Here is a 40,431-nt window from a genome sequence, read left to right on the forward strand (position 1 = left end):
GTTAAAATTTAACTAAATGATTGGGATAATACATGACACCTCAATACAATTCAGATGCAACTAATTCGGATGCAACTATCAATGCCATGCAGCAGCAGTTTGACATCATGCGAACGGCTAGCCGCCAAGACCAATATGTTGATTGGTCAATTCGTAGTGCACGGCTAAAAAAATTAGAACAGCTGGTGATGGACAACCAAAGCGAGATTATCACCGCTATTCATGCCGACTTTGGACAGCGCCCAGCGGCTGAAACCACCATGCTTGAACTATTCCCAACGCTTGAAGCAATTCGTTATACACAAAAGCATGGCAAGGCTTGGTCTGCCAAACAGCCCGTCAAAACTGGGATTTGGTTTTTGCCCGCTCGTAGCTATATCCAGCCGCAGCCATTAGGACTCGTAGGCATTATTGCACCTTGGAACTATCCGTTGTATTTGGTGATTGCACCGCTAGCTGCCGCATTGGTCGCAGGCAATCGTGCGATGCTCAAAGTCTCAGAAGCGTCACCGAACTTTGAGCAGTGGCTGGCTGATGCGTTACCCAAGTATTTTGCCGCAGACGAAGTGACCTTGATTACAGGGGATATCGAAGTCGCGCAAGCCTTTAGCCGCTTACCGTTTGACCATTTATTTTTTACTGGCTCTACCGCAGTGGGCAAACATATCATGAAAGCCGCTGCACACAATTTGACCCCTGTCACCCTTGAGCTGGGCGGCAAGTCCCCTGTCGTGGTGACGCCAAGCGCTGATGTGGCAAAAACTGTCAACCGCGTATGGACAGGCAAAACCATGAACGCAGGGCAAACCTGTATTGCGCCTGATTATGTGTTAATACAGGCGGATAAAAAACACGCCTTTATCGAACAATCAACCGCATGGCTTGACGCCCACTACCCCAATCTTGCAGACAACCCTGACTACAGCTTTATCATCAACCCCAAACAAGCCAGCCGCGTGCAAGGTTATCTCGATGAAGCCAAAAAGCGCGGTGCCACCCTCATTCCACTGACCGATTATGAAGTGAATATCGACACTGGATTTTTCCCACCGATGATTGTCACCGATTTACCAAGCGATGCTAAGTTGCTGACAGAGGAGATTTTTGCCCCTGTATTGCCACTGGTGTCTTACCAAGACTTGGCGCAAGCGGTGGCGTATGTGAATGAGCGTGACCGCCCACTGGCGCTGTATGTGTTTGGCGAGGACAAAACCGACACCGACTACGTGCTCGCCCATACGGTGAGTGGCGGCGCCTGTATTAACGAAACGATTTTTCACATTGCCCAGCAAAATCTGCCGTTTGGCGGTGTCGGGGCATCGGGGATGGGGCGTTACCACGGCAAATATAGCTTTGACACCTTCTCTCATCCAAAAGCGGTGTTTAAACAAAGTCACCTTAACTTCGCGCATTTGCTTCAACCACCGTATGGCAAGACCTTTTGGAACATGATGAAGGTGATATTAAAAGCCTAGTGATTGCAATGCTTAGAGAAGCTTGTATTGATAATCTTGCCTAGATAACCGTTACTGTCACTCTTGTAAATTGGTAACATCATATGAGCTAGCTCATTGGTACGTGCTAGCTCATTGATAATAGTTGTCGTGCTTTTTGAGCCACCAGTTCATGTTATCTTGGCGTTTGGCGCGAAATTGCGCCAATCTTTTGGCAATAGCCGCATTGTGCGCTCGTGCGGTATCAAGCCCAAACAGAATCGGCACACTGACAAGCACGCCATAGCGCCATTTTGGGCTAGGCAGTCCCAAGCCATCGCCAATATCATCACCCACTAAAGTCCGTGTGACACTGGCATTGACCCGCTCAACCAGCTGTCCACGTCTGTTATCCTCACCCATAATTTGCGAGGGTAAATCATGCAGCGCTTTGGCGAGAGGTTTACCAAATTCAAAATCTAATTGCTGGGTTGCCAAATAGCTATAAAGCCATGCCCACGCCTCGGTTTCATCTTCAGGAATGCGCGCCAGCTCAATCCCCATCCACCAACTCGCCAGTTGCCATAAGTGCATAATGCCTTGTGACTCTTCGGCGCTGATTCTTGCCCCCAGTAATTTTAGTCCGCGCATAATGAGTAGCGAAAACTGCAAGTGGGTTGCCACCATATCGGTTTGGTTAATGGGTACCCCCCAGTAGCCACTGTCCCAATCATGACTGCATAATTGTTGTCGTACCAGACCGTGTATCTGACGCACTTGCAGACTTTGTCGCCAGCCTTCTGTGCCAATTGCCAATGGGGGTTGCTGGTTGCGGCTAATCGCTGGGTACTCAGACACTGCCAAAATATATGCATAGGTTCGCATGAGCCTCGGCAATGCATCATGTACTAACGCCCCTGTTTTGATGAGTGGCAATGACAGCGCAGGGATACTATACCCTGCCATTAGCGCCACATTACGCAGTAACCAAATCAGCATCAACGGATAGCGCCGATAGGCAATTGCGCCAATCTCGGCAAGCTTGGCATCATACCAGCTCGGATATTGGCAAAACTGCTGATACAGCGTTTCAAACGCGGGCTGCTGCAATAACGCTTTAGCTGCCGATACATTACCCGTTTGCGCTATCCCTTGCTCATGCAAAATCAATTGCTGCAGGGGTTTGGCAAATTTGATACCGCTGGATAACAGCGCATCGGCAGGCTGATCTGCGATACCATACCCCTGCTGCATCTGTTGCAATAAATCCTTTGACACCTCAAAATCACGGGGCAATAAAAATCGTTTGATACGCTGCAACACTTGTAAATCAGCATGGTGGTCAATGTCAGTATTGCGCCCCAGTGTTGGCAAATCGGTTTGGTGAAGCGGGTTCATAGCAGTGATAAATCAGTGATGAATGAAGGGATAGCCTAGCGCATTTTGGCAACTAAAAAACACCTGTGCGCCAAAAAAATTGATTTTTTTTGTTTGAAGATGTTCGCCCTTAATCGATTGGGTATATTTACTGGATGGATTTGACCATAGCTTGTCTGATGGGTTTTAATGACCTGTGGAATAATGATTGGTTGGATAATGAAGGCTTGGGTAATGATGACTAGCATAGCGCTAGTCCATTTTACATGTATCATGTCACATTTATAGAACTATTTTGTCGCTGACGCTAAGCCTATTTTTGATTACACTATAGCCAACCTCTCTTGTCTTAACAGTATCAAAATCGAGCTACCCTTTGAAATCACCTAGAATCTTAGAAACGCCACCCAATTGGACCGAGGATGAAAAACCCGCGTTACCCGGTTCCCCGCCGAGTATTGCTCACTCTCGATCAAAAAGCATTGTGTACTTTGTCATCGGCGTTTTTATTGCAATTTGTGGTGGCTTGGGCAATGGCATTATTACCGCCAATTTACCGCAAATCCAAGGCGAATATGCGCTGACACCCTCACAAGTGGTTTGGATACCTGCTGTGTATGTGATGGCAAATGTCAGCGCCAACCTGCTACTGTTTAAAGCGCGTCAACAATTTGGGTTACGCTGGTTTTCTGAAATATCGCTGCTGATGTTTATGCTAGTGATGTTTATTCATATATTTGTGCAAAACTACCCGATGGCTTTACTGGTCAGGGCGATGGGAGGCTTTGTCGCGGCGCCGTTATCCTCACTCGGGCTTTATTATGTGATGCAAGCCTTTAGTAGTCAGTATCGCCTGCAAGGTTTGTATATTGGCTTTGGGGTCAGTGCGCTGGCGATTCCGTTAGCTTGGATAATGTCCCCTTATTTGGTCAATGTGAACGACTGGACTCGGCTTTACACCTTTGAGTTTGGTTTGGCGCTGTGTTGTTTTGCGATGGTGGTCGCCGTCAAGTTGCCACGAAGTTTACGGATCGAAGTGTATGAAAAGAAAGACATTCTCACCTTTTTGTTATTGGCGCCCGGTTTTGGTTTACTGTGTGGTGTGCTAGTACAAGGGTCGATTTTGTGGTGGAAAAACTCACCCTTATTGGCGTATATGCTCATTGGCGCGTTGGCGCTGTTGATGTCAGGCTTTTTCTTTGAGCATTACCGCAAAAATCCTTTGATTATGACCCGCTGGCTCGGGAGTTTTGCGTTATGGCGCTTTGTGGTCGGTGCTTTTTTACTGCGTTTGATTATGTCTGAGCAAAGTTACGCAGTGGTGAATTTTTTAAAATCCCAAGGTCTAACGTCCGACCAGTTTGTGGGTTTTTATACGGTCATATTTTTTGGTATGTTGGCAGGTTTGATAGTCAGCGCACTGACCTTTTCACGGGATCATTTGATTCCGCCAATGGTGGTGGCGACTTTGCTCGTAGCGATTGCCAGTGTGTATGATGCCAATATGCTCACCAGTGACGTACGACCCCAAAATTTTTATCTCAGTCAATTTGCAGTCGCGTTTGCAGGCTCACTGTTTATGGGTCCATTGGTATTGATGGGATTTGGGCTGACGCTGCGACAAAGCGTCAATCATGTCATCACCTTTATCATATTGTTTGGGGCGACCCAAAACTTTGGTGGGTTGGTAGGCTCGGCTTTTTATAGCACCCTGCAACAGCAGCGCACCCAGTATCATAAACAAAGTATTTTACAGCAAATGCAATCGACAGATGCCACGGTAACCCAGCGCCTTCAACAATACCAAGCAGGGTTTAAACCCGTCATCACCGACAGCAATTTGTCGCAGCAACAAGCCCAACAATCCCTCAACCAAATTGTCACGCGAGAAGCGCAGATTAAAGCGTATGGCGATATCATTACTGTGAACAGTTACATTGCCACGTTTTTATTTGCTTGGGGTATGATTAATATCGCCCGCAAAAAATACATTGAAAATCGGCAAAAAGTAGCAATTAAGCAAACATAGACTGGATACGCTAGAGGGTCTAACAAGGCGACCCAATTAGATAATTGTTTTTAGATAACTGTTTTTTTTAGATAACAGTTTAATGATAAATTGAATGATCAATAAAATTTAATGCTAAATAAAATGCTTACGGAAAATCCAACTCATGAGTAGTGAAGCAAAAAACCAGAATGATGCGCCAGCTGATGACAGCGATAATAAACCCACACAGGCGCCTGAAAAGATTATTAACCCTAGACCGCTTACCTTAATTATCATGTTGGTGGTTTTTTTGCTCGGTGTTGGGGTGATTTTATGGGCATGGCATTTGGGTCCGTTTAATACGCCACTGCAACAAACCGAAAACAGTTATGTTAAAGGCAATATCACCCTATTGTCGGCACAAATTAATGGTTATATCGAAAAAGTCTACGTCACCGATTTTGAGGACGTCAAACAAGGTCAGCCGTTAGTTAAAGTCAGCAGTGCTAACTACTCACAGCAAGTAGTACAAGCCGAATCAGGACTGGAACAAGCGACTACTAATTTAGCCAACCAGCAACAAATCATCGAGCAGCGCAAAGCCGATGTCAAAGCCGCGCAGGCAAAAGTAGCACAAGTTAAAACCCAGCTAGAATTGTCGATCCAACAGCTGAAACGACTTGAATCCTTGGTCGGTGTTGGCGCAGTGTCACAAAATGAAGTCGATACTGCCAAAGCGGCAGTTAAAAACAATGAAGCACTGATGAGCCAAGCAATGGCCAATGTCGATGTCGCCCGCGAAGGTCAAAAGACCGCGGAAGTAGCAAAGATTGGTTTGGTGGCACAGATTAAAAGCGCCAATGCACAGCTAAATCAAGCCAATACCAACCAAGAGTATGGCTTAATCACCGCCCCGACCTCAGGTAAATTAGGGCAAATCAATATCCGTACCGGTCAGCTGGTGACACAAGGTACGCAGTTGGTTTACCTCATCCCAAAATCGATGTGGGTCATTGCCAATTTTAAAGAAACCCAAATTGATAAAATGAAAATCGGGCAAAAAGCGTGGTTTACTGTGGATGCCCTAGGCAAACAAAAATTTACGGGGGTAGTCAAAAGCATCTCCCCCGCAACAGGGTCAGAATTTAGTGTCATTAAAACCGACAATGCCACTGGGAATTTTACCAAAGTGGTACAGCGCATTTCTGTACGCATCGACATCGATGGCAACCAAAGTCGTCTGAATGAATTGATACCCGGCATGTCGGTAGTGGCAACAGTAGATACGTCAAGTTAGCAAATTAACCCTCTTTTATTCTCCTCTGCCAAACGCAGTTTAGTCAGGTAGACTTAAAAAATCTTTCGCTAAATAAGCTGGGTTAGGATAGTGATAGAACCCCTCACCCGTGGCTTCACCCAGTTTGTTGGTATCGACCAGTTCTGCTTTGAGTTTTTGAGCGGGCTGCTGCAAAGAAGGGTCCTTTTTTGCCATTTCATTAATGATGTTGTAGTTGGTATTCATGCCATTTCTATCCAAAATCGCCATCGGTCCAAAGGGTGAACCCGTGGCTATCACCCACGTTTTATCAATGGTTGCGGCATCGGCAACGCCGTTTGCCCAGAGTTTTAACCCCGCTACCAATAACGGAATCAATAAGCTATCAAGCACATAGCCCGATTGTTCTTTTTTTACCGCTATCGGTAACATGGCAATGGCTTTGGCAAATTCGATGACGTCAGCATAGACTTGTGGGTCGCAGCTTGCTGCCGCCATCAACTCCACCGTATTATGGATATGGATGTGATTGGCAAAATGCAGCATCAAGAATTTTTCTGGGCGATTAGTAAAGGTCGATAACACGCTTGGCAATAGCGTCGATGAGTTACTGGCAAACACGGTTTTGGTAGGAGCGGCGGCTGAGGCTTTTTGATAAAAATCTTTTTTGATGTCTAAGCTTTCTGGCACCGCTTCAATCAATAAGTCTGCATCTTTTAACGCCTCATTTAAGTCAGTGGTGTAAGCCAAATTTTTGCTAGCTGCTGCCACTTGGGCATCGGTTTCACCTAGGTCATGCTGATGCTGATTGGCAAGGTCGGTAAAGCGGGTTTTCGCCTTAGCAATCGCGTCATCGTTAATGTCATAAATAGTCACATTAAACCCATGAAACGCACATTGCACCGCAATTTGGTTGCCCAATACGCCACTACCTGCCACGGTAATATTTTTATAAGGTACTTTGGATAAATCCGCTTTAGGTGGTTTTAAAAAATCAGGATTTTTAAAGGCGGGATTGGGGTATTGATAAAACCCTTCGCCCGTTGGCACGCCCAGTTTATGTTGCTCGATATACTCTTTTTTGAGCATATCAACGACCGCTTGGTCTTGTTGTCTGCCCTTAGCCACATCAAGCTTATAAATATTGTAAGGGGTAGTCAGCCCTATCATATCATAAAAAGCAAATGGTCCCATCGGCGAGCCTGTGCCAAGCATCCAAGTTTTGTCGATGGTTTGAATATCAGCAATGCCTTGGATATACAGCTGCATCCCTGCATTTAACCAAGGATTGAGTAGTGAATTTAGTACATAGCCAGAGGTTTCTTTGTTGACGATAATAGGCACCATGCCGATTTGTTTGGCAAACGCGGTCACCGCATCAAATACATTAGGGTCAGTATCGGCATGCGACATAATTTCGGCAAGATTGCGCTTCCAAATCTCATTGGCAAAGTGCATCATTAAAAACTTAGCAGGACGGTCGGTAAATTTGACCAAATCACTGGGCAACATGGTAGATGAGTTACTGGCAAATACGGTTTTTTCGGGTGCGACTGCTGAGGCTTTTTGATAAAAATCTTTTTTGATGGCGACATCTTCGGGCACCGCTTCAATCAACAAATCGGCGTCTTTTAAGGCGGTGCTTAAGTCTGAGCTATAACGCAAGTTTTGCTCAGCACGTTTGGCTTGTTCGCTTGTTTCACCCAAATCATCCTGATGGCGTTTGGCGATATCGGCAAATTTGGTTTTGGCTTTATTGAGCACCTCGTCATTGATATCATACACAACGACTTTAAAACCATGAAACGCCGCTTGTACGGCGATTTGATAGCCCAAAACACCACTGCCTGCAACTGTTATGTTTTTAAAGTTAGAAAGTTTATTCGATTCTGACATACTATGCTCCTAGCGCTAATGAGCAAATACGCGACTTTATAATTGATGATTCAGGTAAATTATTTTTAATATTATCGTATTTGCTGTCGACTATTTTTAATTAGATTGAAAGGTAAAAAAACCGTTAGCATGTTCAAACACTAACGGTTTTTGATTTATTTATGGAGATTGAGTTTTTCACCCAATTGATGAAATTTTTGGTTCATTTCATCACGAAATGCGTCCAATTTTGACGAATGGTCAGCTTTGCGTTGTTCACGCCATACTTGTTGCAAGTGTTTAACCGACTGGTCATGTGCTTCTTTGGCTGCGATTATTTCACTTTGTACATGAGCCACATCGAAGCGTTGACTATGGGTGTTATACTGCGCGAAAAAGTCGTTGAGTGGTTGCTCGTTTTGCTCTTGAACCAACGTTAAAATCGCCACTTCACCGTCTTTTAGATTTTGGGCAACGTATTCAAGTAACGATGATTGACCAAAAGATGCTACCGCACCGACATCACTACCGAGTACCATACCCAGTGAACCGCCGATTAACAGGCCTGCAGGTCCGCCCAATACGCCAAGCAACGCACCAAACAGACCACCCATAACTGCCCCACCACTGATTTGTTCGCCTTGGTCTAGGCTATCCACTGTTGTGATCACACTGTTTTCTTTTTTAATGAGTAACGCTTGCGCAATCAAGGTTTCAGCGTTGCTTTTGTAGGCTTTTAGCTCGGTAAAGGCTTTGTAGGCTTCAGTTGATACATCAAAAATAGTGACTAAAATATTTTGTTGTGCTTTCATGTCTGTTATCCTTATTTTTTTAATTAGGTTTTTTTAATTAAAGGTTATAAAAATCTTTATTAAACGCTTCTTTTAGATTGGTTGGCTCGACACGTTTTTTATTGTTTAAGCTATGGCGAGTAGTGGAAGCGGTTTGATAGGCACGCAGTCGCGCGTGTTGCAAATTACCAATCGGACGGTTGGCTTCAATACAGCGAAACGGGGTAAATGACAAATGCTCCATAATGTCAAAGTTGCCGTCATCCGGTACATCTTGGCAAGGGATGGTGAGTTTTGCCACTGTCACAAACGGCGCATCTTTTTCATCCCATTCTTTGGTCAAATCATTGATGGGTTGGTCTTTTAAGTTACGGCACAGCTGGATTTGCACATCAAACTCATAATCATGCTCACGGATTTCTTGTAAAATCAGAGGACGAATCGCCTCGTTAGTAGCGTTGACATCGAGATCTCGGCGTTTGATTTTGGCTTGTGACGCTTTGGTCGGGGCGACACGGATTTTTGCCATATAGTCGCCATGACGCACTGCCCCTTGTGAATAAAAACTATATAACAAGGTATTTTGCGGTTTGATGGTTTTAAACTTACTAAAAGCCCTAAAAGTCTTGAGGGATTCTTTGGATGGCAGTTTTTTGCCATATTGGGTAATCCAGTCAAAGGCAAACTTGGCTTGACCTTTCACGCCTTTGGCAAAATAATCATTTAATTGTAAAAATAGCCGTGAAATATAACTATAGTCTTGGATAGTATTACAAAAGAAAATAGGAAAATTAATCAGATTGTAGTCAAAGTTTGGGCTATCTGGCTCATCTGGCAGTAATTTTTCGCCTTTGACACCTAAGACTTTAATCGCCAACCCTTGAGAAAGCCCCAATTTGTTGTCAGCAGCCACACGAGATGAGCCGTTAGAAAAACGAATCACCGCTTCATGGCGAGCGGGTTTGGCATAGATACCTTGGGCGTATTCTTTAGGCAGTTTTGGTAAAATCTCAAAGTTGGCTTTTAACGCACAGTAGCCTTTGGCATGGGCATCTCGGGTGTGATAATTGATTTTGCTAACCGTGTCTGATTTGCCGATATAGTCACGAATATCTGCGGTGATTTGGTCGATGGCTTTTTCATCGGCGCTAGTAAGCTGGTCGATGGTTGGGTCAAACTTGGCATAACGACGACCGAATAATTTATTTAACATGATGATTGTCCTTTGTTATTTTCATTATTTTATAAGGTTAGGTGTATTAAAAATGCCTAACCTTTTTTTATTTAGTTTTACTCTAATATGAATTTTCGTTAAGCTCACTAATCCATTTAAGTGCCGACAAGCTTGGTACAAAAAGATATTCACCGCCTTGTAGGGTATTAAATTGCAAAATATTGGTATGACGCTTACGAATTGGCTCATCGGGTACGGTGAATACATCGCTATCAGCGTCACTACCTGCGTGTACGCCTAGCATTGGGTCACGTTCTTCCCCAAGGTTCATAAAGTTACCGTCATTAATCCATTGGCTTTGCAAAAACTCAAGCGTGTCCATGGCATGCGCGTTGATACCGATAAAAAATAAACCCCGCTCTTGACCATCGTCTTTGGTCACGTTGGGCGGCACGATATCGCCATACGAAACGCTACGGCGGATAATGCGGTGAAGACGCACATCGCTTAGAATAAAGTCTTTGGTATTACGGGGGTTCATACGGCGAGCATGGGCACCAAATGGGCAGCCTTTGCCATACGGATCGTCCGTGTAGTCAAATTTATTGTTTGCTACGTTGTCTTTGCCGAGGGCTTCATCATCGTGGTCTGGGCTTAAGGTGATAGGGGCACCCGAACGCCAGCGACCGAACATTTTTGCCCCCAATTTATCAGCTTTAGCTGGATCATTGTCGCTTTGTTCAAGGCAATAGCGGTGAAAGTCAGCCACATTACTGCGGTATTTTCGCAGTACCATAAACGAACCGTTTTTTCCCAATACTTCAGGCTGTGGCATAGGGGGTACCACGCCCGCTTCACCTTTATAACCTAACACAAATTCACCCGCCGCAATCGGGCGTTCGGTGTTATTTTCAAGGCTGATACCACTGCCATCAACTTCTGGGTTACTGATGCCATCGCGATAACCAAACACGTTTTTGACGTCACCATCTGCGCCAAAATCATGTTCTACCAAGATTTCGATAGCGTTACGGCTGATATCTAGATAAGGGGCAAACGCCTGTTTAAGTTCGGTAAGTTTGGCTTGCCATTTTTCTTGGCTATCGGCAATCACCGCGCCGCAAATATGAATATCGCCTTTATCACCAAATGGCGCAAGCCAGTTACTAGGGTCATTATCGCCTTTGTCACCCAAGATATCGGAGCGACCTGCCATACCTGTTTTGAAATTTTCTGGGAAAGAATCAAGCGAGCTTTGCGGTAAGCCTAAAGCTTTTAGACCCTCATACGTCATCACAATGGTCAAATTGGCATCCATATCTTTTTGGAAATTTTTTGAGCCTGTGACGTTTGGTAATACCGCTTTTAGCAATTCACGACCCGCGCTGCTGTCATTAACTTTTAGCGCGACAAGCGTGCCATAGTAAGGTGCAGGGCGGTCATGCAAAATGATGGCTTGAATATCCTCAAGTTCCATCGTGGCGATATTGGGATAGATAGCGTTCGTTGCCCGTGTGGTGACGCTGTGCAGCTGCGTGCTGATTTTTTGTTTGGCTTCGTGTACCCGTTCTTTGACACTGCCTTTTTCAGTGGGTGTATCGCTGTGTTCAAGTTTGTCTTTAACGGCCTCTATGCCATGCTCGATACCATCTTGTAGATGGGTTTTTAATTTGCCAAGTAGGCTTTCATTCGCTGGGTTGTCGTTATTCATGGTCGTTCCTAGCAGAGAATTTCAAAAATTTGATGCTAAGAACCTGCTCACCATACACCACGCTAAATATCGTTTATGGTAAAAATCACACAACAAATGGCTTTTGTATCGAAATTTTAACCTAAAGCTTGCCCGTTCAGAGTACGCTAAGAGTACGCTGACAAACGTGATATGGTGAATACAAGTTCTAAGTCAGCTTATTGGGCTTGTTCAATGGCTTTATTGATGCCACGCACGATTTTGTCATTACGCGCAATATCACGAACTGTCAAATGAGGTACACCCACATACCAACCGGAAGCGGTAATCTGATGGTCAAGGATGAATTGCTTAACCGTCGGGCTTTTAATCCCAGGCCAACCCTCTACATTGCCAAAAATTAAGTCCATGAGTTCTGGAATTTTGGTAGCAAAGTCGTTAATGTAAGCATCCCAATCGCCATCATAGGCGGTACAAAACAGGAGCTTGGTGTCATTGTCTAAAAACACAAACCGCGAATCATGCAAGGTGCCTACATTGGCCACCCCTGCAAGATTGCCTTTGGTAATTTCCAAAATTCGCTTGATACGAGCTGCTCCATCTTTGGTTATGGGGGCGATGGCGGTGAGTTCAGACACTTTGCCTGATTTTAAGCCCTTTTCACCGGCACTGGTAACAGAATGGTCATAGCCATCATTACCACCCTCTTTTAGGTTTGCCATGAGCATTTGAGCTTTTAAAGCCACATCATCTAATAAAGAAAGTTTTTCGTTGTTTTGATTTGTCATGTTTTAGAGCCCTTATAGTTAGTTGATCATTAATTGACGTACATGATTTAAATTTGTTTATCCCATTGTTTTATTATTTAAAATTTAAATCCTTTTTATTATATAAGCCGCAAAAAGCAAAAAGCGTTAAAATAACTTTTATCACCCATAAAATTACAAAACTAAACTATTGATTAAAAGATGACATACTAGAAACCATAAAACCGAAGCATTAATTTAAAAAATTCTCATTACAATCAATAGATTATTTAACTTTTAAATATAAAATCTGTGTAGAAAAATCACTTTTCCTGCTATGTGGGACCTCAAAAAATTTGGGACCTTGGACTTTGATGATTAACTTTAGCAAAGTAGCTTGCTGGTCTAATCTCACCCTATAACTGGCTACCACTTTTAAAAAAAGTGTTTATCAGTTAAAAGGTCTATCAGTTAAAAGATGCTTATCATGGCTAGGGTGGATTCCGCGTACTCTGTCGGATAATAGATATAGATAGGTATAGACGAGACGCAAAACGTGCCTTAGTTAGCACGTTTTATCACAAGCATTTAAGACGCCTTTAAGAGGCAATAGCGTGTTTGGGTGTTTCAGTGGCGGGTGTTTTTGAGGCTGCAATGCCGCTAGTTTGTTGCGGTGGTGCATAGTTATTAGCGACAATTTCACCAAACGGTCCTGTCAAATTTGGCTTGACCAAGGTGTTTTGGGTGTCAATCGGTAATAATGGGAAAACCAATTCAGCAAACCGATACGCTTCTTCCAAGTGTGGATAACCTGAGAAAATAAAGTTATCAATGCCCAAATCGGCATACTCTTGAATACGTGCGGCAACGGTTTGTGGGTCGCCCACCAGTGCCGTGCCTGCCCCACCTCGTACCAGTCCAATCCCTGCCCATAAGTTGGGCGAAATTTCTAAGTTATCACGGCGACCGCCATGCAAGGCTGCCATACGCTGTTGTCCCACCGAGTCCATTTGGGCGAATTTGGCTTGGGCTGCGGCAATGGTGTCGTCAGTGACATGACTCAACAATTCATCAGCGGCTTGCCAAGCGGCTTCATTGGTTTCACGCACAATCACGTGCAGACGAATCCCATAGCTTAACGTGCGACCTTTGGCAGCGGCTTTGGTTTTAAGCTGCTCAATCTTCTCTTTGACGGCAGCAGGCGGCTCACCCCACGTCAAATAACTGTCAACTTGTTCGGCAGCCAGTGTTTGCGCCGCCTCAGATGAACCCCCAAACCACAACGGCGGATACGGCTGTTGTAGAGGGGGATATAGCAATTTGGCATCTTCGACTTGCAAGCGTTCACCGTTAAAGGTAAAGGATTCGCCTGTGTGCGAGCGGGTTAAAATCTCTCGCCAAATCGTGGTGTATTCACTGGCTGTCTGATAACGCGTCGCGTGGTCTTCAAAGATGCCATCGCCTTTAAGCTCTTGTTCATCGCCGCCTGTGACCAGATTAAGTAGCAATCGACCATTTGATAATCGATCAAAGGTGCCTGTCATACGAGCAGCAAGCGCGGGTGTCGTCACCCCAGGGCGTAATGCCACCAAAAATTTTAAGCGAGTGGTCGCATCAATGAGACTAGCAGCGACCAGCCAAGGGTCTTCACATGAGCGACCTGTCGGAATCAACACGCCTTCATAGCCAAGGTTATCGGCTGCCACTGCAATTTGCTTCATATAAGTATGGTCAACGGTTCTTGCCCCTTTACTCGTGCCTAAATAACGACTATCGCCATGTGTCGGTATAAACCAAAAAATTTTCATCGTAACCCCTGCTTGTAAGCTCAAAAATTGATTAAGATAACTCGCCTTTTGTCGTTGGCGGTTTATCGGTAGCCATAAGCTTAAAACAAATATCGCTCAATAAAAAATAACAAAAACTGCTTTGGTTAGCACAAAAAATACTTAATAATTTTGCTGCTAACCCTATCAATTTAATCGCTAAAGCAGTGACATAAAAAAAGCTTTACAGTTTTCACCACAAAGCGTTTTATCGTCAAATGAATTGATATCAACATCAGATAAACAAGCCCAAATCTTAAAAATAGCACAGCAAGCGAGACAACAAGCGAATTTGACGCGTATTACATCGGATGTAGCAGATGATAAGTTTTTCAAACTTGCTTATCAGGATTTAGCGTTAGCTGCTAGGTTGTATGGCATCATGCATTGTTGCTTGGGTTAACGTAGGGTTACACAAGGCTAAAAACTGATAGCCAAATCCTCGTAAAAAATGCCCTTGTCGCACCGCTAGCAAGGTGGTATTTTGATGAAATAACGGCTCGCAATTGAGTAATGTTAACTGGGTGTCTTTATTGGGATTAAACGCCATATCCGCGATAATACCAATGCCCATTCCAAACTCCACATAAGTTTTTATCACATCAGAATCCAACGCCGTCATCACGATATCAGGCTGTAATTCTGCTTTGGCGAACGCTTCATCAATCATCGTTCGCCCGGTATGGCCACTAATGTAAGTGATAATCGGATAATGGGCTATGTCGGCAAGCGTTACCTGTTCAAGCTGGGTTAGCGGATGGTTTGGCGGCACCACAATCGCATGATACCAGTGATAATAAGAAAAAGTCACAAGCTCGCTATAGCTTGACAAGGCTTCGGTGGCAATGCCAATATCCGCTCGTCCATCAAGTAGCATTGCCGCAATTTCTGGCGGTGCGGCTTGTAGCAATCGCAAATGCACCTTAGGAAAAAGCTGTTTAAACGCTTGCACAACGGGCGGCAAAATATAACGAGACTGGGTATGGGTGGCTGCGATGGTCAATTCGCCTTTATCTTGGCTGGTATATTGTTCAGCCAAGGTTTTGATATTGTTGGCATCATGTAGCATCCGCTCTACAATCACCAATAACTCTTTACCCGGTTCGGTCAAACCTAATAGCCGTTTACCCTTACGCACAAACAGCCCGACGCCAAGCTCATCTTCTAAGTCTTTGATATGTTTGGACACACCCGATTGTGAGGTAAATAATGCATTGCCTACTTCGGTCAAGTTATAGTCACAGCGTACCGTTTCTCGAATAATACGAAGTTGTTGAAAGTTCATAGTCTGTTGCCCCAAATAATCCGATAATGAATAAAATTAGTGTAAGCCGAGCGGCCTAGGACAACAAACGCCTATCAAACAAATTAATATTCCAAAATTACATATATCAATCACACAAAAAACAAAATTTGAATAACCCAAGCAGTTTGTTGCTCGGGTTGTATTTACTCATACTGAGCTGGTGATGTCAGCTAATACACACTAAGGCATGCGCTCTTTAGGCGACGGATGGATGGTTTTTAGGGGATGATTGAGTAGTTTGCGGGTGTAGTCTGGCTTCGGCACTCGATAAATCTGGCACTGCCACAGAGGGTAATATTTCGGCTTGTTCGACTTGTTTATTAATGCCTAATTGCTGATTGGCTTGCGCTGATTTTTCTTTAATGGCTTGGGCGCGTCGGCCTTTGGCGGGTGCCCACTCAAGTATCGGTAACGCGCGCGCCACCGCTAATACGATACGGTCACGCAACTGTTGGCTTGAGACGGTGTATTCTGGGGTAAAGTCTTTATCCGTCGCATACACGCCTATTGGCAATGTCTGCGCTTGGAAAAAACTAAACAATGGGCGCAGTTGGTGCTCTAGTACCAGTGCATGACGCTCGCTACCACCCGACGCTGCCAATAATACCGGCACATCCACAAGCGCGGTTTGCTCCACAAAGTCAAATAAGTGTTTAAACAATCCGGTAAAAGACGCGCGATACACTGGCGTTCCTACAATCAAGGCGTCCGCCGCCTCAATCGCTGCCAAGTCGTTTTGCACACGTTCTGGCAGTTGGTTACGATAAATCGCCCCACTGAGTAAAGGCCCGATTTCACTCAGCTTGATAAAATGCACGTTGATGGGCGTGGCTTGTGCCAACTCATCTACAATATTTTGCACCAGACTTTCGGTTTTTGATGGTGTGTTGAGCCCACCCGATACCGCAACGATATTGAGTGGCATGGCTGGATTTGGTTGATTTGTGAAATTTTGAGTGATAGACATCTTTGTTCCTTAATTTAATGTAATCAGATGAATCGATGACATGTCGATAACCTCATTAAACAAAAAATTAAGCCGCTTGTGAAACAACAATATCTGCATTATTTAGCTGATTTTTTGCTATATCAAATTTGCCATATCAAAGTGGTAAATCTGCAGAGCTACAATTGGCGTTTATCGACCCATTGAGCCAAACTATCGCCTGTGGCTTGCACCAACATCACCAATGTCACCAAAACCACAATGACTGATACCATCATTTGCACATCAAAGCGCTGATAGCCATAACGATAGGCAATATCGCCCAAGCCCCCCGCCCCAATCGCGCCAGCAATGGCAGACGAATTAATCATGGTGACAATCGTCACGGTAAACCCGGCAATAATGCCAGGCAATGCTTCGGGCAATAAGACATACCGAATAATCTGTGTACGGTTGCAGCCAATCGCTTGTGCCGCTTCTATGAGCCCTGGGTCAACTTCACGCAGACTCACTTCGGCAATTCGAGCAAAAAAAGGGGTCGCTGCTAAGGTTAACGGCACCACGGCTGCCCACACACCATAGCTTGTACCGACAATCATTCGAGTGGCTGGAATAATAGCCACCATCAATATCAAAAAGGGAATAGCACGCACGATGTTCACCGACCAACCCAAACTTAGATTGGTCAAAAATGACGGGGCAATACCTTGCTCGCTTGAATTGACCAATACCAATGCGATCGGTAACCCCAATAAAAACGCTAAAATCGCTGATACGCCAACCATAATCAGCGTATCAATCAACCCCGTCAGTAACAATTCAAGCATAACCGATTAACTCCACATGCAAAATTTGATTTCCCAAGCGATGCGCCAACTGGGCGACATCTAAACCCGTGGTTGCGACGCCAACGACGATATTGCCTACCAAGTAGCCTTGAATGGTATCCACTTGACTTTGATACAAAGAGACGGGCGCTTCAAATTGCGCAAAAATTGCTTTTAAATCAGGCGCAGATTTTACTGGGGCAACGTATCTTAGGTTGAGCAAGGTATGAGTGGCATTGTGCTTGTCGGTGAGTTTATCCTCACCCAAATCAATGGATGACTGATTATAGCCTAGTAATTCTTGGGTCATGGTGTGCATGGGTGAGGCAAATACTTTCCACACCGGTCCTGTTTCAACGATTTGCCCTTGGTTAATGACAATCACTTGGTCGCAAATATCTCGAATGACTTGCATTTCATGGGTAATGAGCACAATGGTAATGCCAAGTTTTTTATTAATTTGCTTGAGTAACTGCAAAATTAACTGGGTACTTTCTGGGTCTAGTGCTGATGTGGCTTCATCACACAATAAAATTTTGGGTTCATTCACGAGCGCCCGCGCAATGCCTACCCGCTGTTTTTGACCGCCTGATAGCTGGGAAGGATACATCAATGCTTTATCACTGAGACCCACCATCTCTAGCACTTGCGCCACACGTTTATTGATATCAGCCTGACTTACTTTGGCGACTTTTAGGGGCAAGGCGACGTTGTCTTGTACCGTTTTACTCGACAGCAGATTAAAATGCTGAAAAATCATACCAATGCCTTGTCGCAGCTGTCGCAGCTGTGTTTGGTTCAGCGCTGCCACATTGTTATCATCGATATAAACATGACCATCACTAATCGACTCCAAGCCGTTGATAATGCGTAACAACGATGATTTGCCCGCCCCGCTTTTACCGATAATACCCAGAATTTTGCCTGTTGGCACCTCAAGTGAGATATCTTTTAGTGCATGAATCGCTTGCGCTTGTCCTTGATAAAACTTATTGACCTTATCGATTCGGATATAGGGAGGTGATGAATGACTGTCATCTTGGGTAATATGAGTAAACGACTGCATAGCATGATCCTTTGTAATTGTTATGGCTAAAACTTGTTAACGCATTACGAGGTCCAACCTGGAAACCAAAGTTTCCCCCCGATTTCTTTGTCAAGCACTTGTTTTACGTTAGGGGAAGTTTGATAAATGTGAATAAATTTTTTCAGCTGTTCGGCTCGTTCAGGATTTTTTTGGGCAAAATCATCCCGGGTGACAAATAAAATCGCATAGCGGTTGTTGGTGGTATCATCAAGGATTAAGGCTTGATTGGGGTCAATGGTTTTGGCTAAGCGCAAATAATGCGGGTAGCTAAACACCAAATCAGCATCATCAACCGCTCTTGCGGTCTGCGGGCCTTCGACTTCAACAAATTGCAATTGTTTTGGATTGCTGCTGATATCGCTTAAGTTAGACAGAAAATTATTTGGGTCTTTTAGCCCAATTAATTTTGCCTGTTGCAGCAGTAGTAGCGCTCGCCCTTGATTAACAGGGTCATTTGGCACCACCACACGGGCACGCGTTGGCAGTGCCGCTAGGCTTTGGTATTTTTTAGAATACAAACCGACATGGGTGGCAACCCCTTTCCCCAAAGCCGATAGCTTATACTCTGGATGCTGTTTGAGTGCATTGGTTAAAAACGGCTGATGTTGAAAATAATTGGCATCGATGTCGCCACTGTTAAGTGTTACATTTGGGGTATTCCAATCCGTAAACTCGACCAATTTGACGTTGATACCTTGCTGTTTTGCCGCCGCGACTGCTTCTTTAAGTGGATTGGCAAAAGGCGGGCTAATACCGATGGTTAACGGATTGTCTTTGGTGACGTTTGATGCTTGGCTTTTATTGTAAAATGCCCAGCCGCTCAGTAACACCAAGACAGCAATGATAGTTACCCCTAAAACAGTAGCACGATGTTTTGCTGCGATTGCCATAATAGCTCCTTAAAAATGATGGTTTAAAAATAGCTGCTTAGAAATAGCTGCTTAAAACATAAAAAACTGATAACGCTGAAAAAAGTCCTCTAAACAAGCCCTTAACATCGAAAGCTTTGCACTGGGTGTGAGCTGGGTAATCGCTCACCTTTGCCAATGAGCTTGTGGCGTAGACTGCCTTGTTTGTATTCGGTTTTGAAGCGTCCACGACGTTGTAGCTCAGGAATGACATACTGGATAAAGTCCTCGTAAGACTCAGGCGTGACCGTGCGAGTGACGTTAAAACCATCAATTCCTGTCTCGTCCACCCAGGTCAACAACGCCTCAGCCACTTCGCGCCCATCACCCACGATTAGCGGATAGCGTCCCCCTAACCGATGCTCGGCTATCAGCTGCGCTTTGGTAACCTGCTGCCGAAAGCGCTGGTTCACCGACGCAATGCTATTGGTTTGTTGGTAGGCAATCACCTCATCATCGGCATACTGTGATAAATCAATCCCCACCGAACTTGAGTAATGTGCCAATCCTGCCTCGCTACTTGCATAGCCTTCATACTCTGCCAGTTTTGCTTGGGCAAGGTCGTGACGCTCGTCAGTCACTACCGTTATCCCCATCAGCACTTTGATGTCATTGGGATTGCGACCTTGTGCTTTTGCCAACTGGCGAATCGTCTCCACCTGCCGTTTAATCGCTGATTTTTCGCCACCCCCAATAAAAATCGCCTCCGCGTGCTGGGTAGCAAATGCCAAACCTTTGGCTGATGCCCCTGCTTGAAATAACACCGGCGTGCGCTGAATAGACGGCATCACTTGAAAAACGCCGTCACTTTGGTAAAAACGTCCTTGATGGTGAATCGCTTTTACCTTGGCAGGGTCAGTAAAAATTCGCGCCTGTTTGTCTATTTTGACTGCATCGTTTTGCCATGAGCCTTCCCAAAACTGGTAGCACAACTGCAAAAACTCGTCCGCTTGCTCATAACGTAAATCATGCGCCTTTAGCCCTTGATTACCAATCAATCGCTCAGCGCTGTCCAAATACCCTGTCACGATATTCCATCCCAAACGACCTTGGGTTAAGTGATCTAGACTCGCCATACGTCTAGCAAATTGATAAGGCGTCTCATAACTTAAATTTACAGTGATACCAAAGCCCAAATGCTCGGTCACCGACGCCATGGCAGACACCAAGGTGGTCGGGTCATGGCTTGGCAATTGCACCGACTCTTTAAGCGTCACATCAATGTTATGTTGATAAACGTCATAACAGCCTGTGATATCCGCCAAAAACAACCCATCAAATAACCCTTGCTCCAAGGTTTTTGCCAAGCCTGTCCAATAGCTAAGTTCGTTGAATCGATAAGATTCATCCCTTGGGTGCGTCCACAAACCATGATTGATATGCCCAGCGCAATTCATATCAAAGGCGTTTAGAATAATCGGCTTTGGCGGGTTATTTTCTTTTTTTACCGTCTCACCCATCACAACGTCCCTCGCCGTGGCGGTAATACCCCATTGAGTGCATAATTGGCAATAAAGTAGTATTTCCACCGTGCCGCATCGTGCAAGGTATGCACCCGTGCGTTTCGCCAATACAGGTCTAGCCCTTTGTCACGTTGGCTACCGCGACTGCCTGCCAGCTCAATGAGTTGTGAGGAGGTTTTTAATGCCACTTCAGTGCTTAACGCACGCACTGCCGCGACCGCCAATGACGCTTGGGCAATATTTTGCTCATTGGGGGTTGGACGAGCGGCATCGATGGTTTGGGCAGCGTGTTTGAGCAACACCTCCACCGCTCGCACATCTGCCGCACTGCGCCCAATTTGCAATAGCGTGAGTGGGTCATCGGTGGCTTTATCCACGCCCGAATCAATCCAAGGACGAGCTTGCCGCACTTGTACCAAGGTTTCATCAAACGCCCCACGTGCAATACCCGTCTCAATGGCGGCGTGCAACAGCTGGGCAAACGGCCCGCAAACCGTTGGATTTTGATAGGCTGTATCCAAAGCAATGACATCGTCTTTATCCACAAAAACTTGGTCAAATAATACCGTGCCTGAGCCTGTGGTACGTTGACCAAAACTTTGCCAATCATCAATCAGCGTGAGACCTTTGGCGTCTCGCTGCACAAATGCCAAAAATTCGCGTTCGTTGTCATCTTTTACCAAAGTCGGAATACGGTGTGCAAACAGACTGCCTGTGCAGTAGAATTTTTCGCCATTGATTAGATAACCGCCTGGCGTTGAGGTGAATTTGGTGGTTTTATCAACGGCATTTTTGGGCTTAAACTCAGCCAACGCATTGCCTAGCCTCGCCCCTTGTAATACCTCAGCAAAAATGCGTTGCTGCTGGGCTTCTGTCCCCGTGTTTTTTAATACTTCTAACGCATAGTAATGATTTTGCGGAATTTGCCCAATCGCCCCATCTGCACCACTCAACAGCGCAATGATTTGAGCGACTGTCCAACTTGATACATCAGCGCCGCCAAAGCGTTTTGGCACGGTGATTGCCCATAACCCTGATTGGCTCAAGCTTTCAATTTCTGCAAAGGGTAATAGCCGCTCTCGGTCTCGTTTTATACGCGCTTGTTTAAACGATTGGGCAAGCTGATAGGCGATTTCTAATGCTTCGTTGTCCGACTTGATGATATGGGCGACGGGCGTAGGTTTGACTAGCGAAGCTTGAGCGTCCGTTACTGGACGGGTGATGGTATCTGACATGGTGTTTTCCTTACTTTCTAAATCCAAGCATGACGGTTGGGCAATTTGTGATTTAAGTAATAATCGCCCAATGCGTGTAACTTCCAGCGCACTGGGTCATGCAAAGTATGCACGCGGGCATTTCGCCAATGCTGATCCAAGCCATGCTCGCTAAGTGATGAACGACTACCGCCAATTTCAAACAGTTTTTCAGAAATCGTGAGAGCGGCGTCATTGGCATATACTTTGGCTTCTGCTACTTTGATAGACGCGAGTGCTGCCTCTTCTGCGGTGACAAAATCCAATCTATCCAGCGCATCCAAATAATCAGCCGCTTCTTGCAGTAATAGGATAGCCGCATCCAAGCGTACTTTTAACTTTCCCACTACTTGTAGCAAATACGGCTCAAAGCGCGCAGCTTCGACTTTGGCATCGACAATGGGACGGGCTTTTTTTGCCACGGCTAAGGTGTCTTCAAACGCCCCTTCTGCAATCCCGACATCAATCGCCGCTTGTATCAGCTGAGAATAAGCCCCTCGATAGGTCGGTGCATCGCTAAGCAAGCGCTCATCAAAAATTAGCTCAGGTAGGACTTTGACTTGGTTAAGTTTGACCGTGCCGCTTGAGGTGGTACGCAGGCCAAAACCATCCCAATCATCTACTACCTCAACGCCCGTTGCGGTTTTATCAATAATGGTAAGTACCACATGACCTTCAGGGTGTAAGGCTTTAATCGCCAAGTAATCGGCAAAACTGCTGCCTGTTGAATAGAATTTTTCCCCGTTAAGATAGTAACCACTTTTAGCAATGGTCAATGTCGTCGCCAAGGTTTTGCTGTCTTTGGTGTCACGTTCTGGCCCGCCATTGGCTAAGCGACTGCCTGACAAAATCTCGCCAAAAATAAAACGTTTTTGACTGTCATTGCCGATGATGTTGATGATATTGAGTAGGCTGATTTGATTTTGTGGAATCAATCCAATATTGGCATCGGCTTTGCTCAAAATGCGAAAGACGTCTGCCAAGGTGCGATTTGACACTTCGGCGCCGCCATATTGTTTGGGAATACGTATGCCGCCAAGCCCGGTTTGGCTAAATAAGTCCATCACTGCAAAAGGCAATTGTCGCTGTTGGTCGCGCTCGTCACGCTTGATGAGGGCAAAATCCGCCACTTGCTTGGCAGCTTGAATGGCTTGCTCATCAGTGACAATGCGTTGCGCTTTGGCATATTTATCAAGTGGCTGATTAAAATCCGTCATGCTAATTCCTTACCGCTAAATGCTTGAATAAGGCATCATGGTAAAGATTTTTTTTCGCAAAGATAACCAAGATATTTTGCTATCTATAGCAAGAAATATGATGAACAACATGTCATTTAATTGATTGGGTAAACATAAAAAAAGCCCATTAATTTTTTAATGGGCTTAGACCAACAGGTAAATTGTTGGATAAATTTCAAATTAATAACAAAGCTAATTTATCGCCATAGGTTTTTTCAAACCATCAAAAATATCCCCACTGTCGGTGATAATTTACTGTCAGCTGATATTGATTTTCATCAATACCCGCTGCTTTGAGGGCTTTTTTTAACTCCCACGTATCAAAGACGGCTTGGGAGCAATGATTGCTAAAGCCAAATTGCGCTAACACTGTCTTTGGTAATGGGATTTGACTTTTGATAGTGGTTGATTGGGTGATCATAAATTTATCCAATAGTTTGCAAACACATGGTTAGAGAGCCAATAGCCCAGCGGTAGATTGACCAAAACACCCGCTGTAAACGCAAGTACAGGTTTAATGCCCACGCTTGCCAATGCTTTAAATCGCGTTGTCATACCAATTGATAAAAACGTTAAGGTAAAAAACCAACCGCGATAGTCTTTAATAAGACCTAATGCTTGTTTATTAAAGGCTTCAGCGTTGGGTGCAATCAGTACAAATAAGGTAGTGATGATTGAGGCAATAAAAAAACCGATAATAAATTTAGGAAATCGACGCCAAATCTCTGATTTATCAATTCGCTCGTTCGTTGAAGCACGCTCCCAGACAGTGACTGATAAATAAGCTGCCAAAAATGCCCATAATCCAACAAACATATCTCGGCCTACCACTTTCATTAATGTAAAAGCTTGGGTAGCAGACTCATTACCAATCGCTTCAACTGCTGCAAAGCCAGCAGCATCTGCAAATTCAGACGTTCCAATCCAAGCACCGGCAATCGCAGGTGGCAAATCCAACAACTTACAAGCAAATGGCAGCGCAAAAATCATAATTACCGCCCACACAATCACCAACGAAATTGACGCCGCCACATGCTCATGCTTGGCTCTACAGGCACCGCCAATGGCAATCGACGCTGACACCCCACACACCGAGCCACCTGCCCCAAGGGTCGCTGCAAATCGGTTATCAAGCTTGAACACTTTTGTTGCTACGAAATAAATGGTAGAAAAAGTCACAACCGAAACAATTAAGGCTTGTACGATGGCGGCCGGACCCGCTTTTAAAATCGTAGTGAAGGGTAAGGTTGCCCCCATTAAAATAATGCCAATTTTGACATAGTATTCGGTTCTCAGCACTTCCTTTAATTTATCAGCAATTGAGGTAAAATTGCCAAGTAACAGACCAATGAACAAGGCTACTAAAGGACTTTCTAGTTGCCATGCTTTGACGACCTTATTACTGCTTAAAATCAAAACGCCCGCCGCCATCAAAAACAATAAGATAAATTTGGCTAAAAATGGGGGTAATTTTATTTCAGGTTGCGCTGATTTGGCACCCAAAAATAGCAGTAATCCAAAACCAATTCCTAAGCTCAGCAGTCCTAAGATTGAATGGCTAACTAGGTTAAATAACTCACTAAAGTCTGACCAAGGTTTTATTTTGACATTTAAGTTGGCGATAGGTATTTGCAATATATACAAGGTGCAAATCACCACCACAATAAATAGTCCCAACACAACCGACCAATTATCCTCATTTTTCAAAAAATTCATGACCGCACGCTCCTTTCTCCCAGTTTTGATATAACACTTGCATCAAATAAAAAAGGCATTATTTCATAAATTATTGATTACACTTAATAACCATAACTGATATGAATATAATAAATTTTGCTAACAGGCGGTACTGTGACCGCATAATGTTTAGGTGGTTTTTACTGACTGACTTAGCGCCAATAAAAGCGCTGAGCAAAACTTTGACTAGCCTAGACAGAAAAAATCAAATCGATTAAGTTTATCGTTAAAAAAGCCCATTAATTTTTTAATGGGCTTTTGCTCAATAAAGGGTGCTAAAGGGTGGCAAAGAGTGCCAAAAGGTGTCAGTTGCTTGTCATTGAACGATTGACAGACTCAATGCACCGCTAAAATCTTATCCAGCACAATTTGCTCAAATGGCGCAGTTTTAGTCATGTTATTACGGGGATGTGGCAATAAGATTGGCAAATCCAGTCCAATTTTGCCTTGTTCAATTAAAATCACCCTATCAGCCGTGATGACCGCTTCACTGACATCATGGGTCACTAAAATGACCGTAAATCGATGTTCTTGCCATAATTTGACCAATAGTTGCTGCATATCAAGACGGGTTAACGCATCGAGTGCCCCCAATGGCTCATCAAGCAGCAACAGCTGCGGACGATGAATAATCGCTCTAGCCAAAGCCACTCGCTGCTTTTGCCCCCCTGACAATGCCGATGGCCAATCATCCGCCCGCTCTGCCAAGCCGACTTCCGCTAACGCTTTTAACGCTTGCGCTTTCCAGTCTGGCGTTTTTAGCCCAAGCCCCACATTTTCCAGTACCGTTTTCCAAGGTAATAATCGGTCATCTTGGAACATCAGCCGCGTAGATTGTCGCCATGCTTGAGGCGACATTGCTTGATTGGCAATTGACATGGCTGTCAACTCCCCGCTACTCGCCGTTTCTAACTGAGCAAGTAAACGCAGCAACGTGGATTTGCCACAGCCACTGTGCCCGACAATAGCGATAAAATCACCACTTTGAATGTGCAAATCTAGGTCTTTAATGACTTCTCGATTGTCAAATTTTTTGACCACATTTGTTAAGCTTAAAGCCAATCCTGCTGATGTTTTTGATGGCGTTCTGGATGACGCTGACAATGGTGCTGACAATGGCGTTGACATTAGTGTGCTCCTTGTTGGTAAGCGGGGTGCCATTTGAGCCAAACAAACTCAAGCTTTTTGGCAATAAAATCGGCTAAAAACCCTAATAACGCATAAACCAAGATTGAAAACATAATGATATCAATCTGAAAAAATTCGCGAGCGTGCATGGCTAAATACCCAATGCCTGTGGTGGCCGAAATGGTTTCCGCCACAATCAGCGTCAGCCACATAATGCCCAATGAAAAACGCACCCCCACCAAAATACTCGGCAATGCCCCAGGTAAAATCACTTCTTTAAACAATGCCCAACCTGTTAAATCATAGCTTTTTGCCATCTCAACCAGATGTTTATCCACATTACGCACACCATGATAGGTATTCAAATAAATCGGAAAAAATGTGCCAACTGCCACCAAAAAAACCTTTGCCGCTTCATCAATCCCAAACCACACGATGACCAGGGGAATTAATGCCAAGTGTGGAATGTTTCTCAGCATTTGAAAGGTGGTATCCAATAACGTGCGAAATACAGGCAAGGTACTGGTCAATAGTCCAAACCCCAACCCAAACAACCCGCCAATCAACAACCCCGCAAACGCTCGCAGCGCACTAATACCAAGATGCTGCCAAAGCTCACCACTTTTTATGAGTTCATAGCCCGCTTGAAGAACGGCATTGGGTGACGAAATATTTTTAAGGTAAGCCTCAGGCAGTAATTGAAAACTTGCTACCAGTTGCCAAACCGCCAACATAAGTAACGGCAACCACCAACCCCCCGTACGCGCAAATAGGGTTTTAACAGCCTTACGGGTTGACAATGTCTTGACTGGTGCATTCACCCTTATCGGTTTCGTCGGTAGCGGCTTTGATGCCGCTACCACTGAATTATCCGCAATAAAACTTGACGTTTTCATAAACAACCTCTCACTGCAAATTTATCAATGCAACTTTATTAAGGTAACTGTTAAAAGCTTAACTGTCGCCTGTATCGCTTCAAAGTAGTAAGCGCAAGCTAGCGTTATAAAGATTACCTACCCTTTTTTTACTAGCTTTTTACTAGCCATGTTTTTACTAACAATAGGCTTTACTTGGGTGGATACCAGACAATATCTTTTACCTGTATTTGTTTTGGCAGCAATTTATTTTTATAAAAAGTATCCGCTTCTTGCTGCTGCGCCTGAATGATGTCATCGGTGATATAGTTGACACCGTAATTTCTTGATTTCACCGAGGCTAACGCCACGTCAGGTTTTAGATTGGTGACTTTTTGAATCATTTTGCTAAAAGTTACTGGGTCAGCGGTAATCGCTTTATCCGCTTCATCAATGGCTTTGACAATGTCTTTAACCACATCGGGATGTTTTTGAGCAAAATCCGTTGATGCCAAATAAAACGATGTATTATTGGGCTTAAGACCTGTAGCGTCGGTCAAAACTCGCGCTTTTAGCTCAATTTTGGCACTCGATAGATAAGGCTCCCAAACGGTCCAAGCATCCAATTTCCCCGATTCAAAGGCAGCACGGGCATCAGATGGCTGTAAATACTTGACATCTATGTCAGCAAAACTCAATTTGTCACGTTCCAATGCTTTTAGTAACGTATAGTTGGCACTAGAGCCTTTAGTCACCGCCACAGATTTACCTTTTAATTCAGCCACTGACTTTAAGGTTGAATTGGCAGGGACAATGACGGCTTCAGATTGTGGTGAAGGTTTTTCATAGGCAACATACACCAGATTACTACCCGCAGCTTGGGCAAAAATGGGTGGCGTGTCCCCTGTGGTGCCAAAGTCAATATTGTTGGTATTTAGCGCTTCTAGCATCGGCGGTCCCGATTGAAACTGCACCCAATTGACTTTGATGCCGGATTTTTCGAGCGACTTTTCAAGCAGCTTACTTTCACGCAAATACACCAACGCCCCTGAACTTTGTAATCCGATACGCACTTCTTCAAGTGGTTTTGAATCACCGGTCTTAGTGTCATTGGTCTGTGCTTCATTGGTGTTTGCCGCATTGGCAGATTTGGTGGTATTTTGCTGGCAACCTGATACTAGCAAGCTAATACTAAACCCCGAAATAAGTAGAGCAGAAACTTTTTTCATTACAATACCTTATGCAATATTTAGGACAATTTGTCCTTATCCTCAAAATTTTTCATTTTTTTCGATATGAAATGCTATCAAGCGCTATCAAACATCATCGAATGGCGCTATTATTCCACAGAATAATAACAAAGCTTAATAATTATAATTGATAAGAATATAGAGGAATTTGCTAACCGCTTTAATTTTTGTTTATTGATAGCGGAAGGGTATGTGGACAGATAAATGCTATTCTGCGTAGAGAAAAACATAGGGCGCAATCGCTACAGCCAGTGCTGGACCGTTCATTTATTCAGGGTAATAATAGCGGACAAACATTCCTAGATTGTTGTTCGTGTATTTGTAAAATGCGTTATTCTCTTAGTCATGCCGTGAAATAGCTTGCCATAGGATATCAAACAAAGGATCAAAGTCAGCTGTCATCGGTTTGGCAGCGTTTCTTAACACGTGCATCAGCCCCAATCGGGTGATAAACCCCATAAACACATCTAATAAGGTTTTAAGCGAGACATTTTGATTAAGCTCCCCACGCTGCTGCCCATCCGACAACACTTGCAAAAAAGCTTCCATCAAATCCTTGTTTTCATAAATGGCAATATGTTGATAGTGGGAGACAGGAATCGCTGTAGAAAAAAACAATACCGCATCAGGATTGTGGTCAACAAAATCAAACATCACCCATAGCGTCTTACGCAGCCGGTCTTTGACACTATCAATACCGCTCAAATGGTCAATCATTCGAGCGGCTAGGCGACTAAGCACTCGATCTAAAATCACATAAATCAGCGTGTTTTTATCGCCAAAATATTTATACAAGGTCTGCAGTGACACGTTCGCGTGTTTTGCAATTGACTGCATAGTCACACTATCCGCAGCGACCTCACTCTCACCACTGGCATACAGTGTAATCACACTTTTTTCGATTTTATCTAAGGTTGCAGGTCGTATCTGCGCAAGTAAGGTTAAATCACCCATTGTATTACTAGGACGTCCAAGCGTCATTGGCTTTTTCAACGCAGTCATAACATTCTCTATTTAGATATTTAAAAAATAGTAATATAGGTTACCATATCTGCAGACAATATTGTTCTCATTTTTTATCTTTGTTATGATGGCGGCATCATTTGGCTATTTAATCATAATCTTAGGGTTTTTATTTAGTATTACATTGGTAATATAAATTACCTTTATAATATAATTTAAGGATAAATAACTATAAATAGCCGAGCAATTTTTTAAGGTAGTAATTAATATTACTATTATAACGGTTTAATTAATCTCTCAATAACGAACGAGGAATCAAGGATGATCAACCATTTTGAATCAAGCTGGATGAACGAAGAAGTCGCCATGCTAGAAGATACTGCCAAGAAGTTTTTTCAAACTTGGATCGATAAAGACATCGAGTGGCGAAAAAACGGCATGATGGATAAAGAAGCATGGCTTGAAGCAGGCTCGATGGGCTTTTTATGTGCATCGATGCCTGAAGAGTATGGCGGTGCCGGTGGCGACTTTCGTCATGAAGCGGCATTGATTTATGCCCAAGCCGATGCGGCCTTGAGCGGATTTGGTGGCTTTTTGCATTCAGGTATTGTGGCACCTTATATCTTGCATCATGGCAGTGAACAGCAAAAACAGCGTTGGTTACCAAAAATGGCAACGGGCGAATTGGTTGGTGCGATTGCGATGACCGAGCCAGGGACGGGGTCAGATTTACAAGCTATCAAAACCTATGCCGTTAAAGACGGTGATGACTACATTTTAAATGGTTCTAAAACTTTTATCACCAATGGTCAGTTGGCCAACCTAATTATCGTCGCTTGTAAAACCGACCGCGAAAAAGGCGCTCAAGGGGTATCTCTCTTGGTGTTAGAAACCGATGGTTTAGCAGGCTTTGAGCGGGGTCGCAACTTAGAGAAAATCGGTTTATCGTCACAAGATACCTCAGAGTTGTTCTTCAATAATGTGCGTGTCCCACAAAAAAACTTATTGGGCAGTGTGGAGGGCATGGGCTTTATTCAGTTGATGCAAGAGTTGCCACAAGAACGCTTAATCATTGCTTTAGCGGCGGCCGGGGCGATTAAGAAATCGATTGAGCTTACCATCGAATATACCAAAGAACGCCACGCCTTTAACAAGCCTGTGTGGTCATTTCAAAATACCCGATTTAAACTTGCCGAATGTAATGCGGACTACCTTGCCGTCAGGGCGATGTGTGATGCGGCACTCGAGGCCCATCTTAACAAAAAACTGACCGTACAACATGCCGCTCTATTAAAAGCCTTTACCACGGATAAACAAGCCAAAGTCACGGATGAATGCTTACAGCTATTTGGTGGCTATGGTTATATGCTGGAGTATCCGATTGCCCGATTATATGCTGATGCCCGAGTGCAAAAAATCTATGGCGGTACCAATGAAATCATGAAAGAGTTGGCGTCTCGTTTTATGTAACTCATCGTTTTATATGGCTGCGCCACTTTTTAGCTAGCCTAGATATTAGTATCAGATATTAGTATCAGATATTAGGATTAGCCATTAGCAATTGACAAATTTTAATCATGATTAAGGAAAATCAAATGAGTAATACCGCTTATATTTATGATGCTATCCGCACGCCGCGTGGCAAAGGCAAATCCGATGGCAGCTTGCACCAAGTCGCTCCAATTTGGTTAATCAGAGAACTGCTGACAAATTTACAGTCGCGCAATCAGTTGGACACGCAGTTGGTGGATGATGTGGTACTAGGTTGTGTCACCCCTGTTGGTGAGCAAGGCTCGGATATCGCCCGAATTGCGGTAATTGATGCCGGTTGGGCAGAATCGGTGGCAGGCGTTACCCTATCACGGTTTTGTGCATCAGGGTTAGAGTCGATTAATTTAGCCGCAAGCAAAATCATGTCGGGCATGGAAGATATGGTGGTGGCAGGTGGCGTGGAGTCTATGAGCCGTGTCAAAATGGGGTTAGACGGTGGGGCTTGGTATATGGACCCACGCGTCAATACCGCCACCGGCTTTGCCCCACAAGGCATCGGCGCTGATACGATTGCGACGTTAGAAGGGTTTAGTCGCAGTGATGTTGATGCATATGCCACCGAGTCTCATCGCAGAGCCCAGCAGGCTTCTGAGCAAGGGTATTTTGCTAAATCGATTATTCCTGTTAAAGATATCAATGGTCTGATGATTTTAGACCATGACGAAACCATACGCGCTGATACCAGCGTTGAACGCTTGGCAGAATTAAAGCCCTCGTTTGCCATGCCAGGAAAAATGGGCTTTGATAAAGTGGTCTTAGATAAATATGCCACGATTGAAAAAATTAACCATGTGCACCATGCCGGTAACTCATCAGGTATCGTTGACGGGGCCGCGTTATGTCTGCTTGGTAGTCAATCAGCGGGACAAGCGGCGAATTTAAAACCCCGCGCCAAAGTCACGATGGCGGCAGTGGTGGGGTCAGAACCGACGATAATGCTAACAGGTCCGACACTAGCCGCAAGAAAAGCCTTAGCCCGGGCGAATATGCAGGTGTCTGATATTGACCAATGGGAAATTAACGAAGCGTTTGCAGCGGTGCCAATGAAAACGGCAAAAGATTTAGGGCTTAATATGGATATCGTGAATGTCAACGGTGGTGCGATTGCTATGGGACATCCATTAGGCGCAACAGGAGCAATTTTGATTAACACTTTGTTAGATGAATTGGAGCGTCGTGATTTGACCACTGGACTTGCGACCTTATGTGTCGGTGGCGGTATGGGTATTGCCACGATTATTGAACGTGTTTAAGTCGCCTATTTAATTGAATTAAAAAACTGAAGAAAAAAGGATGTTTCTATGACCAGTCTTACCAGCCAAGCGGCGAATCAATTGGCCAATTTTTCTGCCACTGACGACGATAATATTGTCATTTTGACCATTCAACAATCTCGCAAAATGAATGTGCTTGATGAGCATTTTAGCAATGATTTAGAAAAAATCGCTCAAAGTTTTATTGAAGACAAAGACAGCAAAGGGCTTATCATCACCAGCGATAAAGATAGCTTTATCGTGGGTGCCGATATCGACCAATTTGCCAATATCCAATCCCCCAAGCAAGCTTTTGATTTTGTGGAACATTTCAAAAAGGTGTTACGCAGCCTTGAAACCTGCGGTAAACCTGTCGTCGCTGCATTAACCGGCACTGCCTTAGGTGGCGGGCTTGAAGTAGCGTTGGGCTGTCATTATCGCATTGCCGTTGACCAACCGAATGCCAAATATGGCCTGCCTGAAGTCAAATTGGGCTTATTACCTGGGGGCGGTGGTACGCAGCGTTTAATGCGTCTTGTCGGTATGCAAAAAGCGTTAGAGTTGATGACCCAAGGCACTAAGCTTACCACCCAAGCCGCTCATCAGCTTGGCATTATCGATGCGGTAGTTACTGATAAAACGGCACTGATTGAACAAGCCAAACAGTGGATTCATGAGCATCCAACCGCTCAGCAGCCTTGGGATGCCAAAGGCTTTAAAATCCCTCAAGGTAACGCCTTAACCCCGCAAAATGCCCAAATGCTGAGCATTGCCCCTGCGATGGCAAATCAAAAATCGCATGGCAACTACCCTGCCATTACCCACATTTTATCATGTGTGTTTGAAGGTAGCTTAGTGGATATCGATACAGCGCTGGCGCTTGAATCCCGCTATTTTGTCGCCTGTGCCATGTCACAAGTGTCAAAAAATATGATTGGCACGCTTTGGCACCAACTCAACAGCATCAACAAGGGCCAATCTCGTCCAAAATCTATCCCGCCATACCAAACCAAAAAAGTCGGTGTGTTGGGCGCAGGGATGATGGGTGCTGGTATTGCCTATGTCTCTGCTAAGGCAGGCATTGACGTGGTATTGCTAGATACCACGATTGAAAATGCGGATAAAGGCAAAACGTATTCAGAAAACTTGCTGAATAAAGCGATTGCCAAAGGCAGAAGCAATGATAGCAAAAAACAATCCTTACTGGATAAAATTCAAACCACCACGGATTATGCAGATTTAGCGGATTGTGACTTGGTGATTGAAGCGGTGTTTGAAGACCGTGATATTAAAGCCAAGTGTACCCAGCAAACAGAAGCAGTCACCGCTAGCGATGCGATTTTTGCGTCAAATACCTCAACCTTGCCAATTACCGGTTTAGCCAAAGCGAGTGGCCGTCCTAAGCAATTTATCGGGTTACACTTTTTCTCACCTGTCGATAAAATGCCGCTTGTTGAAATCATTATGGGCGAGCAAACCGATGAAACTACGTTAGCCAAAGCCTTTGATTATGTGTTACAAATTGGCAAAACGCCGATTGTGGTCAATGATAGCCGTGGTTTTTATACGTCTCGTGTGTTTGCCACCTATATCACCGAAGGCTCTGCCATGCTCTCTGAGGGCGTCCATCCCCGTCTGATTGAGGTAGCTGGTATCAAATCAGGTATGCCTGTCGGACCGCTGGCACTGCAAGACGAGGTGTCTTTAGGTCTGATGCTGCATATTAATGAGCAAACCAAAAAAGATTTACAAAAAGAAGGCAAGGAAATGCCCCATCACCCCGCCGATAGCGTGGTCGAGCTGATGGGCAAAACCCACGGGCGTTTGGGTAAAAAAGTCGGCAAAGGGTTTTATGACTACCCAGAGGGTGGTGAAAAACAACTGTGGTCCGGGCTATCAAACTTATTCCCCGTCGCAGACACGCAGCCTACTCAGCAAGAGCTTATTGACCGTTTTATGTTTATCCAAGCCAATGAAACCGCCCGTTGTTATGAAGAAAACGTGATTAATTCAATCGCAGATGCCAATATCGGCTCTATCTTTGGCTGGGGATTTGCCCCGCATCATGGGGGTACCTTGCAGTTTATTAATGCCTATGGCGTTGATAATTTTGTCGCACGCAGTCAACAACTTGCCGAGCGTTATGGTGAGCGCTTTGCCCCTGCCCAAGTTTTAGTAGCTATGGCAAAAGCGCATAAGGAGTTTGTTAATGAATGACGCCATAGCCGCACTGGGTATAGCTGACTGCTTAACAGGGCTAAAAGTTATTGACTTATCACGCAACTTGCCGGGTCCATTTGCCACACGACTGCTCGCTGATTTGGGGGCAGATGTGATCAAGTATGAACCCAAGTCAGGTGACCCTGCACGGGCGTTGGGCAATTTGTTTGATGCTTTAAATCATGGCAAAGCTTGTCACAAAATGGACTTCAAACACCCCGATGATATTGCTAAGCTTAAAAGCGACATTGCCACTGCTGATGTGATGATTGATAGTTTCCGCCCCAACGTATTAGAAGGCATGGGACTTTCGCCACAGGCACTGCTTGCGGAAAACCCAAAGCTGGTGATTGTTTCCATCACTGGCTATGGTACGACGCCCAACTGGGCGGATAAAGCCGGGCACGATATCAACTTTATGGCAATGAGTGGCGTACTTGACCAACTCAAAACCGCATCGGGTGAACAAGCCATGCCCAATGTGCAATTTGCCGACTTGGCTGGCGGGAGTGACACGGCGGTCATCGCTTTATTAGCGGCCGTTGTCAATGCCAAGCTAACTGGCAAAGGTCGCCATATCATCACCAGCATGACCCATAGTTTATACAACCATTTGGTGATGCCAAAAGCGACGGGGAAATTTGTCAAAGCATTAACCCAGGTAACACCGACGCCTGAGCAGGATTTTTTAGGCGGCGTGCTGCCATGTTACCGGCTATATCAGACACAAGACGGTCGTTATATGGCAGTCGGCTCGCTTGAGCTAAAGTTTTGGCAAGGCTTGTGTCAAGCGTTAGATGTTAATGAACATGCGGCTAGCCATTGGCAAATGGGCGTACTGCCTACTCATCCGCAGAGCCAAGCCGCTGCCCAAGCGATTGCCCAAAAATTTGCCTCGCAGCCACTTAGCCACTGGCAGCACTACTTTACCCAATTTGATGTGTGCGTGACGCCTATTTTAACCTTGGCAGAAGCCGCCTGTCATGAACTATTTGCTAATCAAGATGAGTATGGTAATGTTAAGCCTTGGTGTGATAATGATTGCAACTAGGCTATTCATTTGCGTCACTATCAACTCAAGGCACAGTAATTGATAGCAATCAAAAAGCGCGGCAATACGCGCACCCTAATAGGCCCATGAAAAAAACCTTTCAAGGGCCTATTAGCCTATTTTCTAAGGACAGAAAAAGGATAACAACATGGAAAATTTTTGGACAAAATTTTATGACCCTGCCACCGCCGCACACATTCCCGCTTTAACAGATCAATCGTTAATAGAATTTTTTGATGATCGTTTAACGGCCTTTGCCTCACGAGAATTCACCAGCAATATAGAGCGAGCGATCAGCTACAAAGAAGTGGATAACGTCGCACGCCTTGTCAGCCGCTGGCTACAATCCCAATCCTTGGGCCCAAATGCCAGTGTCGCTATCATGCTGCCTAACGTACAAGCGTATTTACCGGTCATGATAGGTGCGATTCGCTCAGGGTATGTTTTGACGCCGATTAATCCGCTACATACAGCTCGTGAATTAGAGTTTCAGTTGATTGATGCCAATACCGAAGTTATTTTTATTTTAGAAAATTTTGCTCACACTTTACAAAAAATCATTGATAAAACCCCAGTGAAAAAAGTCGTGATTATCCGTTTAGGGGACTTGTTAGGATTAAAGGGTAAAATAGTCGATATCGCTGTAAAATATGTCAAGAAAATGGTAGCGCCTTACCAAATTGACAAAAAGTATCAGCCATTACGATTGGGTCAAGTGATGAAAATCGCTAAATCCATGCCTTACCAAAAGCCATCCAAATCACTTGATGATGTTGCCTTTATCCAATACACCGGCGGCACCACTGGCAGACCCAAAGGCATCTTGCTGACCCATCGAAATATTTTGACAGCAGTTGAGCAATACTATCAGTGGTTTTTGCCGGTACTCAACCAACAAAAAAATGTCGAACAAGTATTCCATAGTATCCTAGCGTTGCCGCTATATCATATCTTTGCGTTTATCTTTTCCATGTTAGGCATGAAATCTGGCATGCGCATGACCTTGGTGACCAACCCTAAAGACATTGCCAGTTTTATCAAAATATTATCTGCTAAGCCGTTTCACATTCTTCCTGGGGTTAATACCTTGTTTCAGGCATTAGTTAACCACCCCGATTTTAAAAGTGTCGATACCCGTGAACTAAAATTATCAATCGCCGGCGGTATGGCAGCCACCCCCGCCACGGCCAAAGCTTGGCTTGAGCTTACAGGCTGCCCCTTAATAGAAGGATGGGGCATGTCCGAAACTATCGGTGCAGGCACGTGTAACCCGCTCACCAATCATGAGTACACTGGCGATATTGGCCTACCTTTACCGAGTATCAATATCAAAATCTGTGATGATGTGGGCAATGAAGTGGTGTTAGGTGAAGTGGGTGAAATCTGTATCAAAGGTGATAATGTGACTATAGGTTATCATAACATTGACAACACCGATTATTTCTTACCTGAAGGTCATTTAAAGACAGGCGACATTGGGATGATGATGCAAAACGGGCATATCAAATTAATGGATCGCAAAAAAGATATGCTGATCGTCAGTGGCTTTAATGTCTATCCAACCGAAATTGAAGCGGTGCTATTAAATCACCCGAAAGTCCAAGAATGTGCCGTGATTGGCGTTGAAGATGCGCTTCAAGGGCAATCGGTTAAAGCCTATATTGTCAAATCAGATGACAGTTTGACGATAGATGAGCTTAAAGCCTTTAGTCATGAGCAATTAACCGGGTATAAACGACCACGTCAATACACGTTTATTGAGCAATTACCCAAAACCGCGGTTGGCAAAATTCAAAAAACTGAACTGCGATTACTTGAGAAAAATAGTAAATAATGGTGTCAGCCCAAAGAATGGTCGGATGTTTACCTTTCAATCCCCGAAAAATCACGTAACCCCTTGATATCACTGCAATAAAAAAGCCCCAATCAATCGACTGGGGCTTTTGGAATATGGGAGGCATAATCTGACTCGAACAGACGAAAACCTTTAAGTTAAATTACCTTAAATTGTATGTTAGCAAAATCCATTAGATATAGGACTTACGCAAAAGCAAAATTTTTTGCGTAAGTCCTAATATACAAGTTATGGTTTAAATCAATACGATAGTTTATTGCTGAAATGAGAAAGCCGTTACTGGGGAGTCCCAATAACGGCTTACAAGTTCAATAAAAACAGGTGTTTTGACTAAATTGTCGGCTCAATCTTTTCCCCATCTTCTTTGATAAAGGTTTTGGTTAAGGGTGTATCAATCAAATCTAGTACAACTTCGGAAGGACGGCACAGCTTAACGCCTTTATCACTCACAACGATTGGACGATTGATTAGAAGTGGGTCAGCTAACATAGCTTGAATAAGGTCATCATCAGTCAAACTAAGGTTATCTAGTTTACGTTCAGCGTAAGGCGGCACATTTACACGCAGTAATTGTCTTGGGGTAATACCCATTTTGGTAATTAAATCACGCAGGGTTGTTCCATCAGGTGGGTTATCCAAATAATGAATAACAGAGGGCTCAATGCCTTGATGTTTGATAAGAGCAAGCGTGTTACGTGATGTGCCACAGTTAGGGTTGTGGTAAATTGTGATATTTTGCATACTTGTTCCTTTTTAAGTTTTAAAATTATTGAATTATTGGCAACCAAATTGCCAATGCAACCAATGTAGCCACCAATACAGGCAAGGTTAAAATAATACCGACTTTAATATAATAGCCCCAACTCACCGTAATATTTTTACTGGCTAAAACGTGCAACCATAATAAGGTAGCGAGTGAGCCAATCGGGGTAATTTTCGTGCCTAAATCACAGCCTATTACATTGGCATAAATCATGGCTTGCTTTATCATGGGGTCATGGATAGTCGCCTCATCAATCGCTAAAGCTTGAATTAACACCGTTGGCATATTATTCATGACAGATGAAAGCCCTGCCGATAATAACCCTGTTCCTACTGTAGCTGTCATCATGCCATGATTAGCGAGTTGGCTTAACTCATGAGCTAAATAATCGGTCAGCCCTGCATTTTTTAAGCCATACACCACCAAATACATGCCCAATGAAAATATCACCACTTGCCACGGGGCATTTTTGACAATCGGCAGCACCGTTATTTTTTTACCCATTTTCGCTACCACAAGCAACACCAACGCTCCAACCCCTGCAATGAAGCTAATGGGTACACCTATAGGCTCAAGCACAAAAAAACCCAACAAAAGTAACGCCAAAACCACCCAACCCATGATAAAGGTATTTTTATCCACGATAGCTGATTGTGGGTTTTCGATTAAATCCAACGCATAAACCGTAGGAATGTCTTTATGATAAAACCCATACAATACCAATAATGAGGTGACAACCGCTACCACGTTTACTGGTATCATCACTTTGGCATAATCGGTAAAAGGGATTTTAAAAAAGTCAGCCGACACAATATTTACCAAATTAGACACCACGAGCGGAATACTAGCGGTATCAGCGATAAACCCTGCTGTCATAATAAAAGCAAGGGTAGTCGCAGGGGAAAAGCGTAACGTGGTTAAAATCGCAATCACAATGGGTGTTAATATCAAAGCCACACCATCATTGGCAAACAATGCCGATACCACCGCCCCAAGTAGCACAATAAACGCAAACAACCGATTACCGCTACCTTTTGCTAATCTTGCAACGTGCAAGGCGATATAGCGGAAAAAGCCTGCTTCATCAAGTAACAGGCTAATGATGATAATGGCAATAAAGGCAAAGGTAGCGTTCCAAACAATATTCCACACTACAGGAATATCGGCAACCGTTATTACCCCTAATAGCAAAGCTATCCCAGCCCCGATACTGGCCGTCCAACCGATGCCCAAGCCTTTAGGTTGCCATATTACAAATATCAAAGTCACTAGAAAAATGAGTAATGCGGTAATCATTGACTGCCTATAGAAACCTGTTAAAATTGAGCTATACTATAATCTATATATTTGGATATGTAAATATATGAATAAAACAGACTTTCTCAAGGCGTTAAGCGACCCCACCAGATTAAAAATTGTGCAACTACTTAATCAGAAGCAGGCGTTATGCGTGTGTGACATCATCAGCGAGTTAGACCAACCACAGCCAACTATCTCACGGCATTTAAACCAATTAAAGCAAATCGGTATTTTAGAAAGTGAGCGTAAAGGCACTTGGATTTGGTATTCGATTAGTCAAGAGTTACCAAGTTGGGGCAAAGCGGTAATTGGTGCATTGGAATTAAATTAAAGGCGTTTCCTCGCTTAATTCAAAATACCTCTCCATAGGTGTTTTCCCTTCAAAGCTGAATGTGGTCTTAGCCAATTAAGGCTATGTCTGAGCTGTTTTATTTTAGGGGAGAGTTACAGTCGGAAAAATCCAAAATAATAAAGCCTTGATCATCTTGATACGAGACCCCTTGTAGCCAGTTATATTCAGAACGCAACGTGGTAAAGTTGTTGTGGTTAGGCTTGATAACAGTGAGTTTGTCCGCTTCATTGGTCGCTTGAATGGTTTTATCAAGGTATAGGGTAAATTTGAGTTTTCTGTCGCCAAGTATTTTGGCGGTATCTTTTAAGGCTCGATAGGCATAGATTTCATTGACACGATTGGCGTTGGCAAATTCTTTGGCACTAATCAATACTCGTCTGCCGCCAGACTGCAAACGATGTAGTTTATTAACCGCCAGTGTTATCAAGTCATGCTCGGCTTCGGTCAAGTCGAAACCCGCTTCAATCAGCGTATTGGGTTTGATAATCATTACTTTATCAGCACCTTGATTGTAAAAACTTTGCATAGTCATGGGCTACTTGCTATCAATTGGCTCAAATTATTGTGAGCTTGATTATAGAAGTGAGCATGATGATGGGTAAAATCGTAATCTATGTTAATCTATGTCAGTTACAAAAGTTAATCAAAATTCATTCGTTTCAATGATTTAGAAGTTATTTTTCATTATTTATTTCGAATCGCTTTTAATGTGCGTTAAACTGCTAGCTTCACCCATCTGTACACGTATTTCACCCATCTGTACATTTATATTCACCTATCTGAACATCTTGATTCACCTATCTGTACATTTATATTCACCAGTCTGTACACATATCTGCGTGCAAAGCCGCTACCATGGCGGAATACAGAGCCTCTATAATTTAATAATATAGAGTAAGCCCCCGACCATCCCCTCTACTGCACTCTTAGATGAAGCGACATAATGTCC

General features: G+C 44.1%; 33 protein-coding genes. 9 read left to right on the top strand and 24 right to left on the bottom strand.

Annotation, left to right across the window (positions count from 1 at the left end):
• Positions 1 to 32: 32 nt before the first annotated feature.
• Positions 33 to 1,475: a coniferyl aldehyde dehydrogenase gene (locus tag RTS09_RS05905; RefSeq protein WP_312535166.1), complete on the top strand. Its 1,443-nt coding sequence runs from the start codon at positions 33 to 35 to the stop codon at positions 1,473 to 1,475.
• Between the two features lie 111 nt (positions 1,476 to 1,586).
• On the opposite strand, the gene RTS09_RS05910 is transcribed toward RTS09_RS05905, so the two are convergent.
• The gene (locus RTS09_RS05910; RefSeq protein WP_312535169.1) at positions 1,587 to 2,831 is read right to left on the bottom strand and encodes an oxygenase MpaB family protein; all 1,245 of its coding nucleotides are present in this window, start codon (positions 2,829 to 2,831) and stop codon (positions 1,587 to 1,589) included.
• A 355-nt stretch (positions 2,832 to 3,186) separates the two neighbouring features.
• Between RTS09_RS05910 and RTS09_RS05915 the strand changes: the two genes are divergently transcribed.
• Together RTS09_RS05915 and RTS09_RS05920 are read left to right on the top strand one after the other, a co-directional pair.
• The gene (locus RTS09_RS05915) at positions 3,187 to 4,839 is read left to right on the top strand and encodes an MFS transporter (protein WP_201665716.1); all 1,653 of its coding nucleotides are present in this window, start codon (positions 3,187 to 3,189) and stop codon (positions 4,837 to 4,839) included.
• A gap of 145 nt (positions 4,840 to 4,984) precedes the next feature.
• On the top strand, positions 4,985 to 6,097 hold the full coding sequence (locus tag RTS09_RS05920) for an HlyD family secretion protein (RefSeq protein WP_312535172.1): 1,113 nt from the start codon (positions 4,985 to 4,987) through the stop codon (positions 6,095 to 6,097).
• A gap of 39 nt (positions 6,098 to 6,136) precedes the next feature.
• Here the strand turns inward: RTS09_RS05920 and RTS09_RS05925 are convergent, their stop codons facing one another.
• From RTS09_RS05925 to RTS09_RS06020, 20 genes are all read right to left on the bottom strand, one after another.
• Positions 6,137 to 7,972 carry a 3-hydroxyacyl-CoA dehydrogenase gene (locus tag RTS09_RS05925; protein WP_312535175.1) on the bottom strand — a complete coding sequence of 612 codons (1,836 nt, stop codon included), beginning with the start codon at positions 7,970 to 7,972 and terminating at the stop codon, positions 6,137 to 6,139.
• A 155-nt stretch (positions 7,973 to 8,127) separates the two neighbouring features.
• Positions 8,128 to 8,763: a DUF1269 domain-containing protein gene (locus RTS09_RS05930; protein WP_050324630.1), complete on the bottom strand. Its 636-nt coding sequence runs from the start codon at positions 8,761 to 8,763 to the stop codon at positions 8,128 to 8,130.
• A 37-nt stretch (positions 8,764 to 8,800) separates the two neighbouring features.
• Positions 8,801 to 9,955 carry a catalase family protein gene (locus RTS09_RS05935; RefSeq protein ID WP_312535181.1) on the bottom strand — a complete coding sequence of 385 codons (1,155 nt, stop codon included), beginning with the start codon at positions 9,953 to 9,955 and terminating at the stop codon, positions 8,801 to 8,803.
• An 82-nt stretch (positions 9,956 to 10,037) separates the two neighbouring features.
• Entirely contained in the window at positions 10,038 to 11,627 is a 1,590-nt protein-coding gene (locus RTS09_RS05940) for a Dyp-type peroxidase (RefSeq protein WP_312535183.1), read from the bottom strand.
• Between the two features lie 197 nt (positions 11,628 to 11,824).
• Entirely contained in the window at positions 11,825 to 12,394 is a 570-nt protein-coding gene (locus RTS09_RS05945; RefSeq protein WP_002058194.1) for a hypothetical protein, read from the bottom strand.
• Between the two features lie 557 nt (positions 12,395 to 12,951).
• Complete coding sequence (gene ssuD, locus RTS09_RS05950) at positions 12,952 to 14,160, bottom strand: FMNH2-dependent alkanesulfonate monooxygenase (RefSeq protein WP_224054439.1); 1,209 nt, start codon at positions 14,158 to 14,160, stop codon at positions 12,952 to 12,954.
• A 376-nt stretch (positions 14,161 to 14,536) separates the two neighbouring features.
• Positions 14,537 to 15,463, bottom strand: a complete 927-nt coding sequence (locus RTS09_RS05955) for a CysB family HTH-type transcriptional regulator (protein WP_062332006.1) — start codon at positions 15,461 to 15,463, stop codon at positions 14,537 to 14,539.
• Positions 15,464 to 15,680: 217 nt separating this feature from the next.
• Positions 15,681 to 16,409 carry an FMN reductase gene (gene msuE, locus RTS09_RS05960; protein ID WP_312535228.1) on the bottom strand — a complete coding sequence of 243 codons (729 nt, stop codon included), beginning with the start codon at positions 16,407 to 16,409 and terminating at the stop codon, positions 15,681 to 15,683.
• A gap of 200 nt (positions 16,410 to 16,609) precedes the next feature.
• Positions 16,610 to 17,257, bottom strand: a complete 648-nt coding sequence (locus RTS09_RS05965; protein ID WP_007117073.1) for a methionine ABC transporter permease — start codon at positions 17,255 to 17,257, stop codon at positions 16,610 to 16,612.
• On the bottom strand, positions 17,250 to 18,323 hold the full coding sequence (locus RTS09_RS05970; protein WP_282849996.1) for a methionine ABC transporter ATP-binding protein: 1,074 nt from the start codon (positions 18,321 to 18,323) through the stop codon (positions 17,250 to 17,252). Before RTS09_RS05970 ends, RTS09_RS05965 begins: the two co-directional genes overlap by 8 nt.
• 44 nt (positions 18,324 to 18,367) lie before the next feature.
• Positions 18,368 to 19,234, bottom strand: coding sequence for a MetQ/NlpA family ABC transporter substrate-binding protein (locus RTS09_RS05975; protein WP_007117075.1), 867 nt, complete (start codon positions 19,232 to 19,234; stop codon positions 18,368 to 18,370).
• 101 nt (positions 19,235 to 19,335) lie between these two features.
• Positions 19,336 to 20,712, bottom strand: a complete 1,377-nt coding sequence (locus RTS09_RS05980; RefSeq protein WP_312535196.1) for an LLM class flavin-dependent oxidoreductase — start codon at positions 20,710 to 20,712, stop codon at positions 19,336 to 19,338.
• Positions 20,712 to 21,950: an SfnB family sulfur acquisition oxidoreductase gene (locus tag RTS09_RS05985; protein WP_312535198.1), complete on the bottom strand. Its 1,239-nt coding sequence runs from the start codon at positions 21,948 to 21,950 to the stop codon at positions 20,712 to 20,714. Before RTS09_RS05985 ends, RTS09_RS05980 begins: the two co-directional genes overlap by 1 nt.
• A 17-nt stretch (positions 21,951 to 21,967) precedes the next feature.
• Positions 21,968 to 23,185 (bottom strand): SfnB family sulfur acquisition oxidoreductase, encoded by a 1,218-nt coding sequence (locus tag RTS09_RS05990; RefSeq protein ID WP_312535201.1) that lies wholly within the window; start codon positions 23,183 to 23,185, stop codon positions 21,968 to 21,970.
• 244 nt (positions 23,186 to 23,429) lie between these two features.
• Positions 23,430 to 23,627 (bottom strand): hypothetical protein, encoded by a 198-nt coding sequence (locus tag RTS09_RS05995; RefSeq protein WP_007117079.1) that lies wholly within the window; start codon positions 23,625 to 23,627, stop codon positions 23,430 to 23,432.
• Entirely contained in the window at positions 23,624 to 24,922 is a 1,299-nt protein-coding gene (locus RTS09_RS06000) for a YeiH family protein (protein ID WP_312535203.1), read from the bottom strand. Before RTS09_RS06000 ends, RTS09_RS05995 begins: the two co-directional genes overlap by 4 nt.
• A 357-nt stretch (positions 24,923 to 25,279) precedes the next feature.
• Positions 25,280 to 26,071: an ATP-binding cassette domain-containing protein gene (locus RTS09_RS06005; protein ID WP_224054450.1), complete on the bottom strand. Its 792-nt coding sequence runs from the start codon at positions 26,069 to 26,071 to the stop codon at positions 25,280 to 25,282.
• The gene (locus tag RTS09_RS06010) at positions 26,071 to 26,967 is read right to left on the bottom strand and encodes an ABC transporter permease subunit (RefSeq protein ID WP_312535209.1); all 897 of its coding nucleotides are present in this window, start codon (positions 26,965 to 26,967) and stop codon (positions 26,071 to 26,073) included. The genes RTS09_RS06005 and RTS09_RS06010 overlap by 1 nt, the downstream gene beginning before the upstream one ends.
• A 170-nt stretch (positions 26,968 to 27,137) precedes the next feature.
• The gene (locus RTS09_RS06015) at positions 27,138 to 28,154 is read right to left on the bottom strand and encodes an aliphatic sulfonate ABC transporter substrate-binding protein (RefSeq protein WP_312535211.1); all 1,017 of its coding nucleotides are present in this window, start codon (positions 28,152 to 28,154) and stop codon (positions 27,138 to 27,140) included.
• 360 nt (positions 28,155 to 28,514) lie between these two features.
• Complete coding sequence (locus RTS09_RS06020; RefSeq protein WP_227715569.1) at positions 28,515 to 29,177, bottom strand: TetR/AcrR family transcriptional regulator; 663 nt, start codon at positions 29,175 to 29,177, stop codon at positions 28,515 to 28,517.
• 282 nt (positions 29,178 to 29,459) lie between these two features.
• Here RTS09_RS06020 and RTS09_RS06025 point away from each other — a divergent pair, with 282 nt between their 5' ends.
• The 5 genes from RTS09_RS06025 (at position 29,460) to RTS09_RS06045 (ending at position 37,047) form a co-directional block, all read left to right on the top strand.
• Positions 29,460 to 30,608, top strand: a complete 1,149-nt coding sequence (locus RTS09_RS06025; RefSeq protein WP_050324617.1) for an acyl-CoA dehydrogenase family protein — start codon at positions 29,460 to 29,462, stop codon at positions 30,606 to 30,608.
• Between the two features lie 125 nt (positions 30,609 to 30,733).
• On the top strand, positions 30,734 to 31,942 hold the full coding sequence (locus tag RTS09_RS06030) for an acetyl-CoA C-acetyltransferase (protein ID WP_050324616.1): 1,209 nt from the start codon (positions 30,734 to 30,736) through the stop codon (positions 31,940 to 31,942).
• A gap of 48 nt (positions 31,943 to 31,990) precedes the next feature.
• Complete coding sequence (locus RTS09_RS06035) at positions 31,991 to 34,159, top strand: 3-hydroxyacyl-CoA dehydrogenase NAD-binding domain-containing protein (RefSeq protein ID WP_284034766.1); 2,169 nt, start codon at positions 31,991 to 31,993, stop codon at positions 34,157 to 34,159.
• Positions 34,152 to 35,213: a CaiB/BaiF CoA transferase family protein gene (locus RTS09_RS06040; protein WP_099808508.1), complete on the top strand. Its 1,062-nt coding sequence runs from the start codon at positions 34,152 to 34,154 to the stop codon at positions 35,211 to 35,213. The genes RTS09_RS06035 and RTS09_RS06040 overlap by 8 nt, the downstream gene beginning before the upstream one ends.
• A gap of 148 nt (positions 35,214 to 35,361) precedes the next feature.
• A complete protein-coding gene (locus tag RTS09_RS06045) occupies positions 35,362 to 37,047 on the top strand; it encodes an AMP-binding protein (RefSeq protein WP_312535219.1) in 1,686 nt (561 codons plus the stop codon).
• Between the two features lie 351 nt (positions 37,048 to 37,398).
• Here RTS09_RS06045 and arsC read toward each other — a convergent pair whose 3' ends face one another.
• Positions 37,399 to 37,809: an arsenate reductase (glutaredoxin) gene (gene arsC / locus RTS09_RS06050; protein ID WP_312535221.1), complete on the bottom strand. Its 411-nt coding sequence runs from the start codon at positions 37,807 to 37,809 to the stop codon at positions 37,399 to 37,401.
• Between the two features lie 25 nt (positions 37,810 to 37,834).
• Positions 37,835 to 39,127, bottom strand: coding sequence for an arsenic transporter (locus RTS09_RS06055; protein ID WP_312535222.1), 1,293 nt, complete (start codon positions 39,125 to 39,127; stop codon positions 37,835 to 37,837).
• A gap of 67 nt (positions 39,128 to 39,194) precedes the next feature.
• On the opposite strand from RTS09_RS06055, the gene RTS09_RS06060 reads away from it, so the two are divergent.
• Positions 39,195 to 39,461 (top strand): ArsR/SmtB family transcription factor, encoded by a 267-nt coding sequence (locus RTS09_RS06060; protein WP_007117092.1) that lies wholly within the window; start codon positions 39,195 to 39,197, stop codon positions 39,459 to 39,461.
• Positions 39,462 to 39,558: 97 nt separating this feature from the next.
• Here RTS09_RS06060 and RTS09_RS06070 read toward each other — a convergent pair whose 3' ends face one another.
• A complete protein-coding gene (locus RTS09_RS06070; RefSeq protein WP_076775676.1) occupies positions 39,559 to 40,014 on the bottom strand; it encodes a replication initiation protein in 456 nt (151 codons plus the stop codon).
• Positions 40,015 to 40,431: the final 417 nt, after the last annotated feature.

Origin of the sequence: Moraxella sp. CTOTU47618 (assembly GCF_032017425.1) — a bacterium.
GTDB classification, from domain to species: Bacteria; Pseudomonadota; Gammaproteobacteria; order Pseudomonadales; family Moraxellaceae; genus Faucicola; species Faucicola tetraodonis.

Excerpts from the sequence above, each read along its gene's own strand:
- RTS09_RS05905 (WP_312535166.1), top strand. The coding sequence starts at position 33 with ATGACACCTCAATACAATTCAGATGCAACTAATTCGGATGCAACTATC.
- RTS09_RS05910 (WP_312535169.1), bottom strand. The coding sequence starts at position 2,831 with ATGAACCCGCTTCACCAAACCGATTTGCCAACACTGGGGCGCAATACT.
- RTS09_RS05920 (WP_312535172.1), top strand. The coding sequence starts at position 4,985 with ATGAGTAGTGAAGCAAAAAACCAGAATGATGCGCCAGCTGATGACAGC.
- RTS09_RS05925 (WP_312535175.1), bottom strand. The coding sequence starts at position 7,972 with ATGTCAGAATCGAATAAACTTTCTAACTTTAAAAACATAACAGTTGCA.
- RTS09_RS05930 (WP_050324630.1), bottom strand. The coding sequence starts at position 8,763 with ATGAAAGCACAACAAAATATTTTAGTCACTATTTTTGATGTATCAACT.
- RTS09_RS05935 (WP_312535181.1), bottom strand. The coding sequence starts at position 9,955 with ATGTTAAATAAATTATTCGGTCGTCGTTATGCCAAGTTTGACCCAACC.
- RTS09_RS05940 (WP_312535183.1), bottom strand. The coding sequence starts at position 11,627 with ATGAATAACGACAACCCAGCGAATGAAAGCCTACTTGGCAAATTAAAA.
- RTS09_RS05945 (WP_002058194.1), bottom strand. The coding sequence starts at position 12,394 with ATGACAAATCAAAACAACGAAAAACTTTCTTTATTAGATGATGTGGCT.
- ssuD (WP_224054439.1), bottom strand. The coding sequence starts at position 14,160 with ATGAAAATTTTTTGGTTTATACCGACACATGGCGATAGTCGTTATTTA.
- RTS09_RS05955 (WP_062332006.1), bottom strand. The coding sequence starts at position 15,463 with ATGAACTTTCAACAACTTCGTATTATTCGAGAAACGGTACGCTGTGAC.
- msuE (WP_312535228.1), bottom strand. The coding sequence starts at position 16,409 with ATGCCACTCAATATCGTTGCGGTATCGGGTGGGCTCAACACACCATCA.
- RTS09_RS05965 (WP_007117073.1), bottom strand. The coding sequence starts at position 17,257 with ATGCTTGAATTGTTACTGACGGGGTTGATTGATACGCTGATTATGGTT.
- RTS09_RS05970 (WP_282849996.1), bottom strand. The coding sequence starts at position 18,323 with ATGCAGTCGTTTACTCATATTACCCAAGATGACAGTCATTCATCACCT.
- RTS09_RS05975 (WP_007117075.1), bottom strand. The coding sequence starts at position 19,234 with ATGGCAATCGCAGCAAAACATCGTGCTACTGTTTTAGGGGTAACTATC.
- RTS09_RS05980 (WP_312535196.1), bottom strand. The coding sequence starts at position 20,712 with ATGGGTGAGACGGTAAAAAAAGAAAATAACCCGCCAAAGCCGATTATT.
- RTS09_RS05985 (WP_312535198.1), bottom strand. The coding sequence starts at position 21,950 with ATGTCAGATACCATCACCCGTCCAGTAACGGACGCTCAAGCTTCGCTA.
- RTS09_RS05990 (WP_312535201.1), bottom strand. The coding sequence starts at position 23,185 with ATGACGGATTTTAATCAGCCACTTGATAAATATGCCAAAGCGCAACGC.
- RTS09_RS05995 (WP_007117079.1), bottom strand. The coding sequence starts at position 23,627 with ATGATCACCCAATCAACCACTATCAAAAGTCAAATCCCATTACCAAAG.
- RTS09_RS06000 (WP_312535203.1), bottom strand. The coding sequence starts at position 24,922 with ATGAATTTTTTGAAAAATGAGGATAATTGGTCGGTTGTGTTGGGACTA.
- RTS09_RS06005 (WP_224054450.1), bottom strand. The coding sequence starts at position 26,071 with ATGTCAACGCCATTGTCAGCACCATTGTCAGCGTCATCCAGAACGCCA.
- RTS09_RS06010 (WP_312535209.1), bottom strand. The coding sequence starts at position 26,967 with ATGAAAACGTCAAGTTTTATTGCGGATAATTCAGTGGTAGCGGCATCA.
- RTS09_RS06015 (WP_312535211.1), bottom strand. The coding sequence starts at position 28,154 with ATGAAAAAAGTTTCTGCTCTACTTATTTCGGGGTTTAGTATTAGCTTG.
- RTS09_RS06020 (WP_227715569.1), bottom strand. The coding sequence starts at position 29,177 with ATGACTGCGTTGAAAAAGCCAATGACGCTTGGACGTCCTAGTAATACA.
- RTS09_RS06025 (WP_050324617.1), top strand. The coding sequence starts at position 29,460 with ATGATCAACCATTTTGAATCAAGCTGGATGAACGAAGAAGTCGCCATG.
- RTS09_RS06030 (WP_050324616.1), top strand. The coding sequence starts at position 30,734 with ATGAGTAATACCGCTTATATTTATGATGCTATCCGCACGCCGCGTGGC.
- RTS09_RS06035 (WP_284034766.1), top strand. The coding sequence starts at position 31,991 with ATGACCAGTCTTACCAGCCAAGCGGCGAATCAATTGGCCAATTTTTCT.
- RTS09_RS06040 (WP_099808508.1), top strand. The coding sequence starts at position 34,152 with ATGAATGACGCCATAGCCGCACTGGGTATAGCTGACTGCTTAACAGGG.
- RTS09_RS06045 (WP_312535219.1), top strand. The coding sequence starts at position 35,362 with ATGGAAAATTTTTGGACAAAATTTTATGACCCTGCCACCGCCGCACAC.
- arsC (WP_312535221.1), bottom strand. The coding sequence starts at position 37,809 with ATGCAAAATATCACAATTTACCACAACCCTAACTGTGGCACATCACGT.
- RTS09_RS06055 (WP_312535222.1), bottom strand. The coding sequence starts at position 39,127 with ATGATTACCGCATTACTCATTTTTCTAGTGACTTTGATATTTGTAATA.
- RTS09_RS06060 (WP_007117092.1), top strand. The coding sequence starts at position 39,195 with ATGAATAAAACAGACTTTCTCAAGGCGTTAAGCGACCCCACCAGATTA.
- RTS09_RS06070 (WP_076775676.1), bottom strand. The coding sequence starts at position 40,014 with ATGACTATGCAAAGTTTTTACAATCAAGGTGCTGATAAAGTAATGATT.